Annotated in this window: 53 protein-coding genes; 31 read left to right on the forward strand and 22 right to left on the reverse strand. The window is 68.5% G+C overall.

Going from position 1 to position 55689, the window contains the following annotated elements; translation table 11 throughout:
• A partial coding sequence (locus NG1_RS00005; protein ID WP_174554904.1) for a TerD family protein occupies nucleotides 1–558 on the reverse strand: 558 nt, incomplete at its 3' end.
• Nucleotides 559–738: 180 nt separating this feature from the next.
• Here NG1_RS00005 and NG1_RS00010 point away from each other — a divergent pair.
• The 4 genes from NG1_RS00010 to NG1_RS00025 all read left to right on the forward strand — a co-directional run bounded on the left by NG1_RS00010 (nucleotide 739) and on the right by NG1_RS00025 (nucleotide 3859).
• Nucleotides 739–1362 carry an AIM24 family protein gene (locus NG1_RS00010; RefSeq protein WP_062966764.1) on the forward strand — a complete coding sequence of 208 codons (624 nt, stop codon included), beginning with the start codon at nucleotides 739–741 and terminating at the stop codon, nucleotides 1360–1362.
• Nucleotides 1363–1372: 10 nt separating this feature from the next.
• Entirely contained in the window at nucleotides 1373–2068 is a 696-nt protein-coding gene (locus tag NG1_RS00015; RefSeq protein WP_062966693.1) for an AIM24 family protein, read from the forward strand.
• A 7-nt stretch (nucleotides 2069–2075) separates the two neighbouring features.
• On the forward strand, nucleotides 2076–2840 hold the full coding sequence (locus tag NG1_RS00020; RefSeq protein WP_040871210.1) for an AIM24 family protein: 765 nt from the start codon (nucleotides 2076–2078) through the stop codon (nucleotides 2838–2840).
• A 173-nt stretch (nucleotides 2841–3013) separates the two neighbouring features.
• Complete coding sequence (locus NG1_RS00025) at nucleotides 3014–3859, forward strand: hypothetical protein (RefSeq protein WP_062966696.1); 846 nt, start codon at nucleotides 3014–3016, stop codon at nucleotides 3857–3859.
• A gap of 2 nt (nucleotides 3860–3861) precedes the next feature.
• Here the strand turns inward: NG1_RS00025 and NG1_RS00030 are convergent, their stop codons facing one another.
• On the reverse strand, nucleotides 3862–4659 hold the full coding sequence (locus NG1_RS00030; protein WP_062966697.1) for an MBL fold metallo-hydrolase: 798 nt from the start codon (nucleotides 4657–4659) through the stop codon (nucleotides 3862–3864).
• A gap of 47 nt (nucleotides 4660–4706) precedes the next feature.
• Between NG1_RS00030 and NG1_RS00035 the strand changes: the two genes are divergently transcribed.
• Nucleotides 4707–5105, forward strand: coding sequence for a MerR family transcriptional regulator (locus NG1_RS00035; protein WP_062966700.1), 399 nt, complete (start codon nucleotides 4707–4709; stop codon nucleotides 5103–5105).
• A gap of 209 nt (nucleotides 5106–5314) precedes the next feature.
• On the opposite strand, the gene NG1_RS00040 is transcribed toward NG1_RS00035, so the two are convergent.
• The gene (locus NG1_RS00040) at nucleotides 5315–5572 is read right to left on the reverse strand and encodes a hypothetical protein (RefSeq protein WP_062966702.1); all 258 of its coding nucleotides are present in this window, start codon (nucleotides 5570–5572) and stop codon (nucleotides 5315–5317) included.
• Nucleotides 5569–5736, reverse strand: coding sequence for a hypothetical protein (locus NG1_RS36245; protein ID WP_157113780.1), 168 nt, complete (start codon nucleotides 5734–5736; stop codon nucleotides 5569–5571). The genes NG1_RS00040 and NG1_RS36245 overlap by 4 nt, the downstream gene beginning before the upstream one ends.
• Nucleotides 5737–5885: 149 nt before the next feature.
• Here NG1_RS36245 and NG1_RS00045 point away from each other — a divergent pair, with 149 nt between their 5' ends.
• Together NG1_RS00045 and NG1_RS00050 are read left to right on the forward strand one after the other, a co-directional pair.
• Entirely contained in the window at nucleotides 5886–6731 is an 846-nt protein-coding gene (locus tag NG1_RS00045) for a hypothetical protein (protein WP_063910222.1), read from the forward strand.
• A complete protein-coding gene (locus NG1_RS00050; protein ID WP_062966706.1) occupies nucleotides 6728–7297 on the forward strand; it encodes a class IV adenylate cyclase in 570 nt (189 codons plus the stop codon). The genes NG1_RS00045 and NG1_RS00050 overlap by 4 nt, the downstream gene beginning before the upstream one ends.
• Here NG1_RS00050 and NG1_RS00055 read toward each other — a convergent pair.
• The 5 genes from NG1_RS00055 to NG1_RS00075 form a co-directional block, all read right to left on the reverse strand.
• Nucleotides 7269–8057: an HAD family hydrolase gene (locus NG1_RS00055; protein ID WP_062966708.1), complete on the reverse strand. Its 789-nt coding sequence runs from the start codon at nucleotides 8055–8057 to the stop codon at nucleotides 7269–7271. The two genes, NG1_RS00050 and NG1_RS00055, sit on opposite strands and share 29 nt — an antisense overlap.
• 59 nt (nucleotides 8058–8116) lie before the next feature.
• Nucleotides 8117–9256: a cysteine protease StiP family protein gene (locus tag NG1_RS00060; protein ID WP_245659728.1), complete on the reverse strand. Its 1140-nt coding sequence runs from the start codon at nucleotides 9254–9256 to the stop codon at nucleotides 8117–8119.
• Complete coding sequence (locus NG1_RS00065; protein ID WP_062966710.1) at nucleotides 9253–10710, reverse strand: phosphoribosyltransferase domain-containing protein; 1458 nt, start codon at nucleotides 10708–10710, stop codon at nucleotides 9253–9255. Before NG1_RS00065 ends, NG1_RS00060 begins: the two co-directional genes overlap by 4 nt.
• Nucleotides 10711–10790: 80 nt before the next feature.
• Entirely contained in the window at nucleotides 10791–12005 is a 1215-nt protein-coding gene (locus NG1_RS00070; protein WP_084498588.1) for an HpcH/HpaI aldolase/citrate lyase family protein, read from the reverse strand.
• 13 nt (nucleotides 12006–12018) lie between these two features.
• Nucleotides 12019–13236, reverse strand: coding sequence for a hypothetical protein (locus NG1_RS00075; RefSeq protein ID WP_062966712.1), 1218 nt, complete (start codon nucleotides 13234–13236; stop codon nucleotides 12019–12021).
• 145 nt (nucleotides 13237–13381) lie between these two features.
• On the opposite strand from NG1_RS00075, the gene NG1_RS00080 reads away from it, so the two are divergent.
• The 3 genes from NG1_RS00080 to NG1_RS00090 all read left to right on the forward strand — a co-directional run bounded on the left by NG1_RS00080 (nucleotide 13382) and on the right by NG1_RS00090 (nucleotide 15934).
• A complete protein-coding gene (locus NG1_RS00080; protein WP_062966714.1) occupies nucleotides 13382–13957 on the forward strand; it encodes a TerD family protein in 576 nt (191 codons plus the stop codon).
• A 158-nt stretch (nucleotides 13958–14115) separates the two neighbouring features.
• A complete protein-coding gene (locus NG1_RS00085; protein WP_062966716.1) occupies nucleotides 14116–15216 on the forward strand; it encodes a DUF475 domain-containing protein in 1101 nt (366 codons plus the stop codon).
• Between the two features lie 94 nt (nucleotides 15217–15310).
• Nucleotides 15311–15934, forward strand: coding sequence for a TerD family protein (locus NG1_RS00090; RefSeq protein WP_062966718.1), 624 nt, complete (start codon nucleotides 15311–15313; stop codon nucleotides 15932–15934).
• Between the two features lies 1 nt (nucleotide 15935).
• Here NG1_RS00090 and NG1_RS00095 read toward each other — a convergent pair whose 3' ends face one another.
• Entirely contained in the window at nucleotides 15936–16835 is a 900-nt protein-coding gene (locus NG1_RS00095) for a DMT family transporter (protein WP_245659729.1), read from the reverse strand.
• Nucleotides 16836–16919: 84 nt separating this feature from the next.
• On the opposite strand from NG1_RS00095, the gene NG1_RS00100 reads away from it, so the two are divergent.
• Nucleotides 16920–17453, forward strand: a complete 534-nt coding sequence (locus tag NG1_RS00100) for a CGNR zinc finger domain-containing protein (protein WP_062966722.1) — start codon at nucleotides 16920–16922, stop codon at nucleotides 17451–17453.
• On the opposite strand, the gene NG1_RS00105 is transcribed toward NG1_RS00100, so the two are convergent.
• Entirely contained in the window at nucleotides 17450–18841 is a 1392-nt protein-coding gene (locus tag NG1_RS00105; RefSeq protein WP_062966724.1) for a glycosyltransferase family protein, read from the reverse strand. The two genes, NG1_RS00100 and NG1_RS00105, sit on opposite strands and share 4 nt — an antisense overlap.
• Nucleotides 18842–19055: 214 nt before the next feature.
• Between NG1_RS00105 and rpsF the strand changes: the two genes are divergently transcribed.
• From rpsF to NG1_RS00135, 6 genes are all read left to right on the forward strand, one after another.
• Nucleotides 19056–19343, forward strand: a complete 288-nt coding sequence (rpsF, locus tag NG1_RS00110; protein ID WP_040871220.1) for a 30S ribosomal protein S6 — start codon at nucleotides 19056–19058, stop codon at nucleotides 19341–19343.
• Nucleotides 19344–19431: 88 nt separating this feature from the next.
• A complete protein-coding gene (locus NG1_RS00115) occupies nucleotides 19432–19968 on the forward strand; it encodes a single-stranded DNA-binding protein (RefSeq protein WP_040871221.1) in 537 nt (178 codons plus the stop codon).
• Nucleotides 19969–20026: 58 nt separating this feature from the next.
• Complete coding sequence (gene rpsR, locus NG1_RS00120) at nucleotides 20027–20278, forward strand: 30S ribosomal protein S18 (protein WP_040871322.1); 252 nt, start codon at nucleotides 20027–20029, stop codon at nucleotides 20276–20278.
• 17 nt (nucleotides 20279–20295) lie between these two features.
• A complete protein-coding gene (gene rplI, locus NG1_RS00125) occupies nucleotides 20296–20748 on the forward strand; it encodes a 50S ribosomal protein L9 (RefSeq protein ID WP_040871222.1) in 453 nt (150 codons plus the stop codon).
• Nucleotides 20749–21376: 628 nt separating this feature from the next.
• On the forward strand, nucleotides 21377–22759 hold the full coding sequence (gene dnaB, locus NG1_RS00130) for a replicative DNA helicase (RefSeq protein WP_084466690.1): 1383 nt from the start codon (nucleotides 21377–21379) through the stop codon (nucleotides 22757–22759).
• A gap of 208 nt (nucleotides 22760–22967) precedes the next feature.
• Nucleotides 22968–24635 (forward strand): cutinase family protein, encoded by a 1668-nt coding sequence (locus NG1_RS00135; RefSeq protein ID WP_062966728.1) that lies wholly within the window; start codon nucleotides 22968–22970, stop codon nucleotides 24633–24635.
• A 57-nt stretch (nucleotides 24636–24692) separates the two neighbouring features.
• Here NG1_RS00135 and NG1_RS00140 read toward each other — a convergent pair whose 3' ends face one another.
• Nucleotides 24693–25442 (reverse strand): SDR family oxidoreductase, encoded by a 750-nt coding sequence (locus NG1_RS00140; RefSeq protein WP_062966730.1) that lies wholly within the window; start codon nucleotides 25440–25442, stop codon nucleotides 24693–24695.
• 211 nt (nucleotides 25443–25653) lie between these two features.
• Entirely contained in the window at nucleotides 25654–26886 is a 1233-nt protein-coding gene (locus tag NG1_RS00145; RefSeq protein ID WP_157113781.1) for a phthiocerol/phthiodiolone dimycocerosyl transferase family protein, read from the reverse strand.
• A gap of 248 nt (nucleotides 26887–27134) precedes the next feature.
• Here NG1_RS00145 and NG1_RS00150 point away from each other — a divergent pair, with 248 nt between their 5' ends.
• The 5 genes from NG1_RS00150 to NG1_RS00170 all read left to right on the forward strand — a co-directional run bounded on the left by NG1_RS00150 (nucleotide 27135) and on the right by NG1_RS00170 (nucleotide 32072).
• On the forward strand, nucleotides 27135–28052 hold the full coding sequence (locus tag NG1_RS00150) for a DMT family transporter (protein WP_062966734.1): 918 nt from the start codon (nucleotides 27135–27137) through the stop codon (nucleotides 28050–28052).
• Between the two features lie 76 nt (nucleotides 28053–28128).
• Complete coding sequence (locus NG1_RS00155) at nucleotides 28129–28575, forward strand: nuclear transport factor 2 family protein (protein ID WP_062966736.1); 447 nt, start codon at nucleotides 28129–28131, stop codon at nucleotides 28573–28575.
• Between the two features lie 13 nt (nucleotides 28576–28588).
• A complete protein-coding gene (locus NG1_RS00160; RefSeq protein WP_245659730.1) occupies nucleotides 28589–29254 on the forward strand; it encodes a class I SAM-dependent DNA methyltransferase in 666 nt (221 codons plus the stop codon).
• A gap of 133 nt (nucleotides 29255–29387) precedes the next feature.
• On the forward strand, nucleotides 29388–30731 hold the full coding sequence (locus tag NG1_RS00165) for a WS/DGAT/MGAT family O-acyltransferase (protein ID WP_062966738.1): 1344 nt from the start codon (nucleotides 29388–29390) through the stop codon (nucleotides 30729–30731).
• A gap of 216 nt (nucleotides 30732–30947) precedes the next feature.
• Complete coding sequence (locus NG1_RS00170) at nucleotides 30948–32072, forward strand: NAD(P)H-dependent flavin oxidoreductase (RefSeq protein ID WP_062966741.1); 1125 nt, start codon at nucleotides 30948–30950, stop codon at nucleotides 32070–32072.
• Between the two features lie 405 nt (nucleotides 32073–32477).
• Here the strand turns inward: NG1_RS00170 and NG1_RS00175 are convergent, their stop codons facing one another.
• Nucleotides 32478–33254: a GntR family transcriptional regulator gene (locus NG1_RS00175; RefSeq protein WP_062966743.1), complete on the reverse strand. Its 777-nt coding sequence runs from the start codon at nucleotides 33252–33254 to the stop codon at nucleotides 32478–32480.
• Nucleotides 33255–33359: 105 nt separating this feature from the next.
• On the opposite strand from NG1_RS00175, the gene NG1_RS00180 reads away from it, so the two are divergent.
• Entirely contained in the window at nucleotides 33360–34850 is a 1491-nt protein-coding gene (locus NG1_RS00180; RefSeq protein WP_210750436.1) for an ABC1 kinase family protein, read from the forward strand.
• Nucleotides 34851–34932: 82 nt separating this feature from the next.
• Here NG1_RS00180 and NG1_RS00185 read toward each other — a convergent pair whose 3' ends face one another.
• The gene (locus tag NG1_RS00185) at nucleotides 34933–35544 is read right to left on the reverse strand and encodes a DUF459 domain-containing protein (RefSeq protein WP_062966774.1); all 612 of its coding nucleotides are present in this window, start codon (nucleotides 35542–35544) and stop codon (nucleotides 34933–34935) included.
• An 84-nt stretch (nucleotides 35545–35628) separates the two neighbouring features.
• On the opposite strand from NG1_RS00185, the gene NG1_RS00190 reads away from it, so the two are divergent.
• Both NG1_RS00190 and NG1_RS00195 read left to right on the forward strand, forming a co-directional pair.
• Nucleotides 35629–36423, forward strand: a complete 795-nt coding sequence (locus tag NG1_RS00190) for a 2OG-Fe(II) oxygenase family protein (RefSeq protein ID WP_062966745.1) — start codon at nucleotides 35629–35631, stop codon at nucleotides 36421–36423.
• A complete protein-coding gene (locus NG1_RS00195) occupies nucleotides 36410–37180 on the forward strand; it encodes an SDR family NAD(P)-dependent oxidoreductase (RefSeq protein ID WP_245659731.1) in 771 nt (256 codons plus the stop codon). Before NG1_RS00190 ends, NG1_RS00195 begins: the two co-directional genes overlap by 14 nt.
• A gap of 8 nt (nucleotides 37181–37188) precedes the next feature.
• Here NG1_RS00195 and NG1_RS00200 read toward each other — a convergent pair whose 3' ends face one another.
• Together NG1_RS00200 and NG1_RS00205 are read right to left on the reverse strand one after the other, a co-directional pair.
• Complete coding sequence (locus NG1_RS00200) at nucleotides 37189–38058, reverse strand: SDR family NAD(P)-dependent oxidoreductase (RefSeq protein WP_062966749.1); 870 nt, start codon at nucleotides 38056–38058, stop codon at nucleotides 37189–37191.
• Nucleotides 38059–38078: 20 nt separating this feature from the next.
• On the reverse strand, nucleotides 38079–38978 hold the full coding sequence (locus NG1_RS00205; protein ID WP_062966751.1) for a polysaccharide deacetylase family protein: 900 nt from the start codon (nucleotides 38976–38978) through the stop codon (nucleotides 38079–38081).
• Nucleotides 38979–39254: 276 nt separating this feature from the next.
• On the opposite strand from NG1_RS00205, the gene NG1_RS00210 reads away from it, so the two are divergent.
• A complete protein-coding gene (locus tag NG1_RS00210; protein ID WP_062966753.1) occupies nucleotides 39255–41627 on the forward strand; it encodes a lysylphosphatidylglycerol synthase transmembrane domain-containing protein in 2373 nt (790 codons plus the stop codon).
• Between the two features lie 27 nt (nucleotides 41628–41654).
• On the opposite strand, the gene NG1_RS00215 is transcribed toward NG1_RS00210, so the two are convergent.
• Entirely contained in the window at nucleotides 41655–42350 is a 696-nt protein-coding gene (locus tag NG1_RS00215; RefSeq protein ID WP_063910224.1) for a class I SAM-dependent methyltransferase, read from the reverse strand.
• A gap of 98 nt (nucleotides 42351–42448) precedes the next feature.
• Here NG1_RS00215 and NG1_RS00220 point away from each other — a divergent pair, with 98 nt between their 5' ends.
• Complete coding sequence (locus tag NG1_RS00220) at nucleotides 42449–43024, forward strand: TetR/AcrR family transcriptional regulator (RefSeq protein WP_062966757.1); 576 nt, start codon at nucleotides 42449–42451, stop codon at nucleotides 43022–43024.
• A 129-nt stretch (nucleotides 43025–43153) separates the two neighbouring features.
• Here NG1_RS00220 and NG1_RS00225 read toward each other — a convergent pair whose 3' ends face one another.
• Both NG1_RS00225 and fadD5 read right to left on the reverse strand, forming a co-directional pair.
• Entirely contained in the window at nucleotides 43154–43756 is a 603-nt protein-coding gene (locus NG1_RS00225) for a cysteine hydrolase family protein (RefSeq protein ID WP_062966759.1), read from the reverse strand.
• 67 nt (nucleotides 43757–43823) lie between these two features.
• Entirely contained in the window at nucleotides 43824–45395 is a 1572-nt protein-coding gene (gene fadD5, locus NG1_RS00230; protein WP_062966776.1) for a fatty-acid--CoA ligase FadD5, read from the reverse strand.
• Nucleotides 45396–45737: 342 nt separating this feature from the next.
• Between fadD5 and NG1_RS00235 the strand changes: the two genes are divergently transcribed.
• On the forward strand, nucleotides 45738–46715 hold the full coding sequence (locus tag NG1_RS00235) for an NAD(P)H-dependent flavin oxidoreductase (RefSeq protein WP_084498590.1): 978 nt from the start codon (nucleotides 45738–45740) through the stop codon (nucleotides 46713–46715).
• Between the two features lie 6 nt (nucleotides 46716–46721).
• Here the strand turns inward: NG1_RS00235 and NG1_RS00240 are convergent, their stop codons facing one another.
• Nucleotides 46722–47693, reverse strand: coding sequence for an MBL fold metallo-hydrolase (locus NG1_RS00240; protein ID WP_245659732.1), 972 nt, complete (start codon nucleotides 47691–47693; stop codon nucleotides 46722–46724).
• Between the two features lie 152 nt (nucleotides 47694–47845).
• On the opposite strand from NG1_RS00240, the gene NG1_RS00245 reads away from it, so the two are divergent.
• The 3 genes from NG1_RS00245 to NG1_RS00255 are packed head-to-tail and all read left to right on the forward strand — an operon-like array spanning nucleotide 47846 to nucleotide 55088.
• Nucleotides 47846–48142 (forward strand): acyl carrier protein, encoded by a 297-nt coding sequence (locus tag NG1_RS00245; RefSeq protein ID WP_051175699.1) that lies wholly within the window; start codon nucleotides 47846–47848, stop codon nucleotides 48140–48142.
• A complete protein-coding gene (locus NG1_RS00250) occupies nucleotides 48139–53211 on the forward strand; it encodes a type I polyketide synthase (RefSeq protein ID WP_062966761.1) in 5073 nt (1690 codons plus the stop codon). The genes NG1_RS00245 and NG1_RS00250 overlap by 4 nt, the downstream gene beginning before the upstream one ends.
• The gene (locus NG1_RS00255) at nucleotides 53208–55088 is read left to right on the forward strand and encodes a fatty acyl-AMP ligase (RefSeq protein ID WP_062966762.1); all 1881 of its coding nucleotides are present in this window, start codon (nucleotides 53208–53210) and stop codon (nucleotides 55086–55088) included. The genes NG1_RS00250 and NG1_RS00255 overlap by 4 nt, the downstream gene beginning before the upstream one ends.
• Nucleotides 55089–55137: 49 nt before the next feature.
• On the opposite strand, the gene NG1_RS00260 is transcribed toward NG1_RS00255, so the two are convergent.
• Nucleotides 55138–55542: an RNA-binding S4 domain-containing protein gene (locus NG1_RS00260; protein WP_084498592.1), complete on the reverse strand. Its 405-nt coding sequence runs from the start codon at nucleotides 55540–55542 to the stop codon at nucleotides 55138–55140.
• Between the last annotated feature and the right edge of the window lie 147 nt (nucleotides 55543–55689).

Here is a 55689-nt window from a genome sequence, read left to right on the forward strand (position 1 = left end):
CGGCTGCGGCGGAGGCGGCGGGGCCTGCGGCGCCTGCGCGGGCTGGGCGGGCGCATCATCGACCGTCACACCGTGATCGGTGACCAGCGCGGCGAAACCGCCCGCGTAGCCCTGTCCGACCGCACGTACCTTCCACCCACCCTGACGACGGTAGAGCTCGAGCGCGATCACGATCGACTCGGTGTTCAGCCCTTCGATCCGGTACTCGTACAACTGATTACCGGCCGCGTCCGACACGATCGCGGTCGGGGCGGGGAACATGCCGAAATTGCTGTTCGCGTCGTCCAGCGTGATCACCGCGCGGATCTGATCGATGTCGGCGGGCACGGCGTTCAACGACACCGCCAGCGACGCGGGCTGGCCCGCGGGCGCGGGCTGCAAGTTGACGCCGGGGCCGCTGGGCTGGTTGAAGAAGACGAAGTCGGCGTCGGAACGGACCTTGCCCCGCTCGGTGACCAGTAGTGCCGACAGATCCGACGGCGCCGTGAGCTGGACGGAAATCACCACGTCGTTGGTGGCCAGCGGACCGTTCTGGCCCTTGGCGAGAGTTGCGGACAAGTTCGACCCTTCGCTTGTCGGTGCGTTCGCCTGACACTCTACGAGAAACGCGCTGCGCGGCGCTTGTACTCAACTGCCGAGCTACCCCGACACTCGCGAAACATCGGTTAGGGTGACGGCACGCAGATGGAATACGGCGATCGCACCGTGTTCCCGATCGAGACAGCAGGCAGACACCGCATGGCGCAACTGTTCGAGCAATCGAAGAAGGTGATCGAGGCTCATCTGTCCGGAACCAGCCTCCGCGCGATCTCCGGCTCGATGATTGCCTACGAGGGAAACGTCCAGTTCAAAGCGGCCGGTTTCGGCGGAGGCGACGGTGTGATCGCCGGGCTGAAGCGCCGCGCCACCGGTGAGAAGCTGTCGCTGATGGAGTGCGCCGGGCACGGCCGGGTGTTCTTCGCCGTCAACGGCCAGCACGTCACCGTGGTCGATCTGAACAACGAGACGCTACAGGTGGAGTCGCAGCAACTGCTCGCGTTCGCCGGGAACCTGCGCACCGATGTGCGTTTCGCCGGGTTGCGCGGTGCGTCCAGCGGGCAGGGCCTGTTCACCACGACCGTCTCCGGCCAGGGTCAGGTCGCGCTGCTCTCGGCCGGCGGTCCGCTCATCCACCTGGAGGTTTCCCCGCAGTACCCGCTGATCGTGGATCCGGACGCGTTCGTCGCGGCGCGCGGGAACCTCAACCAGTCCTTCGTCACCGACGTGTCCTGGCGCAGTTTCGTCGGCCAGGATGCGGGCGAGGCGTTTTCGCTGCGCTGGGACGGCCAGGGCGTGGTGTTGATCCAACCGGCGGAACGGTAGGGGCGAGCGGGTGTTCGAGAAGGTCAACGGCAAAGTCGTCAAGGTCGATGTCGGGATGGCGGGCGGTGTGGTCGCCCGCAACGGCGCGATGCTGTTCTATACCGGCGACGTTTCGTTTGCCCCCCATCAGATTCCGGGGGCCCAGGGTATGGGCGGCATGGGCGGGCTGATGGGGCTGGCGGGCCGCGCGATGGCGGGTGAGCACGAGCGCACCATGCTCGCGCAGGGCAACGGCCAGGTCCATTACGGATTCGCGGGCCTGGAGGTCCACGTGGTGCACATGCAGCCGGGCGCGGCGCTGCGCGTCGAGGCTTCGCGGCTGCTGGCCAACACCGCCGGATTGCAGAGTTCGGTGGTGTCGGTGATGAGTTCGGGCGGCGGAGGCGGTGGCGGCCTGATGGGCGCGCTGCGTGGCGCCGCCTCGGGCGCGTTGACCGGGCAGGGCATGTTCACCACCCAACTGTCCGGGCAGGGGGCCGCGGTGCTGCTCGCGCACGGCGGATTCCTGGAATTGCAAGTGGGCGGGCCCAATCCGATCGTGGTCGACCCGCAAGCCTTCGTCGCCGCTTACGGCAACGTGCAGACCGAGCTCAAAGCGGCACTGAGCTGGCGGGATGCCGTCGGCCGCGGTTCCGGCGAGGCGATGCAATTGCACTGCGCCGGGCAGGGCGTCGTCTACGTGCAGGCCTCCGAAGAGAAGTTGTGAGCAGGGTATGTCCCAGATCCTCAACCCCATGAATCTCGGTGAGAGCGACAACATCCCGGGAAACAGCTACGCGTACTGCATCGACCTGAACAAGCCGTGGTTCATGCGCAAGGGCGCGATGATCGCCTATTACGGCGACATGCGGTTCCAGATGCTCACCCACGGGTTGCAGGGCGGGCTGCTGCACATGGTGTCGCAGCAGTTCTCGGCGCCGCTGTTCACCGGCGATTACGTCGTCGCGGAGGGGCACGGCAAGCTGATCATCGGCGACCGCGGCTACGACATCAATTCCTATGACCTCGAGGACAACGGGAACCTGACCATCCGGGCGGCGAACCTGCTGGCCTTCGAGCCGGGCCTGTCGCTCAACCAATCCATCGTGCCCGGCTTCCTCACCCTCATCGGCACCGGCAAGTTCCTCGCCTCCTCCAACGGACCGGTCATGTTCGCCGAGCCGCCGCTGCGTGTCGACCCGGAATCGCTGGTCGGCTGGGCGGATTGTCCCTCCCCCAGCCACCACTACGACGAGCGCTGGATCTCGAACTTCCTGGCCGCCGGTGCGGCGCGCTTCGGCGTGAACTCCGGTGAGGAGCGTCAGTTCGAGTTCACCGGCGCGGGCACCGTGCTGATTCAATCCAGCGAGAAGGTGCTCAGCGACTCGATGCTGGTACGCACCATCGAGGGACAGATCCAGAGCGGCATCACCGTCGGCGGCCTGCAAAGACTGCAAGGGCTCATCGCGCAGCAACTGGCGGGGCAGCAGCAGTACTGAGCGCCGGCATGCCGGACGCGCGACGGCGAGCCGGTCAGGGCGTGAGCAAACCGTGTCAGAGCAACTCTCGCTGACGGGCGGATCACATACGGAGAGCGAAGGATTCGCGACGGAACGGTGAACTCGTCTCGATGCGCACCGGCGCAGGTCCACGGTCGGCGCAGAATCGGGTCATGGCTGACTCGGCGCTTTCGGCGCAGCGTCGCACGGCGCTGACGCACCCGGCCCACGACGAATTCTGCTTCGCGACAGCGTATCCGCGGGTCGCCGACTACTGGGCCGCCGCGGGCCGGTTGCCCGGCACCGGGGACGACATCGCCGACGCCACGTTCGACCTACACCTGCTGCACTACATGACCGGTGGCGCGAGCACGAACCCGTACTGGGACATCGTCGCCGCGGCGGTATCGCCGGGGCCGTGGGAGCGCGCGAACCGCTCCGAGGTGAACGGTGGTAACCCGAAAGGCAGTGCGCGACTGGCGTACGCGCAGATACTGCTGCAAGCCGCCTACGCCTACGCGATCCCCTCGCCCGCGACATTGCGCTGGATAGCGGACGTCGCGCAGGGCCAATCGGTGCTGGAAGTCGGCGCCGGGCGCGGCTATTGGGCCTACCAGCTCACCCGAATGGGTGTGCCCACCAATGCTTTCGACTCACACCCGCCGGACCGGGCGGTCAACACGGCATTCCCCACCGCCGCGGGACTGCCCGCGACCTGGCACCCCACCGCGACGCCACCCGTGTCGACCGCCGATCTCGCCGCCGCCCACGCCGACGACGCGCTGTTCCTCTGCTGGCCGCCCGGCTGGGAGAACCCCATGGCTTCGACGACGCTCACCGCCTACCAGGACGCGGGCGGCTCGCTGCTGCTCTACATCGGCGAACCGCGCGGCGGGCGCACGGCCGACAGCGCGTTCTTCGACGCGCTCGAGGCCGGGTGGACTCTGCTCGACCAGGACCCCGGCTACATCTCGTGGTGGAATCTCGACGACCGGGCACAGTGCTGGCAGCGTCGGTGAATTCAGCTCGCGCGCTGGAACTCCCACGGGTCGTGCGCGCTGATCAAAGTGACCTCGGCACCGTGATCGCGGTGTAGTTCGCGCAGCCGCGCCTGGGTGCCCAGTCGCAGGTCGCGGTGGACCTCGGAGGTGGTCTGCACGATGTCGAGCACCGGGTGGGGCTGCGGCGCCGGATCGAGTTCGCGATGGTAGTAGTACGCGTCGCCGCAGTGCAGCAGCCAACGTTCGCCGTCGCGGACCGCTACGCCGGTGTGGCCCGCGGTGTGCCCGCCCAGCGGAATCAACTGGAAGTCGCCGGGCAGGTCCTTCGGTTGGATCGCGTCGAAGCCGAACCACTGTCCCGTCGGGTCCGACGGGTAGGTCTGCCAGAGCGGGTCGTGGGCCCAGTGCGCGGGGCGGTAACGGAAGCTGGGCGCTTCGGCTCGCGCCGCCGCCAGTTCCGCGGCGAGGACGTGGACCCGCGCGTGCGGGAAGTCGGGCAGTCCGCCGCAGTGGTCCACGTCGAGGTGGGTGAGGATGATGTGCCGGACGTCGGCGGGGTCGTAGCCGAGCCGCTGGACCTGCCGGATCGCCGTCTCGTCCTCGGTGAGCACGGGCTGGGCCATCGCCACCCAGTCCGCCCCGAGCGTGCCCGCCGCGTCACGCACGTCATCGAGACCGATGCCCGTCTCGATCAGGGCCAGCCCGTCGGATGCCGTCTCGACCAGCAGGCAGTGGTTCACGGCATGGGCGGGCGCCGGTCCGTCGTAGGTGGCTTCGATCTGCCGAACCGAGCCGCAATTGAGGTGATGGATCGTCATGCGAGTTAGTCTGTGACTTGAAGCGCGGTTCAAGTCAAGGAGACGAGATGAACGACCTGCTCGATATCGCCGAAGTCGGCGAGCGAACCGGCCTCGCCCCTTCCGCACTGCGCTTCTACGAGAAACGCGGGCTCATCACCGCCACCGGCCGCAACGGCCTGCGCCGCACCTACCACCCCGACATCCTCGGCCGCCTCGCCCTCATCGCCTGCGCTCGCGGCGCCGGTTTCACCCTGGCCGAGATAGCCCGCTTCCTGCGCGCCTCCCCCACCGACGCCGAACTACGCACCCGCATGGCGGAAAAAGCCAGGCAGCTGGACGACGACATCACCCGCCTCATCCGCATGCGCGACAGCCTCCGCCACGCCTCCACCTGCACCCACGACCCCTTGGTCGAATGCCCGGACTTCAAGTCCACCTTCGAACCGGCCACCAGGTCGGCGTGAGTGCGCAAATGCGGCTTGTCAGGGCGTGGAGTCGGGCGAAGGATCGTCATCTTCAATCGAGACGACATCCCCGTCGGAGCCTGTGAATGAAGCAGTGGTCCACCGGGATTGCTCGCCGGACGGACACACATTCGCGCCGACCCAGTCGACAGAGAATGCCTTCCCGTCGACAACTATGAAAGGTTCGCTGGGGAAGCCATATTCATCGACTACCGACCACGTTCCGTCAGGGTGCTCCATCCATGCCGCAGGACCATCTTGTTCGTCCGCTCCCAGTCGGCCCACGGCTGGTTCTCCGCGGATCCGAGGCTGTAGGCCGAGGCGGACGAGTACTGCTTGCAGCCGGGACCATGACCGGAGTGGACATTCGCGACGAAGAGGGCTTGCTCGAAGGATCGGAATGAGCTGTCCTTCGCGCATTTACGGTGCATCATGCGCCGGTCCGCATCGGCCGACGAGATGGTCATCGATCGGTCTCCCGCTCGACGCGCTGGATGATGTCATACACATCGACCGATTCATCGGGTTCGGCCTCCCGGTCGATAAGCCACGGCAGGACATACCAGATGATCCACAGCCCGAACAGGACTGCGACAACAACAACGGTGGCGGTAACGAGATCTGCGGGCATCACACAACCTCTCGGCAGACTTGAGTTGTCGCCGCCAGCTCAAGAAAACCCTTGGCAGAGCGACACTTACGGAGAGATTGTGACTTCGCGGATGCCTTTGGCTCGATACCTCTGCAGGTATCTCACTGTGAGATATACGCTTGGACACCATGGAGACGAGGTATGGGGGAATCGACGTCCCTGCGGCGGTCTGGCACAAACCCGAGGTCGCCGCGCTTCTGCGCCGACGCGATGTATCGGCGCTCCTTCGCTCAATTCAGCGATACACGGGAGCGAGCCAAGCACGTATCGCAGGGGCAGTAGGACTTGGCCAGGGTCGGGTCAATGAGATCATCAACAGCAGACGAACCGTCACCCGCTTCGATGTATTCGAACGGATCGCGGACGGTATCTCGATGCCGGACCACGCGCGCGTCTTGTTCGGCCTAGCTCCACGTCACGTACAGACACTCACCGGCCATGCGGAGATCGCGCAAGCATTCACCCTTCAGTCGGAGGCCGACGCCGAACTTCGCCGATGCGCCTCGGTCGCAGATCGGATCGATCTGCTGGCAGTGCGCGGCCTGGGTCTGCTTGCGCTGAACGACTCGCTACTGCGCGGCGCGTTGATGCAGCGGACCAACCGTGTCAGTGTCCGAGCTCTGCTGCTCGACCCCGATTCCCACGCCACTGGCCTCCGAGCGGCAGAAATAGGTGAATCGAGACAGTCCTTCGCCGCTGGGATCGAGCTGGCTCTGGCCCGGACATCAGAATTCCGCGATCATCCTTTCGTCGAACTACGAGTCGCTGTCTACGACACGCTGCCCACATGGCGGATGCTGATCTTCGATCAGACGCTGTATCTGTCTGCGTTCGGCGCGGCGGCGGAGGGACATCGCTCAGGGATGTACAAGCTCACGGCGGCGACCGATGGCGTCCTGCATGCTGGATTTCTACGACAGTTCGAGCAGATGTGGCTCCAAGCCCGGCCGATCGAGGAAGGATCCGCCACATGATCGAGGCCGAACTCAAGGCTCGGGTCCAAGACGTGGAGTCCGTACGGGCTGCGCTGTCGGTTCGCGATGCAGGGCAGCGCTCCAGGTATCAGGACACCTACTACGACCTGCGGGACGGGGGATTGTCGGTGGAGGGTCGTGAGCTGCGGCTGCGGACGATCACGGCAGATAACGAGCGGCGATCGCTACTGACATACAAGGAACCCGCGGTCGATACGGCCAGCGGGTCCAAACCGGAATACGAGACCGAAGTGGCCGATCCCTCGGTGATCGACTCAGTGCTGCGCGGTCTCGGCCTCATAGACCTGATCAGCTTCGAAAAGCATTGCGTCAATTATCGATTCGAATGCGAGGGCCGCGAACTCGTTGCCACGCTGGTGACCGTTCCCGAATTGGACGGCACGTTCATCGAGCTGGAGACGATGGTGTCCGAGTCGGAGCTGGCGCAAGCGCTGGAGGTCGTTCGGACCGCGCTCCATCAGCTCGGCATCACTGACAGTGATCTCACCACCGAGCAGTACACGGATGCCGTGCTGGCTACTCGGCGGGCGTCGGAGCTGCCTTGATGAACCAGTTGATGATTTCCTCGCCCGCCAGGATGCCGGTGGCTCGGGTGATGGTGAGGTTGGGGTGGGTCCAATTGAGTTGTTCGAGTTCGCCGTGGCGGGGGCGGATGGCGGAGTCGGCGGCGCGCAGCATGTCGGCGTCGAGGGCGCCGTCGCCCGCGGCGAGCGTGCGGGCATCGTCGGCGAGTTCTCCGCCTTCCCAGAGGCGCTTGCGCACCTCGTCGACCGCGCGGCTCTTGCAGACGGCCTGCGGCATGGTGTAGATCTTGCGGCCCTGCTGGGATGCCGACCAGCCGCGTGGACGACACCAGTCGTCCCACTCGGCCAGGAATCCCTCGGGCACCTCCTTGGGCTTCACCACCAGATAGCAGAAGAGGTGGTCGGCCACGCGGAACTTGGTGACCCAGGAGTCATCGATGCGGGCGTGCAATTCCTTGCTCACCTCGGACAGGTTGGCGCCTCCCGCACGGACCTTGGCGTCGATATCGATGCGCCAGCTCAGATCGGGCACGCCGTCGACCAGGATGTTCCCGCCGTTGCTGGTGATCGCGTAGCGCCAGGGCGCTCCGGGCAGCCGGATGCGGTCGAACTGTTTGATGGTGCGGGTGGTGGTGGGAACGACGGCGGCGGGTTCGGTCAGGGTCTGCATCCGCAGCGCCGCGGTGGTCGTCATGAAGGACAGCGGCGCCCCTTCCAGATGCTCCACGCAGACCGTCGGCACGTCGGCGGTGGTGCTGAAGGCGTTACGCGAGTAGATCATCGTCCGGTCCAGGTCGGTCGCGATCAGCGCGCGTCTTCGGTGTGCTGTCGGAGATAGGTTCACTGCTGCACGTCCTTGATCAATCCCATGCACGAATATGCCAGGTCCGCGACGACTTCGACCGGGACACCCCGGGCCGCGGCGAGCATCCGGATGTGCGCGTGCTCCGGCGCGTCCGCCTCGCGCACCAGCACCCGCCACGGCACCCGCCGCAGCAGCACCCGCGTGGTCTCGCCGACGCCGGGCTTCACGAAGTTCACGCTGGCGATGCCGTACCGCTCGCGCACTTGCTCCACCGACGCCCAGCCGGACCAGGTGGGCGTCCGGTCACCGGCGCGGACCGCGGCCACCTCCGCGGGCACCCGGTCGCGGACCGCGTCGAAGGCGCCGCTCACGACATCCAGCAGACGTCCGGACACATCCGCACCGGCCAGTTCGCGGTAGAACTTGGCGCCGTGGAAATCACCGGGGCCGATCAGCGTGTCGTTGAGCACCGTGCGCGAGATCAAGCCGGAAACGGTGGAATTCAAGCAGGCCGAGGCGATCAGGAAGTCGTCGCGGGTGCCGTAGGTGCGCACGCAGTACCCGGGATCGGCCAGCACCGCCAACTCGTCGTCGAACCGCGCGCCACCGGCCGCGTGATAGGCGTCGAGCGCCTCGGTCAGCTCGCGGGTGATCGCCCCTTTGCCGGTCCATCCGTCCACGAACACGACCGAGGCCGGATCGTGCTGCTCGGCCAGGTAGTCCAGCGCCACCGCGTCGATGCCGCGATCCCGCACGATCGACACCGCGTAGTGCGGAATCTCGAGGCTCGGACGCCGCCAACGCAGCCAGCGGCGCATCAGAATCCCGACCGGCGTGCCCGCCCGCGCCAGCGACGCCAGGACGATGTCCTCGCCGCGTTCGGCGACGACCAGCTCGGAGACGGTCGCCACGGCCAGCGCGAGCCGCTCGGCGCTGGCCGCCAGCACCTCGTCGAACAGCGACCGATACGTCGCGTCCGGCTGGTACTCGATCGGCAGCGACTCCGCGTAGTGCGCCTGCCCCGCCTGGATCCGCCGTTCCCGCTCGGCGACGTCGGCCTCCAGATCGACGCCCGACAGGTCCTTGAGCAGCCAGGAGACCTCGTCGGCGGCGTAGGAGCCGAACTCCGGCCCGTGCAGCGGCGTGGGTAGCGCACCCACCTCGGTACTCGTCACGCCCGGCTCCCGTTCGCTGTCGCGCGTTCGGCGTGCAGCCGCCGCGGGTCCGCCTCGGGCAGCACCGCGAGCAGCACGTCCGCTCCGGAAGCGGTCAGTACGTCGACCAGCCCGTTCTCCGCCGTCAACGCGGAGGTGTCGGCGGGCGAGTCGACCACCACGACGAGCACCGGATCGATCGCCGGATGGTCACCGCCACTGTCACCGGCGATCGGGGCCACCTTCTCCCCGCGCGCCGGAGCGGCCGCCGGGCGAGCACGCCCGCCGTCGCTGTCCACGCCCTCCGCCGCGATCGCGACCCCGTCGCCGCCGCGTGCCGGAGCCGAATCGGTGATCAGCGCTCCCAGCCCCGCCAGGTCGGCCTCGAACAAGTCGAGCGAATCCACGGCCCAGTGCGCGTTGTACAGATAACGTGGCGCGACATCGCCCGGCTCCGGGGCGATGAACCGGAACCCCCGCCGCAACGGATACCCCGGCTCGTCCAGCACGTACGCGGGCGACCGTGTCGTGGTCTGGAAGCGCGTGCGCCTCCCCGACTCGGCGAGCAGCGCCGCCAACCGCAATGGCAGGTACATCAGCTCTTCGTGCCCGAGCACGATGGTGGCCCGGCCGGGGAAATCGGCGCCGAGCCGGGCGGTCAGCACCTGCCCCGCCTCCAGCAGCGCGGCCTCGAACGCGTCGGTATCGGAGGCGAGGATGCCGTGCCTGCCGCCCTCGGGAACAGCGGCGGGCCACGGGAGTTCGACCCGTCCGAAGGAACCGAGGCGCCCGGCGGTCGGATTGAGCCGCGGTTCGGGAAGCGCGCCGACCGCATCGCTCAGCCCCTCGGGCAGCGACGCCCGGCCGGTGGCGAGGCAGACGGTATCGATACGCGCGCCGAGTTCGGCGGCGGCCGCATCGAACGCGGCGCGGTCGCTCTCATCGCGCAGGTCGACAAGCGACGCGAGCACGTAGTGGGCGCGCGGCGAGAAGGCGTGCAACGCGCGCACCGCGTCGATCGCGGTGGCACCGGTGGAGATCTCGTCGTCGACGAGCACCAGCGGCAGGTCGTTGACGAAGATGTCGGCCGGCGCCGGCTGTAGCAGGTGCGAGGTGGCATGCGAATGCCCCTCCTCGAACCCGGCGAGCGTCTGCGCGTGCGGCACCTCGCGCCGGGTCGAATGGAGATAACAGCTCGCGCCGATCCGCGCGGCCACACAGTGGCCGAGTCCCGTCGCGGTCTCGGCGAACCCGAGCACGACGGCTTCGCGTTCACCGAGCACCGCGCGCACCAGATCACCCAGGTGATCGCCCGCGCCGAGCACCACCCGCGGATCGGTCGGCAGGTGCTTGCCGAGCACGGTGGATACCAGCAGGTGCGCCCTGCGCCGGTTGTTGTGGCGAACACCCGGCTGGACCAGCGCCGTGATCGGCAGCCGCGCCGAGCGCAGCCGGTCCGAATCGCGTTCGCGCATCGGGTCGCAATGCAGCGATATGCCGAGAGTTCTTGTTGCCCAGGGAATTTCGCTGCTACCGAGTTCGGTCGCTCGGCCGTTCATACGGTGACCATCGCGGTAAGCAGATCCACGAACGACACTCCCTTGTTCGCCACGCCGAACACCCGTGCGCGCAACAAGGTCTGTCGCGCCCAACTGCGATGCGGCCGCATCTCGTTCATCTTGTTCCGGTAACCGGAGGCCGCCACGCCGCCGACGTCCTCGCGCAGGATGTCCAGCGCGTCCGAGTACTCCTCGTGCGACACCACCGACAGCGCGTGCACGGCGGACACGTGCGACGGGTGGATCACCGTCTTGCCCTGGATGCCGTTGGCCCGGTCCAGCGTGATCTCCCGCAGCAAGCCGTCCAGATCCCGGCTGACCAGGTACTGCCGGAACGGCACCGCGTCGGACTCCTCGAACGGCGCGGTCCGCAGCAGCGGCCGGAACATCCGTTCGTGATCGGCGAAGTACTCCCACACCGGCCCCGTGATGACGAACCCGGTACCGTCCGCGCGCCCCAGGTAGTTCACGATGTCGGCGATGACGTCGGCGACCACGCGCACGTCGTAGATGGTCAGGTCGCGGTCGCGGCGGATGCCGAACGTCGAGCACATGTCGGTCGCGCCCACCCGCACCGCGAGCACCCGCTCCCGGTGCGCGGCCAGCAGCGCCGCGATCTGGGTGAGCTCGTAATCGCGGGTCTCCCGATGCACCAGCCCCGGCGACTCCAGCACCGGCATCCCGTACAGCGGCCGGTCCACCCGCTGGGCCGCGATGTTCAGCGCGTTGAGGTACTTCGGTCCGGTGACGCTGTCGAACTTCGGGAACACGAACCCGGTCAGCACCTTGGCGCCCGGTCCGAGTTGCTCGATGAGTTCGGTGATCGTGTCCGCGTCGCGCACCCGGACGAACAACAGGGGATTGGCGTCGTGGCTGCTCGCGAGCAGATCGAGCGCGGCGACGGTCTGCTGCTTGGCGTATTCCACCTCGTGATCGGCCACCGCGTCCTCGAGGTCGATCACCATCGAACACACCCCGTGCTCGGCGCGCCTGCCGATCGTCAGCGCGAGATCGGGCCTGGTCGCGGGCGCGTACAGCGTCGCGCCGAGCCCGACCGCGAGCAACTCGCGATCGGTGTGGTCGTCGCCGAACGGCTCGGGCTGCCGGTGGAAGAGTCGCCTCGCCTCCGGGCCGTGCAACTGCCGGAAGTGGCGCAGCGGCATTCGCTTCCGCAGGGAAACCTCCTGCTGGACGGCGATGCCTGCGGTCATCGTTGCCCCATCCTCATTCTCGTCGTGGTCCTGCTTGTCTTCTCATTCGTTCCACTACCCCGGCTATGAATTCCGTAACGGCATTCAGTTCCGTCACATAGGCCCAGTAGTCGGGATGACGCCCCGACAGTGTTTCGCTGATTCGGTCGATCCGTGCCGCTTGCGCGTCGAGCACCGAACCCCATTCGGCGACCAGCCCGCGGCTCACCGCGAGCATCTGCGCGTCCCGCAGCCGGAATCGTACGGCCTTGGCCTGTTCTTGCGGGTCGGACCGGATCGCACGCAGCAAGGTGAGCCGCTTGGTGACGGCGTCGACCCGCTGCTCGGCCTCGGCGAGGAACCCGCGCGCGGATGTGGTCAGATCAAGTGCAAACTCCGGATTGTTCTCCGCCGCCGCCGTACGCGCCCTGCCCAAGGCCGCGTCCGCGGCCTCGATGGCTCGCTGGCTTTCCCGCTCATTGTTAGCCAGATCGGCCGAACTCGCAGCATTGAACTCGCGCAGCAGCGCCGAGAAGGCCTGCGGAACGCCTTCGGCCCTGGTCCGGACGGCGGCAAGGCGGGTTGTCACCGAGGAGATAGCGGTGTTCGCGGCCGCGGCCCGAGATGGTGCTTGCGCCAATGCATCCGCCAGCTCCCTGGTGGCCGTCTCCAGCCGGTTCGCGGCCTCCCGCACCGCGCCCGCGGGTGCGCCGGAACCCGACGCCTCCAGTGTGACCAGCGCCTCGTCGACCGCGGTGGCGCCCTTGCGCACCGACGGATAGTTCGCGAACTCCGACTCGGCGGCCCGGCCGCGCACCTCGGCGGCGGCGGCCTTCACCTGCTGCGCCAACCGCGGCACCGCGCCGAGCACGGCCACCGCCTCTTCGAGCTTGCCCTGGTCGCCGCGATAGAACTCGTCGACGGCGTGCGCCGCGTCGGTCAGTTGCCGTACCGCGGCGTCGACGCGTTGCCCGCCCTGCGGGACCGGCGGCCCGCCCTGCTGCGCGGCCTCCAATTCCGCGCTCAACGTCAGATAGACCTCTGCGGCGCCATAACACTTGTGGCGCACCGGTTCCCAGCGCGCGCCCGTCCGCCGCTCGGGGAAGATCTGATCGGCGGCGTGCACCGCCGCGTCGGCCGCGCTCTGCCGCCGGTCCATGTCGAGGAACGCCGTCGCCAGCGCCGCGCGGGCATGTTCGATCCACTCGTCGTTTCCCGACGAACGGAACCAACCGCGCCTTCGCCCTGCCACGCCCCGATGGTAGGAGATCTTCCTGTTCGCCGGGGGTTACGCCGGTTCCTACGCAAGTTCGCGGAAACCTACTACTGTCGTATGACGTACCCGGCGATTCGGACATGCTGGGAACCAATGACGGACTATTGAAAGGGAATCCCGCATGGGTGTCAGTTTGTCCAAGGGCGGCAATGTCTCGCTGACCAAGGCGGCGCCTAACCTCACTGCTGTTGCAGTCGGCCTCGGGTGGGATGTGCGGACCACCACCGGCACCGACTTCGACCTCGACGCCAGCGCCATCGCGACCGGCGCGGACAAGAAGGTCCTGTCCGACCAGCACTTCGTCTTCTTCAACAACCTGCGCTCGCCCGAGGGCGCGATCGAGCACGCGGGCGACAACCGCACCGGCGAGGGCGAGGGCGACGACGAGGTCATCAACGTCGACCTGGCAAACACCCCGCCCACGATCGAGAGCATCTTCTTCCCGGTCTCGATCTACGACGCCGACTCCCGCTCGCAGTCCTTCGGCCAGGTCCGCAACGCCTACATCCGCGTCGTGGATCGCAGCAACGGCGAGGAGCTCGCCCGCTACGACCTCACCGAGGACGCGTCGACCGAAACCGCCATGGTCTTCGGCGAGCTGTACCGCAACGGCGCGGAGTGGAAGTTCCGCGCGATCGGCCAGGGTTACGCCTCCGGTCTGGCGGGCATCGCCCGTGACTACGGCGTGAACGTCTAAGCAACACTTCGCTGTTCGCAGGGGGCCCGGCGACGGGCCCCCTCGTCATGCGGCCCAGGCATGCCGGCGCCCTGGGAGCAGCGTTGGACAACCGGCGATCCAGCAGCCACGCTGGTAGCAACGTCGCCGCCTCGTCTTCACTCACGAAAGGTCCCAGCGTGGTCCTGCGCATATTCGGCATGTCCCTCGTCGTCACGGTGCTCTCGCTCATCGCTGCGGTCGTGTACGGCGGACCGACCGCACTCGCGCTCGCCGCGATCCTCGGCATCCTCGAGGTGTCCCTCTCGTTCGACAACGCCGTGATCAACGCCACCGTGCTCGAACGCATGAGCGCTTTCTGGCAGCGGATCTTCCTCACCATCGGCGTGTTGATCGCCGTCTTCGGCATGCGGCTGGTCTTCCCGCTGGCCATCGTGTGGATCACGGCCGGGCTGGATCCCGTCCGGGCCTTCGACCTGGCCCTCAACCCGCCCCCGGGCGACGCGCTGACCTTCCCGGACGGCAGCCCCAGCTACGAGAAACTGCTCACCGACGCGCACCCGCAGATCGCGGCGTTCGGCGGCATGTTCCTGGCGCTGCTGTTCCTCAACTTCATCTTCGAGGAACGCGACATCACCTGGCTGAGCTGGCTGGAACGGCCGCTGGCCAAGGCGGGCAAGCTGGACATGCTCTCCGTGGTGGTCGCGGGCGGCGGCCTGATCCTCACCGCCGAGTTCATCGCCGACGAGGCGCACCGCTCGACCGTCCTGGTGGCGGGCCTGCTCGGCATGATCACCTACATCGCGGTGGACGGCCTCGGCTCCATGTTCCACACCGAGGAGCACACCGAAGGCGGCCCCTCCGAGCTGGTGAAGGCCACCGGTAAGGCGGGCTTCTTCCTGTTCCTCTACCTGGAGGTGCTCGACGCGTCGTTCTCCTTCGACGGCGTGATCGGCGCGTTCGCCATCACCTCCGACCCGATCATCATCGCGCTCGGCCTCGGCCTGATCGGCGCCATGTTCGTCCGGTCGATCACGGTGTACCTGGTCCGCAAGGGCACCCTGTCGGAGTACGTCTACCTGGAGCACGGCGCGCACTGGGCGATCGGCGCGCTGGCGGCGATCCTGCTGGTCTCGATCGGCGTGCACATCAACGAGATCGTCACCGGCCTGGTCGGCGTCGCGTTCATCGGCGCGGCCTTCCTCACCAGCATCGTCCGCAACGGCCGAGCGGACGAGGAGGAACTGGACAGCGAACGGGAACCCACGCCGGTAGGCTGATTCCCGGCAAGCAGCCGAAGACCCGTTGCGGCAGCGGCCCCATCCCAGCGGATGGCCGCTGCCGCTCTCGTTTCCACAGAGGGGGGATCGCGCCATGGCGATCAACGCCAACCCTGGCGGCGTCAACCTGTCCAAGGTGACCCTGTCGAAGGCGACACCCAGCATCAATCTGACCAAGCCGGGTGAGCAACAGGGCACCATGCGGGTCAACCTGAACTGGTCGAGCGGATCCAAGGGTTTCTTCCGCCGGTCCAAGCCCGTCGACCTGGACCTCGGCTGCCTCTACGAACTGTCCACCGGAGCCAAGGGCGTCGTCCAGGCGATCGGGAACAATTTCGGCACTTTGGAGGCCGAGCCCTACATCCGGCTCGACGGCGACGACCGCAGCGGTTCGGCGACCACGGGCGAGAACATGCACATCGACCTCGCCCGGCCCGAGTTGTTCCGGCGCATCCTGATCTTCGCCTTCATCTACGAGGGCGTGCCCAACTGGGCCGCCGCCGACGGCGTGGTCACGCTCTACCCCACGTCCGGTCCGCAGATCGAGGTCCGCCTCGACTCTCCGGTGGACGGCGCGCGCTCGTGCGCCATCGCCCTGCTGCTGAACCAAGGGGCCGGGATCACCGTGCACCGCGAAGTGCATTACGTCAACGGCGCCCAGCGCGAACTCGACCAGGCCTACCAGTGGGGCATGCAGTGGCAGGCAGGGCGAAAGTAGGTCACCGCGCCGCGGGCACGGGCTGCCGCGCCACGACCGCCGAGCCGGTCGGCGTGCGCGCGGCGAACATCAAACCGACCAGGCCGATGCCGAGCCCGGCGACCGTCAGCAGTCGCAACGGCTGATCGATCAGCAGCCAGGCCAGGATCGCGGTCACGGCGGGCGTCGCGAAGAACAGCTTGCCCACCCTGGTCGCGTCCCAGCGGCGCAGCATGGCGTTGAACAGCAGGAACGCGGCCATGGAGTTCACCAGCACCATCCAGGTGAGCGACCCGGCGAAGCGGCCCGCGTCCGATACGTGCGTCTGGCCCGACAGCCAGGCCAGCGCCCCCGCGATCGGCGCACTCACCACCACGTGCAACGCCGTGGCGGCCCTGGGATCGACAGCGGGCACGAACCGTTTCTGATACACGGTGCCCAGGCTCAGCCCGAGCAACCCCACCACGCACAACGCCAATCCGGTCAGTGAGAAGTGGGACTGGTCGAACACGGCCAACGCGACTCCGATTCCCCCGACACCGAAGCCGAACCACTGCCGCAGGGTGACGACTTCGCCGATCAGTCCCGCGCACAGGGCGATGACCACCGGATTCAAACCCTGCACGAGCGCGATCACCGCCGCCGAGACGTGCTCGGCCATCGCCGTGTAGAACGCGCCGAACTGGACCATCTGCATCAGCAACCCGGCGACGAGCACATGGCGCAGTCGACTTCCGCGCGGCCACTCGACCCGCGCGAGCAGCGCGTACGCGACGAGCAGAATCCCGGCGACGGTGAAGCGCACGAACAGCACCAGCAGCGGTGGCGCGGCGCCGACCCCGATCACACCGGCGATGAAAGCACTGCTCCACAACAGGACGAACAGCGGCTGCGCGGCCACCATCGCGAACCGACTCTGCACGGGACCTCCCGAAAATAACCACCTTGGGCGGTTATCACCGTGACATCCTGCGGACTAACCTGTCAAGGCGGTTACCATGAGGACGTGTTCACCTTCGTGAGCGGAAATCTCGCCTTGGACTTCGCCGGGACCGTCAAGGCGCGCTCGACCACGTTCGAGGACGCCCTCACCACACCCGCCGCGCTCGCCGACTGGATCGCCGCCGCGAACCTGCTCGACGATCCCCCGCCCGCCGACGCGGGCACCCTCGCGCGTGCGGTGCGCCTGCGCGAGGCGGCTTATCGGTCGGCACTGGCCGCCGCGCGCGGACACGCCTTCGACGACGCCGACCGCCGCACGCTCAACGAGTTCGCCGTGGCAGCACCGCCCTCGATCAGCCTGGGCACCGGCGGCGCGGTCGTCCGCTCCGGTGACGCGGATGCCGCCTTGGCCGCCGTCGCCCGTTCCGCGATCGAGCTACTGGGTGGCGGGGCACTCGTCAAGGAGTGTGGCCGGACCGTATGCACCCGGCTCTATGTGGACACTTCCCGGGGCGGCTCGCGCCGTTGGTGTGACATGACGCTGTGCGGCAACCGCGCCAAAAGCGCCGCCTTCCGCGCCCGGCACGGCGGGCCTTAGACCACCGGAACCAGATTGCGGGGGTCGGAGTGTGCCACCGGGGGCGGCGTCGAACGGTGCCCTCGGGGCATCGCCCACACGAACACGAAGAACAACACGACCAGCAGGCTCGCGCGCCCCCACACACCGAATTGGACGACGTTCTCCATCTGCTCGACCGAGGTGCCCGCACCCATCGAGTAGAAGTAGCGGAACACCCCGATCCCGATGGCCGCGTCGGCGACGAGATAGCTGCCGATAAGCCACCAGGGCACCTCGAGCAGCACGAGGAACGGCACCAGCCACAGGGTGTACTGCGGCGAATGCACCTTGTGGAACAACAGGAATCCACACAGCATCGCCCCGCTCACGCCCACCCACGGGAATACGCCGACCGTCAGGTAACGCTTCCAGCCGAGCCACATCGCGAGCGCGAACGCCGCGAGCACCAGCAGCGGCGAGGCGATGGTGACCACCTGCTGGAACGCCGCCTCGCTGCGCGCGTCCGGGCCGAACATCGGCCGCAGTCCCCAGTACCAGATCGAGTTCGTGGTGATGTCGGCCTGACGCAATTGCTGGAAGGTGATCGACGCGCGCCAGCCCTCGTACCCCACCAGCGCGAACGGCAGGTTCACCGCGACGACGGTGCCGATCGCCGCGGCGGCGGTGAGCAGCGCGCCGCCCAGGTCGAGTTCGCGCTCGCGCTCCTCCGGGGCACGGTCGACGCCGCCGGTCAGCACGTACGCCAGCAACGGCAACACGAAGATCCCCGGGTACAGCTTGAGGCAGAACCCGAGGCCGAGCAGCACCGCGGCCAGGATTCCCCTGGTACGCACGGAGTACCGGGTCAACGTCGCCATCACGTAGACGGCCGCCACCGCCGTGCAGACCACCGGGAGCTCCCAGTTGTGGAAGGCATAGAGCACCAGCGGCGGTCCGGCCGCCCAGAGCAGGGCGGCGCCTCCGGCCAGGCGAGCCAGCATCCACGCGGTCAGCAGCGCGAACGGCGCGAGCAGCAGCGCGGAGTACCGCAGGAAATCGGCGTCGTTGTGCGCGCCGACGGCGCCGAGCCACATCAGCACACCGCTGAGCACCGGGTACTCCACCGCGCCGCCGACCAGGGCCCCGCCGTCGGTGATGCCGCCGCTCACATAGGGAAAGACGTGCTCGTTGATGTCTCGGCCCAGCCAGAGGAATTGGATGTCCGAATAGCAGACGTCCGAATCCTTGATGACGTCGAAAACCGTGCTGCGCCCGTCCTCATTGAACGGCGCCCCCGCGCAGCGCGCCTTGTTCGCGTACGCCAGCCCCAGGACGAGACCGCAGAGCAACACCACCACCACGGCAAATGCCGCGCGGCGTCGCACACCACCCGCGGGCAGGTCGCTGGCGGCGAGTGCGGTCGGCATGGATCCACCCTAAGCGGACGGTCCGGGCCGCGCCGCCGTTCCCCTCCCCCGAAGGTGATCGCGCGGACCGCTCCCGTGCTCGCCCGGGCGGCTCGGCGGGGCGATTTCACTGCCCACACCCCGCTCATGTAGCCTGTTCGGGTTGCTGACGCAACGACCCTCCTGCCACGGACCGTCCGTGGCCGTTTCCTAGTCCACAGGAGGTGATTGGTCCGTGCGTCATTACGAAGTGATGGTCATCCTCGATCCGAGCCTGGACGAGCGCACTGTTGGTCCGTCGCTGGACAACCTGCTCAGTGTCGTTCGCACCGAAGGCGGCAAGATCGACAAGGTCGACATCTGGGGCCGTCGCCGGCTCGCCTACGAGATCGCCAAGCACGCCGAGGGCATCTACGCCGTGGTCGATCTGACCGCCGAGCCCGCCACCGTGAGCGAACTCGACCGCCAGCTCGGTCTGAACGAGACGGTGCTGCGCACCAAGGTTCTGCGCCACGACAAGTAGTCCGGCAACTCTCGTTTGCGTCGGAGCCTGTGCCTAGGCTCTAGCGCAACAGCGAGACGCGGACTGCACACCGAGCAGGAGGAACCACATGGCAGGCGACACGGTCATCACCGTCATCGGCAATCTGACGGCCGACCCGGAGCTTCGATTCACACCGGCGGGAGCGGCGGTGGCGAATTTCACCGTCGCGTCGACACCCCGTGTGTTCGACCGTAATTCGAACGAATGGAAAGACGGCGAAGCGCTGTTCCTGCGCTGCAATATCTGGCGCGAGGCCGCGGAGAACGTCGCCGAAAGCCTGACCAGAGGTTCCCGTGTCATCGTGAGCGGACGGCTCAAGCAGCGCTCCTACGAAACCCGCGAGGGTGAGAAGCGCACGGTCGTCGAGCTCGAGGTCGACGAGGTCGGTCCCTCGCTGCGCTACGCCACCGCCAAGGTCAACAAGACCAGCCGCGGCAGCGGTGGCGGCGGCTTCGGGTCCGGCTCCGGCGGCGGTGGCAACTACGCCTCCTCCGGTAGTAGCGGTGGGCGTTCCGGCGGTGCCGAGGACGACCCTTGGGGCAGTGCGCCCGCGGCCGGCTCCTTCGGGGGCGGCGGCCGCATGGATGACGAACCGCCGTTCTGAGAACGGCCACAACGGCCCGCAGGAATTCGGGCCATCACTGATTACGGAGTACAAGACCATGCCTAAAGCGCCCGCGCGCGAAAAGGTGCTCAAGAAGAAGGCCTGCGCGTTCTGCAAGGAGAGCAAGACCGGCACCGTCAACATCGATTACAAGGACACGGCGTTGCTGCGCAAGTACGTCAGCGACCGCGGGAAGATCCGCGCCCGCCGCGTCACCGGCAACTGCGTGCAGCACCAGCGCGATATCGCGGTTGCGGTCAAGAACTCGCGTGAGGTGGCGCTGCTGCCTTACGTGTCGACGGCTCGCTGAGAAAGGGAGGCACACAAATGAAGTTGATTCTGACTGCTGATGTGGACAACCTCGGTGCCCCCGGCGATACCGTGGAGGTCAAGGACGGCTACGGCCGCAACTACCTGCTGCCGCGCGGCCTGGCGATCGCGGCCAGCCGCGGTGCGCAGAAGCAGGTCGAGGGCATCCGCCGGGCGCAGGAAGCCCGCCGGGTCCGCGACCTGGACCACGCCAACGAGCTGAAGCAGGCCATCGAGGCCTTGGACTCGGTCTCGCTGGCGGTCAAGACCGCGGGCACCGGCAAGCTGTTCGGCTCGGTGACCCAGTCGGACGTCGCGGCGGCCGTCAAGGCGGCGGGTGGCCCCGTTGTCGACAAGCGCAGCATCGAGCTGCCGAAGTCGCACATCAAGTCGACCGGCAAGCACGGCATCGTGGTGCACCTGCACCCGGATGTGGTGGCGAAGTTCGACCTCACGGTCACCGCCGCCTGATTCAGGCATTGCGTCGAGGACCGCTCCCCTCTGTTGAACGGGAGTGGTCCTCGGCTGTGCCCTGTCATCCGAGCCTGTTTAATAGCTAATTATTTGCCGAATGGCGCCGAGCGTCATTCGGGACAATCGGGGCGTCACTCCACCCGCACAAACGCTCCGCTCACCCAGCCTGTGGATTACCGGTAAAACCGACCGCTCGCAATGTGATTCAGGTCATATGCAGCTCACGTGCTGTTAACCCAACACGCCCGGCTGTTCAACTCGGCCGACACGCCGGTACTTCTTTAATCCACACCTGGGAAAACGCGGAAGTCTCTATCTATCTGCGTATTTGGCCTCGGCGACCTGGGTTTTCCCCAAGTTGTCCACAGGGGCTGCACACGGTTGGGTGAACTTTCCCCAAGTTATCCACAGCTGTGTGCACAGTGCGGTTTGGTGCACGCCCCGTAGGTCGCCTAGGTTCGTCGCATCGCTGCGCGCGGAACGCTCCCGATCGCGGGCACGGACGGGTGCCGCAGCGGTAGCTGGAGCCCTGGTCAACGGCTTTCACGTACGTGTCGGTGCCCGGGAGTAAAACGAGTCGACAGGGTGCAACCCGGTCGTGGGGTAGAGAGGACGGTCGAGTCTGGTGACAGCCACCGATGACCGCGGGCGCAGGGATTTTCCGCCCGAACCCCCCGGCGAAGACTTCGGCCGACAGCCTCCGCACGACATGGCGGCCGAGCAGTCGGTGCTCGGCGGCATGTTGCTGAGCAAGGATGCCATCGCCGACGTCGTCGAGGTGATTCGTCCCGGCGATTTCTACCGTCCCGCTCATCAGGCCGTCTACGACACGATCCTCGATCTCTACGGGCGCGGGGAACCCGCCGACCCGGTGACCGTCGCCGCGGGCCTCGACCGCCGTGGCGAACTCAAACGCATCGGCGGCGCGCCTTATCTGGTCACGCTCACCCAGACCGTGCCGACCGCGGCGAACGCCAGCTACTACGCCGAAATCGTCGCGGAGAAGGCCATTCTGCGCCGCCTCGTGGAGGCGGGCACCCGCATCGTCCAGTACGGCTACGCGGGCGCCGACGGCCAGGACATCGCCGAGGTCGTCGACCGCGCCCAGGCCGAGGTCTACGAGGTCACCGAACGCCGCACCAGCGAAGACTTCCTGCCCCTCGAGGAATTGCTCCAGCCGACGATGGACGAGATCGACTCCATCGCCAGCCGCGGCGGCATCTCCCTCGGCGTCCCCACCGGTTTCACCGAACTCGACGAGGTCACCAACGGCCTGCACCCGGGTCAGATGATCATCGTCGCGGCCAGGCCTGGAGTCGGGAAATCGACGCTGGGAATGGATTTCATGCGCAGTTGCTCGATCAAGCATGGCTTGGCGAGCGTTATCTTTTCCTTGGAGATGAGCCGGACCGAAATTGTCATGCGGTTGTTGTCGGCGGAGGCGAAGATCAAGCTCGGGGATATGCGGTCCGGGCGGATGAGCGATGACGACTGGACGAAATTGGCGCGGCGGATGAGCGAGATCAGCGAGGCGCCGCTGTTCGTGGACGATTCACCGAACCTGACCATGATGGAGATTCGCGCCAAAGCGCGGCGGCTCAAGCAGCGCCACGATTTGAAACTCGTTGTGGTGGACTACCTGCAGCTGATGACCTCCGGTAAGAAAGTCGAATCCCGCCAGCAGGAAGTCTCGGACTTCTCCCGAAATCTGAAACTACTGGCCAAGGAACTCGAAGTGCCGGTGGTGGCGATCAGCCAGCTGAACCGCGGCCCCGAACAGCGAACCGATAAGCGCCCGATGGTGTCCGATCTCCGCGAGTCGGGGAGCCTCGAGCAGGACGCCGATATGGTCATCCTGCTGCATCGTCCCGACGCATTCGAGCGGGACGACCCGCGCGGCGGTGAGGCGGATCTCATTCTCGGCAAGCACCGTAATGGTCCCACCGCGACGATCACCGTCGCCCACCAATTGCATTTGTCGCGCTTCGTGGACATGGCCCGCGGCTAGTCCCGGCGAGGAGATGACGCGCGCGTGCGGGTGCTCTCGCGTGCGCGATCGGCGGCACCGCTGAGTGGCCCCTGCCGCGCCGGATAGCGGGCCGTTCGTTTCCGCCCGAGTAACGCTCGGGTCCCCAACCACGACGTCCTCGGTGACGTATGGCCCGTCGGGGGGCTTGTCCGTCCACTTTGTCGGTGTATGGAATGGGAATCAGGACATGGCTCTTCGCGAGTTCTTCGCGCGGCATCGCATCGCTTCGGCCGCTGCCGCGCCGGCTGTACTGGGGGTGGCGGCGGTCGTCGCCGCCTCGTTGGCACTGACCTCGGCGCCGGAAACCAGGGATACGCAGCTCACGTCGTCCGTCACGGAATGCCACGACATGGTCACCATCTCGGTGGCCGGTCGCAACGACACTCCGCGGGAGGGCACCACCAAGATGCTGGTGGACGCCGACGGCAACCCGTTGCCCGCCGCCCTGTCCGGTGATCACAGCAGTGAGTGGGTCGACCCGGTGGTCAACGCGCCGGCCGACGACGTCGATCCCGGCGCGTACGCCGCGGTCTACATCGCGTACCCGGCGGACATGTCCACGTACGAGGATGCCGTCAACGCGGGTGTCGCGAACACCGAACAGGTGATGCGGGAGATCTCCGCGGCGTGCCCGGACACCAAGTTCTCGATCGTCGGCTACAGCGAGGGCGCCGACGTCGTGCGCCGCGTCGCGATGAAGATCGGTCACCAGGAGCCCGGCCAGGACGGCGCCTACGGGATCGTGGATCCCGACGACGTCGTCGGTGTCGTCATCCTCGCGGACTCGGGTCGCTCGGCCGGAGACCGGCCGTTCCCCGGATCGAAGGACCCGTTCGGCAACCCGGACGGCTTCGACCAGCAGTATCAGAACGGCACGAACCCGGTGCCCGGTCAGGGCGCGGTGCAGGGAACCAGCGGTGACTTCGGTGCGCTGAACGGCAAGATCGCGTCGTTCTGCTCGGACGGCGATCTCACCTGCTCGGCCCCGCAGAACATCTCACTGCTGCAGTTGGTGGTCAACGTCGGCAGGCAGCTGAACGTCGACGCGCTCGAACGCGACGGGCTCACGCCTGCGACCGGGCAGGACGTCGCGGTGGTGCTCGGCAGGATCGCGCTGGCGGCGTTCGCCGACATCCAGTCGCAGCCGAACTGGATGCAGAGCGACGAGACCTTCCTGCAAGTGCTGCTGAGGGTGTCGGATCCGGCGTACAAGCCGGGTGAGCAGCCGAAGGCTCCCGCGAAGGCGGACGCGATCGCGGCCGACGACATGTCTCCGCTGGCCTACCTGCCGCAGAAGGTGTTCAACGAGATCATCGGTCTGATCGTGACGAACCAGAACACGATCCCCGTGATCATGAGTGACCCGTACAACCTCACGTTGGGCCCGAACCACACCGGTCATCACTTCGACTACTGGGACGACGCCGACCCCGGCGCAGGCAAGCCGCTGACCTCCGCCGAGTACGCCGCCGCGTGGCTCACCCATCTGGCGAAGCAGGCGCAGGCGGGCAAGCAGGTCGACCCGACGTCCAAGCCGCAAGAGGCGGACCTCGCCGCCGTGTACAAGGCGGCGGAGACCACCTCGGCGACGCCGACGACCGAAGCCGCCAAGACTTCGACCACGTCATCGACCAGCGCCGCCCCGACGACGACCGCCACCACGGGCAGTTCGACGACTACGGTCGCGCCGACGAGCACGACCTCGACGCCGGCGGTCACCACGACGCCCGCTCCGTCTCCGGTAGCGGCTCCGGTCGAGACAGCGAAGCCGACCACCACCGAAACGACCACGACCACGACCACAACGCAATCCGCGGCACCGACCACCAGTACGACCGCGCAAGCGTCGAATTGATCAACCCGTCGGCTCGTGATCGCCACTCGGCGCGGTCGCGAGCCGACGGCGCTTCGCTCAGACCAGGCCGCCGTTGGCGCGAATCACCTGACCGTTGACCCAGCGGCCGTCCGGGCCGGCCAGAAACGCCACCACAGCGGCGATATCGTCGGGTGCGCCGAGTCGTTGCAGTGGCACGGCGTCGGCGAGTCGCTGGATGGTGGCGTCGTCTTTTCCGTGCAGGAAGAGGTCGGTGGCGGTGGGGCCGGGCGCCACCGCGTTGACGGTCACGTCCCGGCCGCGCAGTTCACGGGCCAGGATCCTGGTCAGCACCTCCACCGCGCCCTTGCTGGCGGCGTAGGCGCTGTATTCCGCAAACGCGGTACCGACGACCGACGTGGAAAAATTTATGATCGCCCCGCCCGGTCGCAGCCGCCGGGCCGCCTGTTGGTCCACGACGAAGGTGCCGCGAATATTGGTCCGGTAGGTGCTGTCCAGCACCGTCAGATCCAGCTCGACCAGCGGCGCGAGCTGCATCCGGCCCGCGGCGTGCACCACCACGTCGACACCGCCGAATTCGCTTTCCGCTCGATCGAATACGGCCGCCATCGCGGACTCGTCGGCGACGTCACCCTGGGCGATCACCGCGACGCCCCCCGCGGCGCGAATGGCTTCGGCGGTGCTGTCGGCTTCGGCGGCATTCGAAGCGAAGTTCAGCACCACGGCGAACCCGTCACCTGCCAGACGTTCGGCGCACGCGCGGCCGATGCCGCGAGAACCGCCCGTCACCACCGCGACCCGCGCGGACCCGCCGTTTGTGGTTGCCACCGGATGCTGTTCCTTCCGTTCGTCGGCGTGATTCCGGAGCTGTTCGACGACGCCCGGTCACCGGGTAAGCGATACGCCGTGGGCCAGCGGCGTCGGTTCACCAGAAGGGGCCAACCATAACAGCGCGGCCGGCCGAATTGGCCGGTCATCGCACCGGCGAGTGGCGCAACGAGTAACGGTGGCCGGACGCACCTGCGCGCCGTCGACGCTGTCAGGAGATGACGGCGCGGAGGTTACGGGCCAGCACGTCGATGCGGTGGTGCTGGAGTTCGGTGAATTCCTCCGGATGGTGTATCTCCACGCTCAGCCGCCCGGCGAAAGTGCTGATGACGCAGGTGCCGCCACCCGGCTGCTGCGGACGGCGGCCGGTCAGGTCCGGCTTGGCGAGCATGGTGGAGTGGAAGTCGTCGATGCGCAGCCCGTCCTGCTCGGGTAGCGGCGGGATGGTGCCCCAGTTGGTGGCGATGACCACGCCGGGCAGGGCCGGCCTCGGTGCGGCCGCCATGTCGGGAATGCTCAAGGGCGTGCGTTGCACGATGCCCGCGGCCAAGCCCGCATGCAGAGCCTCGCTGATCCCTCGGGCCGATTCCACCAGCGTCACGTCGGATGCGGGGGAGAGGTAGGTGGCGAAACCGAGGACGTTCGTCCCTTCGGTGGCGTCGATCGCGGGGCTCACTCTGGTCCGCAGGTCGACGGAGTACAGGTAGAGCAGTCCGGTGAGCGGCAGTTCGCGGATCTCGGCCTCGGTCCGCAGCAGCGCCGCCGACACCAGGCCGTGCACCGTGACGTTCGCGCGATGCCCGACCGCGACCAGCGCCGCGGTCTCCTCCTCGGTGAGCAGGCACCGGGTGGTGCGCAACGCCGGGTAGTCGTCGTCGCGCGGTCGCGGAACCTCCGTCGGCGTGGAGGCGGTCGCACCGGCGGGGCCGGAACCGGGCAGCGCCATCTTCTCGATGCCTCGCGCCGCGAGCAGGTGCTCGATCGGTTCGGGGAACGGTTGCACCGGCAGCTCGGACGTACCTCCACCGACCGCGTCGCGATATCCGGTCCAGAGTTCGGTGACGATGGCGAACGCGTGGAAGGCGTCGGCGACGCTGTGATGGAGCATCAGCGTGACGCTCGCGGTAGCGCCGTCGCGCACCACGCACAGGGCGCAAACGCCCGCCCGCTGATCGAATTTCGCCCCGGTGAGGGGAGATTCGGGGTTCGCGTCGGCGACGAAGATCTCGGGCGTGGCATCGGTCACGGCGAAGACATGGCCGCCCGCTTCGGTCGCCTCGATGCGGGCGCGCAGGATCGGATGCGCCCTCGCGACGGCCTCGAAGGCGGCCGTCAGCGCAGGCAGGTCCAACCGCCCGGACACCCGTGCGGCGTAACCGATGAAGACCTCGCCCGCGGCGAACATTTCCTCGCTCGGGGCAAGCCGGCGGATCACGTCGACCACAATGTATTCCCTTCGCTCCCGGCGAGACTAGCCCGAACCCCCTGTACGCGCGGATCATTCGCCCGAATCGGACGAAAAGGACAGGCGGGCAGCCTCTTGTCACAAGCGGGAACGGGATCTGTCGGATGATCGGCTCATTTGAATAGGCTCCGAACGGTCGAAAGCGAGCGGAGTATGTCCCCAATCGAGCCGATTCCATCCGTCACCGAGCCGGTCGCCGTCCGTGCGTGCCGAACAGTGGGCGCGCGATGACGCGCCGCGGGTGGACGCTGTTCCTGGCGATGGGCCTGATCTGGGGCGTGCCGTACGCGATGATCCGCGTGGCGGTGCGGGATCTCGACCCGATGGTGGTCGCGTTCGGCCGCACGCTCATCGGCGGCCTGCTGTTGCTGCCGGTCGCGCTGTACGCCCGCGCGCTGACGCCGGTGCTGCGACGGTGGCGGCCGCTGCTGCTCTACACCTTGGTGGAGATCACCGGGCCGTGGTTCCTGATCGGGTACGCCGAGACCACGCTGAACAGTTCGACCGTCGGCTTGCTGATCGCGGCGGTGCCGCTGATCGCCGTGGTGATCGTGACGGTGCTCGGCCACGACCGGTTCGACGCGCGCCGGGTGATCGGTCTGCTCGCCGGGTTCGCCGGCGTCGCCGCGCTCGTCGGCCTCGACGTCGATCTGGGGAATCCGGCGGCGCTCGCCGCGATCGGCCTGACCACGATCGGATACGCGGTGGGGCCGATCGTCATCGATCGCGCGCTGGCCGATCTGCCTCCGCTGGGCGTGGTGACCGGGTCGCTGCTGCTGGCGGCGGCGATCTACGCGCCGTTCGCGGGTTGGCTGTGGCCGGCGCGCATCACCGCCGACGCGGCCTGGTCGGTGCTGGGTCTCGCGGTGATCTGCACGGCCGCGGCGTTCCTGTTCTTCTTCGCGCTGATCGCCGAGACCGGCCCCGCCCGTGCGACAGTGATCACCTACATCAATCCCGCGGTGGCGATCCTGCTCGGCGTCACGGCGCTCGACGAGCCGCTGACCGCGGGCATGGCGATCGGATTCCCGCTGGTCATCCTCGGTTCGGTGCTCGGAACCGCACGCGGTCGCGACGAGGCGGCCCGGGCGGACCTGCCCGCGCCCGCCGCGCCGGAGGCGGCCGCCCGATTACCCGAGAGGTAATCGCCATCGAGCGCGCGCCTGCCGAGAATGGCAAGGCGCCGCACGTTCACGCGGCACCCCAGCGAAAGGATCCGTTGTGTCGATCTCCGCGCCGTCCACTCGATCGGTGGTCGAAGAGTTGTTGCGCCGAATCGGTTCCGGTGATCCCGAAGCCGTCGCCGAGCTGTACGCCGAACACACGGACTGGCAGCTCGACTGGCCGGAGGCGGAACACGGAAGGGTGGCGACGCCCTGGATCCGGCACCGGTCCACCCGCGCCGACGCCGCGGCGCATTTCCGCTCGATCGCCGAGCACCATGTGCCGGAGGAGGCTGCCACGCGGGTCGACCGGGTGCTCGTCGACGGTGACGACGCCGTGGTGCTCGGCGAGATCCGGCAGACCGCGCGCGCCACCGGCCGCGCCTATCGCGCGCGTTTCGCGCTGCACCTCACGGTGCGCGGCGGACTGATCACCCGGCACCACGTCTACGAGGACAGTCTCGCCGTCGCCCAGGCATTCCACCCCGGGGCAGCGAGCACGTAATACGCTGCTACGGGTGCTGGATTCGACCGAAGACTTCGCCGGCGAACGTCCCGATCCGATCGCCACCCGCAAGGCGTACGACGGGGTCGCCGACCGCTACGCCGACGATGTCCGGCACCGGCTCGAGCGCCAGCCGCTCGACCGGGCGATGCTGGCGGTGTTCGCGGAAGCGGTGGCGGGCAACGGTTCCGGGCCGATCGCCGATCTCGGCTGCGGGCCGGGGCATGTGACGGCTCATCTCGCGACGCTGGGTGCTCGGGTGTTCGGCATCGATCTCGCGCCTCGGATGGTGGCGCTGGCCCGTGCGGAATACCCGCACCTGCCCTTCGCCCAGGGTTCGATAGAACAGCTACCGTTTGGCAACGACACGCTCGGCGGCATAGTGGCTTGGTATTCGTTGATCCACACGCCACCGGATCGTGTGCCGCACGTGTTGAGCGAGTGCAATCGGGTACTCGCGAGCAAAGGGCACGTGCTGCTGAGTTTCCAGACGGCGGACCGTCCCGATGCGGTGGAAGCCTTCGATCACAGGGTGATTCGCGCCTACCGGTGGGCGCCGAAACGCCTCGCGCGCCTACTCGGCGCCGCCGGGTTCGCCATGATCGCTCGCATGGTGCGCGAACCGGGTCCCGAGGAGCGGTTCGGGCAGGCCTACCTGCTGGCATCGAAGGTTCGGTGATTCACCGAACGCGGTCCATCCCGTCCGGGTAGGTTTGTCGTGTCGCGGCGGTTCATGGGCTGCGCGGGCCCGCCGACAACGTGGTCGATCTGAACTCCGAACCTTTCACCATGTCGTCAGGGGGCGACTCATCATGGAATTCATCGCGCCGGTCGATGCCGTCTTCTTGCTCGCCGAGTCCCGGGAACAGCCGATGCACGTCGGTTCGCTGCAACTGTTCGAGCCGCCGGAGGACGCGGGAGCGGACTTCGCCGCTCGAGTCCACGCCGAACTGCTCCGAAGCACCGACGTCGATCCGACCTTCCGCAAGCATCCCGCAACCCTCTTCGGGTCGCCGCAGATGGCGTGGACGCGTGCCGACCACGTGGAACTCGACTATCACGTGCGGCGACTGGCGGTGCCCGCGCCGGGCCGCATGGACCAGCTCGTGGAGCTGGCCTCCGGCCTGCACAGCAGCCTGCTGGACCGGCATCGCCCGCTGTGGGAGTTCCATCTGATCGAGGGACTCGCCGACGGCAGGTTCGCGATGTATTCGAAGATGCATCACGCGTTGATCGACGGCGTCTCGGCCCAACGCCTGCTGCGGCGCACGCTGACCAGCGATCCGGCTTCCAGCACCACCCGGGTGCCGTGGCATCTGCCCCGGGGTAGGCGCAGGAGGGAGTCCGGTGCGGCCGGTCCGGCGCGGAACCTGCTCTCCGCGGCCGCTTCCGGCGCGTCGGTGCTGCGCGCCGCGCGCACCGCCCTGACGCGGCAGCAGCTGACCCTGCCGTTCGCGGCCCCGCGCACCATGTTCAACGTACCGATCGGCGGCGCGCGCCGTGCGGCGGTCCGGTCCTGGCCACTGGAGCGGCTGCAGCAGGTGAAGAAGGCGTCCGGTTCGACACTCAACGATGTGGTGCTCACCATGTCGGCGGGCGCGCTGCGGCGGTACCTGATCGAACGGGACGCGCTGCCGGACAAGCCGTTGATCGCGATGGTGCCGATGTCGCTGCGCGCCGAGGACGACGACGAGACCAACGGGGTGAAGGTCGGGGCGGTGCTGTGCAATCTCGGCACCGACATCGCCGATCCGCTGGACCGCCTGCGGGTGGTCGCCGGGTCGATGCGCGACGGCAAGGACGTCTACAGCACGCTCTCGTGCAACCAGACGATGGCGCTGTCGGCGCTGATGCTCAGCCCGCTCGCCCTCAATCTCGTGCCCGCGCTGATCTCGTTGACCAATCCGACCTTCAACATCGTGATCTCGAACGTGCCGGGGCCACGCGAGCCCATGTACTGGAACGGTGCGCGGCTGGACGCGACCTACCCATTGTCGATCCCGTTCGACGGCCAGGCGGTGAACATCACGCTCACCTCCAACGCGGGCAACCTCGATTTCGGCGTGGTCGGCTGCCGCCGCAGTGTGCCGCAATTGCCTCGCCTGCTCGATCACTTGGAGGAGTCGCTCGCCGAACTGGAGCGGGCCACCGCTTGACGGCAGCGCATTCCCCGGAAAACTAGAACGTGTTACTGTCGATGCATGGTGCAACGGCCGGTCGAGGAAGCCGCAGCCGCTTCATGGCGATATGCGCGGCTCGCGGTGGACTCGACGCGCGGCGGCCCGGCCGCACGGCGCGCCACTTATGCAACTCGTTCTAGTACACCTGCGCCGCGCCGTTCGCGGCTGAGCAGTTAGGGAGACCAGCACGCCATGCGTACCGAAATCTGCGAACGGCTCGGGATCGAATTCCCCATCTTCGCCTTCACCCACTGCCGCGACGTGGCGGCCGCGGTCAGCAACGCGGGCGGACTCGGCGTGCTCGGCGCCGTCGGCTTCACCGCCGAGCAGCTCGAGGTCGAGCTGGCCTGGCTGGACGAGCACGTGCAGGGCGTATACGGCGTCGATCTGGTGATCCCGTCGAAGTACGAAGGCAAGGGCATCGACGACCTGAGCCCCGATGAGCTGGAAGCCAAGCTGGCCGAACTCGTCCCGCAGGGGCACCGCGACTTCGCCGAGAAGATCCTCGCCGACCACGGCGTGCCGAAGCTGCCGGAGAACGAGCACCACAACCAGTTGCTCGGCTGGACGGCCACCACCGCGGGACCGCAGGTGGAGGTGATTCTGCGGCATCCGAAGGCGAAGCTGGTGGCCAACGCTCTCGGCACCCCGCCGGAGGACGTGATCAAGCAGGTGCAGGACTCCGGCAGGCTGATCGGCGCGCTGTGCGGTTCGGTCAAGCACGCGCTCAACCACAAGCGCGCGGGCCTGGACTTCGTGGTCTGCCAGGGCACCGAGGGCGGCGGCCACTGCGGCGAGGTGTCCTCGATGGTGCTGTGGCCGCAGGTCATCGACGCCGTCGGCGACCTGCCGGTGCTGGCCGCGGGCGGCATCGGCAACGGCCGCCAGGTGGCCGCCGCGATGGCGATGGGCGCCGCGGGCGCGTGGACCGGTTCGGTGTGGCTGACCGTCGAGGAAGCCAATGTGCCGCCGGCGCAGATGCAGAGCTACATCGACGCGACCAGCCACGACACGGTGCGTTCGCGCGCATGGACCGGCAAGCCCGCCCGCATGCTGCGCAACGACTGGACCGACGCGTGGGAGCAGGACGAGACGCCCGACCCGCTGCCGATGCCGCTGCAGATGATGGTCGCGCTGGACGGCGTGAAGCGTGGTCACCGCTATCCGGAGGCCGCCAAGGACGTCAACTTCAATCCGGTCGGCCAGATCGTCGGCATGATGAACCGCGTGGAGCGTTCCGCCGATGTGGTCAACCGGCTGATCCAGGAGTACGTCGAGGCGTGCGAGCGCCTCAACAAGCTCAACGGCGGGGTCTGAGTTCGGGCGCCGGTTCCTGGCCGCGATGCCGCGCGGAATTTCCCGTGCGGCAACCCGCGGCAACATTCGAGTGCGGGTACCGATTGGTCGATGCTGCCGCGGCGGCGTCGGTCCTGCCATGTGACATCCGCTCGGCCGCGTCCGAGCGGTTCAGGACGGCACCGAGCTGCCTCTTCGGCGGGCGCCGGAGCACTGATGCCCTGTCGCTCAGAGTGATTCGTCGCGACTGGCAGAGCCCTGCGGACCCGAGCCGCTCAGCGGCCGGAACCCGCACCCTTACTTCACTTTGTCTGAGACAAGCCTGTTCACCGAACTCAGCGGACAGGCGGATCTGGATGGACCGAGCGGATAAATCCGCACCGTTCTCCCCAATCCGTCCCAGACGGATTGTGCAGCGTACGAAAATCAGGCGGTGGCAGCGCGGGACTCGTCGGCCTCGTCCACGACCCCGGCCACCAATTCCTCGAAGCGCGCGATGACCTTCTCGTGGTACATACCGAACAGATCCTCGAACAGCGCCAGCTGCGCCTCACTCGGCCCGGAGCCGGAATCCCACACCGCGGCCAGCGCCCGCCAGACCAGGACGTGCAGGTCCGCGGCACCCGCGAAGTACGATTCGACCGCCTCCGGCACCTCGAGCACCATCTCGCCGATCGAGTTCAGAATCGCGCGCTGCATGGGAAGTCCGAGCACCGTCAACAGCCTGCGCACCAGCGCGACCTCGAGTGCGAGGAGCTGCCGGAAGTCCGGATCGGATTGGCGCGCTATCGATTCCAGTTCGTCGATCGCGTACTTCAGTTCGGCCGAATCGATCCGCTGTTCGCCACCCGTATAGGTGAGCAGCGCCTCGAGCACGAGATTGCGCTCGACGTCGACGATGTCGCGGAACATCTCTATCGCGATGTCCGGCATGGGAATCGAGAACCGGAACAGCTGGCGGTACACGTCCACTCCGCCGGCCTCCCGGACGTCGCGGATCGTGAATCCCTTGCCGCGCCTTGCCTCGACGAAGCCGTACGACTCCAACCGACCCAAGGTCAGCTGCGCGGTAGCGCGATTCATCTCGAATTCCTCGGCGACCTGACGCACCGACGGCATGAGATCCCCCGGCTGATATTCCCCCGCGGCAACCCGGCGCGCCAGCTCGTCGGCAACGTCGGCGACCACCGTCTGGGATCCCATCGAAGTCACCTTTCGACTACTTTCGAACACGTCCCAGACAGTCTAAGCCCTACTGTCCGGTACTGCACCTGTGTCACACTTGTGCGCGCGACTGTGAGGTGAGGCATGACTATCCGGCCCATCGGAGAGCGTCCCGAGGAGGGGTCCACGAGCAAGCGATCCCGCCTTTTCGCGTCGCGGTCCCATGGTAAACCGCCTGTTCACGGCGCTGTGCGCGGCGCCGAGCTCGCCGCGCTGCCGGTGGCGTTCGCCGGACGACAGGCCGCGGGCCTCGGTAAGCGGGCGCTGGGCAGATCGGCCGAAGAAGTCAATCGCGACATCCAGCTGCGCACCGCGCAGCACATCTTCGAGGTGCTCGGCGAGCTGAAGGGCTGCGCCGCGAAGCTGGGGCAACTGCTGGCCATCTACGAGCTGGCGCTGCCACGCGAGGTGGCCGAACCGTATCGGATCGCGCTCAGCAGGCTCCAGGACGCCGCGCCCGCGATGCTGCCGCACACGGTGCACGCCGCCATGGCCGAAAGCATGGGCGCGGACTGGCTTTCGCGCTTCCGCGAATTCGACGGCCGGCGCGCCGCGGCCGCCTCGCTCGGGCAGGTGCACCGCGCGGTCTGGCACGACGGCAGGGCGGTCGCGGTCAAGGTGATGTACCCCGGCGGCAGGCAAGCGGTGGCGCGCGATCTGGACCATCTGCGCCGGATCTCCTATCTCGCAACGGTCTTCCTGCCCGGCGCGGACGTGAAAGCGGTGACCGAAGCGATCTGCGCGTCGGTCGCCGGGGAATTGGACTACGCGGCGGAGGCCGCCCACCAGACAGCTTTCGCCGCGGCCTATGCCGGCGATCCGGACTTCTACGTACCGAATGTCATTGCGCAGCACGGTGATGTGCTGATCAGCGAATGGATCGAAGGCACGCCGGTACCGCGCGTCGTCGCCTCCGGCACGCAGGCCGAGCGCGACCGGGTCGGCATGCTCATGGTCCGCTTCGTGACCTCCGGCTGGGGCCGTCACGGATTGCTGTACGCCGATCCGCATCCGGGCAACTTCCGGGTGCTGCCCGACGGCAGGCTCGGCGTCATGGATTTCGGCGCGTGCTGCGCTTGGCCGCCCGCGGGTTTCGGCGAGCTGACGCTCGACTGCTGTAAGGCGATCTTCCGGGGCGGACCGGGAGATCTGGCGGCGGCCACGCGCAGGCACGGTTTCGTGGAGAACGGGCAAGCCATCGACAGCGAGGCGCTCTACGCGGCGATCACCCCGTGCGGTGAACCCTTCCGACACGAGACGTATCGCCTGACCGCACGCTGGTTGCGACGACAAGTGTTGCGCACCACCAATCTTCGGTTGAGCAACGTGGTACGGCAGATGACCATGCCCGCCTACTTCACGCCGTTCGCCCGCTCCTTCCTCACGCTGGTGGGCGTGCTCGGCCAGCTGGAGACCGAAGGTACCTATCGCGACGAAATCGTGCGCTGGATACCGGAATTGAGCGAGGCTCTCATCCCGGAGGAGAACACGGAGGACATGGCACCCACGGTGGACCTGGGCACCGCGCGACGGCGGCGGGCCGAGATGAGCAAGCGCGGCATGCCGATCGTATGACCCCGGTTCTTTTGAGTCGCAGGCGGATTCGCTGATCTATCAGGATATATGGAAGGATCGGGCCGTCGCGCCACCCTTTGTCTCAGACAGCCGGAGACGTCGCCAACCACGCGCGCCACTGCGGGGCGATGAGTGCCGAGAGTTCGTCGTAACCCGCGGCCCCCGGATGCGCCCCATCGCCCGCGCGGACCTCGGCGGCCCACACCGCGCTGGCGCGCAGCGGCTGGTGCACGCGTACGTACGGCACCTCCGATCGGGCGCAGACCTGCGCGAATCGCTTGTCCAGCGCGGCGGTGCGGGCATTGTGCTCGTCGTCCGCGATCGGCGGCGGGGCGACCATCAGCACCGGCCACCGTCGCTCGGCCGCCTGCGCGAGCAGTTCGCCCAGATTGGCCACCGACTCGTCAGGGGGCACCTGCGGACCGCCGTTCTCGTGCATGGCGTCGTTCACGCCGAACGACAGCACCACCCTCGCGTCCGCGCCCTCCGGCAGGCGGGGCGCGCATTCGGCTCGGAAGCGCCGCAGGATCGCGGCCGAGGTCTCCCTGCGGACCCCTAGGTTGTAGGCGGTCAGCGCGACATCCTGCGCGTGCGCATCGGACGCGAGCCTGCCCGCCCAGCCGAGGCAAGCCGGGTCGCCGACACCGGCGACGAACGAATCCCCGACGAAACACACACGCACATCACGGCTCACCACCTGATCCTGGCAGCGCGGAGACCGGCCCGCGAATGCCGGGTGCGGGCAATATGATCACGGAGGTTCGACCGGGAGGGAGTAATGGTGACAACCGAGCCGGAGCTTGCGACACCGCCGGTTCCGCAGTGGTTCGCGGAGCTGTTCGCCCACCGGCGCTGGGTCCGGCGCAGTCTCCCGTTCCCGCACGTCTACGCCCGCGACGTCTTCGTTCCCGAGTTCTACCAGCGGTTGGCCGACGAGTTCGAGCGGCTTCGCGGGGAGCGCCCCGGCCTGTTCGCGGCCGTCTCCGATGGTTACAGCGCCGACGGAATCCGGTTCTCCGACCTGCGCGGCGGACCGCTCGCGGTGTTCGCCTCGCGCGAGTGGCACGACTTGGTCGCCCGGCTCGGCGGCGTCGAGGCCACCGGCGACGTCGAAGGGTCGATTCACCATCACGGACCGGGCAGCCCGTTCGGCTGGCCGCACAACGACCTCAACCCGGCCTGGTTCCCCGGGCCACCGCCCGGTCCCGGCGAAGTGCGCCTGCCCGACGGCACCGTCCACACCAAGACCGGAGCGCGCGATCCGGGCGTCGCCGCGCGCGAGACCGTGCGCGCCGTAGCGGTGCTGTTCTATCTGGGCAATCCGAGGTGGGAGCCGGGCGACGGCGGCGAGACCGCACTGTACGAACACGTCGGCGACGGAGCCGAGCTACCGTCGGTCGCCCTCGTGCCGCCGCTGGACAATTCGCTCGTGCTGTTCGAGGTGACCCCGCGCAGCTGGCACACGTTCGCGGGCAACAACCTCAGAGACCGCAACAGTGTGGTGATGTGGGTGCATCGCACCAAGGCGGATGCCGAACGGCGCTGGGGAGGAGACAAGATTGTCCACTGGTGAACGCCGCGTCTGCCTGCTCACCGGCGCGAGCGGCACGCTGGGCGACGCCTTCTGCCAGGCCTACCATCGCGGCTACGACATCCTCGCCGTGTGCCGCACCCGCACTCCCGCGGTGCCGTCACAGCTGGAGTGGTACGTCGATCCGCTGGCGCCGGACGCCGCGTTGCCGGAGAACGATTCCCGCGTGTTCGTGGTCCGATCCGACCTGACCCAGCCGGGTGAAGTGGAACGAGTGGTCGACTTGGCGCTGGCCCGGTTCGGCCGGGTCGACCTGCTGGTGAACAACGCGGCGCACGTCCGGCTGCACCCGCGCGGCATCGTCGACGGCGATGCGGCGCTGGACGACTTCGATGCCCACTTCGCATTGAACGTCGCCGTACCACTGCGTCTTTCGGCGCGGCTGGCGCAGCGGTGCTGGTTGCACGCGGGACCCGAGAATCGCGCGCGCAACCGGAACATCGTCAACGTCTCGAGCATCTCCGGCTCGGAGGTCTACCCGGGACAGACTTTGTACTCCGCGTCGAAAGCCGCGCTCAACCAGCTGACCCGCAATCTCGCCGCCGAGTTCGCCGAGTTCGGCGTGCGGGTGAATGCCATCGCGCCCAACACTTTTCCCGTCCTGGTCCCCACCGAGCAAGTCGCGCGGGCCATCGTCGAACTCGACGCTGGCGACCGGTCCGGTGGGGTGTACGGGGTCGGCGTCGAGCCGGAGCCGGTGGACGGCCTGTCCCTGCGGCTCACCGACGCCGAGCCGTAAGGGCGGGCCTATTCGCTCGGCGTCAGCCCGGTGGCCTGCTCGGACAGCGTCCACAGTCGTCGCGCGAGATCGGCGTCGACCGCCTGCTTGTTGCTCGGCGGCTCCAGCTCGAACCGGTGGAAGTACTTCCCGTTGATCGCCGCGCCGTCGGCGGTGGTGGCGAGGTGCACCAGCGGCTGCGCGCCCTTGTCCGGTTGGATGAAGAACGGGCGCGCCAGCGGCGACCGGATCAACCGGCCGAGACCGAACGGGGCGTTGTCGTAGACGTGGGTGGCGACCGCGCCGGGATGGAAGGCCGCGGTGGTGATCCCGGTGCCCTCGGTACGGCGGGCCAGTTCCCGGGTGAACAGGATATTCGCCAGTTTCGACGCGCCGTACGCGCCGAGCTGGTTGAACGAGCCCGTCGCCGCGTTGGCCGTGTCCAGGTCCAGCTTGGCCATCCGGTAGGTCATGCTCGCGGTGTTCACCACCCGCGCCCGCGAGTGGGCCAAGCGCTCCAGCAGCAGGTTGGTGAGCAGGAACGGCGCCAGGTGATTGACCTGGAAGGTGAGTTCGTTGCCGTCGTCGGTGACCATCCGCTTGGGCCACGCGCCGCCCGCGTTGTTGGCCAGCACGTCGATCCCGGGATACCGGTCGAGCAGCTGGTCGGCCAGCTTGCGCACGTCGTCGAGCCGGGCGAAGTCGGCGACGAACGGCTCCGCCCCTGCCTTCGCGGCCACCTCGGCGGTCCGCTCCGGTGATCGGCCGACCACCGCGACGCTTGCGCCGCGCGCGGCGAGCCGCTGTGCCGCGGCGGCGCCGATGCCGGAACTCGCGCCGGTCACCACCACCGTCTTTCCGGTGAGGTCGTTGTCGTGTACCTGGCCCTGCGCTGTCATCGCTGCCTCCCGAGCATCGTTTAGGTGACCCGATAGTCTTCGGCTCGCGCGTATTCGGCAAGCATCGACGCGCCCGCGTAGTGCTCGGCGATCTCGTCGCTGGTGGTCAGCCACACCCCCGGGTGGTCGGCCACGTAGTCGAGCGCTTGATCCAGGTACTTGATCCGGAACGCCTGCCCGATCACGAACGGGTGCAGGGCCAGCGCCATGACACGCCCGCTGCCTGCCGACTCCGCGTAGAGCTGGTCGAGCTGATCGCGCACGATCCGCACGAAGTCCGGTCCGCTGGTGGCCTTGCCCAGGAACAGCGTGTTGTCGTTGAGTTCCACCGAGTAGGGGACGCTGAGCAGGCCGGGCACCGACAGGGGATAGGGCTGGTCGTCGTTGGTCCAGTCGAGTACGTAGCCGAGGCCGAGTTCGGCCAGCAGCGACGGGGTCAGGAACGACTCGGTGAGCGCCGGTCCCATCCAGCCACGCGGCCTGCGGCCGGTCGCTCGTTCGATCGTCGTGACCACGTCGGCGAGGTAGGCGCGCTCCTCGTCCGGCGGAAGGTCGGCCTGGAAGATCGAGTTGTTCTTCCCGTGCGCGAGCCACGCCCAGTTCCGCCGCACCCCCGCCGCCACGATCTGGGGATAGTGTTCGGCCACATCCGAGTTGAGCAACACGCTGGCCCGGATGCCGTGCCGGTCGAGCACCTCGATCACCCGCCAGATGCCGACGCGCGGCCCGTAGTCGCGCCACCCGTAGTTCAGCGGGTCGGGCGCGAGCCCGGCGGTGCCGGGGAAGATGCTCGTGGACGAACGGTCCACCTGGTAGTGCTCGACATTGAGCCCGAGATAGAACGCCACCCGGGCATTGCCGGGCCAGCGCAGCGGCGGGCGGTCGACGATCGGGCTGTAGCCGAAGAGTTCGTTGTCCATGCCCTCATGCTCGAACTTGACACTAGTGTGAGGATCAACCTCGATCTCGAGTGATGTCCGGCACAGCGCCTCATCGATCCCGACAGCGGCTGGGTTCTGCCGAGTTCACGCCGTGCGTCGGCCGGTATCGTGCAGCGAACGCGGCAACTGATTTCGTACGCACATGGGTAACTCGCCGGGCACGCACAGAACAGGAGTGGCACCCCACGCAGGACCTGCACGCAATCCTGCGCCACCTGAACAGTACGGCCTGAAGACCCGGAGAGGCGGAACAGCATGCGAGTGGACGGGCGGGAGATCCCGGTCACGGGCAACCTGCTACAGCCGCTGATCCGGCGGACGAGCGACATCATTCGCGTCGTTCTCGCGGCGCTGTGGGTGGCGGTCGTGATCGCGGCATCGCTGATCACCCGCCCGGAATGGCTGGCGCTGGAACGCTCGGTCTCCAACATCGTCGGTTTCCTCAATCCGGACCAGTCGAACCTGGTGTATCTGGTCTACGGCATGGCGATTCTCGCGCTGCCGTTCGCGATCCTGATCGAACTGATCATCGGCAGGCAGTGGAAGCTGCTCGCCGGTTACGCGGCGGCCGGTGCGGTCGCGGGACTGCTGCTGTCCATCACCGGCACCGGGCTGTCCGCGCCGAAATGGCATCTGCAGGTACCGGACCGGTTGGACACCTTCTTGTCCCAGTTCCTGGACGATCCGCGCTGGATCGCGATGATCGCCGCGATGCTCACCGTCGCCAGCCCGTGGCTGCCCGTCCGGCCGCGGCGCTGGCTGTGGTTCCTGCTGCTGGCGTTCGCGCCGATCCATCTCGTGGTCAGCACCGTGGTGCCCGCGCGGGCGATGTTCGGACTGGCGGTCGGCTGGCTGGTCGGCGCGGTGATCGTGCTCGTGGTGGGCACTCCTGCGCTGGAGGTCCCCCTCGACGCGGCCGTCCGGGTGCTCGCCGGACGCGGTCATACGGTCACCCGATTCACCGTGGTGCATCCGGCGGGCCGGGGGCCGTTGATGCTCGCCGCCGCCGTCGAAGGGCCGGAACGCGAACTGACCATCGAGATGTTCGGCAAGAACCAGCGCAGCTTCGGCGCGCTGCGGCAGTTGTGGCGCTGGTTGACATTCCGCTCCAGCGAGACCGCGGCCATCCACGGTTCCATGCACCGCGTGGTCGAGCATCGCGCCCTCATGACGATCGCCGTGGGCGACCTGGAATTGGGCAGCAGTACGCCCGTCGCGGTCGCCGCGCTCTCCCGCGGCTGGATGTTGTACGCGCACACCCGGCCCCGGGGCGTGCCGATCACCGATCGGTCCGCCGACGCGCTGCCCGGGGTGTGGCGAGCCCTCGACACCTTGCATCAGAAGCGGATCTCGCACGGCGACCTGCGGCCGATCGACATCCGCGTGGAGGACGGCGTCACGTTGTTCGGCGGCTTCGGCAACGCCGAGTACGGAGCGTCGGACGCGCAATTGCAATCCGATATCGCCCAGTTGCTGGTGACCACCACCGCGACTTTCGGCAAGGAGCCCGCGGTGTGCGCGGCGATCGACACCCTCGGCGAAGCGCGGGTGCTCGCCGCGGCCAGCCGGTTGACCAAATCCGCCGTACCGACCGGGATCCGCAAGGCGGTGCCGGACTGGAAGGCCGCGCTCTCCGCCGCCCGCGACGAGGTGCGCAAACAAACCGGGCAGAATCGGATCGAAGCCGAGCAGATCACCCGGTTCTCCCGTAACCAGATCATCCAGCTGGTTCTGCTGATCGCGCTGGTGTACGTCGCCTACCCGTTCATCAGCGCGGTGCCGACCTTCTTCACCCAGCTGCGGACGGCGAACTGGTGGTGGGCGCTGCTGGGGCTCGCGGTCTCGGCGTTGACCTATGTCGGCGCGGCGGCGGCGCTGTGGGCTTGCGCGTCCGGCGCGGTGAGCTTCCGCAATCTGGTGATCATGCAGATCGCCAATACTTTCGCCGCGACGACCACGCCCGCGCGGGTCGGTGGGCTCGCGCTGAGCGTCCGCTTCCTGCAAAAGGGTGGCGTCGGCGCGGTGCGCGCCACCGCCGCGGTGGCGCTGCAACAGGCGGTGCAGGTGATGACGCACGTCAGCCTGCTGCTCGCGTTCAGCATCTTGGCGGGTACCTCGACGGATCTCTCGCACTTCGTCCCGGACGCGACGGTGCTGTATCTGCTCGCCGGCGTCGGGGTCGGCATCGTCGGCACGTTCATGTTCGTGCCGAAACTGCGCCGGTGGCTGAACAACGCGGTGCGCCCGCAACTGCAGGAAGTGCTCGGCGAGCTGGCCGTGCTCGCCCGCGACCCCAGGCGCTCGGCGGTGATCGTCCTCGGCTGCGCGGCGATCACCCTCGGCCTCGCCGGCGCGCTCTGGGCCAGCGTCGAGGCGTTCGGCGGCGGCACCACGTTCATCACCGTCACCATCGTCACCATGATCGGCGGCACGCTGGCCTCGGCCGCGCCGACCCCGGGCGGTGTCGGCGCGGTCGAGGCCGCGCTGATCGGTGGTCTGGCCGCGTTCGGCCTGCCCGCCGACATCGCGGTGCCCTCGGTGCTGCTCTACCGCGTGATCACCTGCTGGCTTCCGGTGTTCTGCGGCTGGGCCACCATGCGCTGGCTGACGAAGCAGGACTTGATCTAGGCCTACCTTCGCCGACGGACGGACTTCCTACGGCTTGGTGGCCAGCAGGACGCCGGTCGCGGGGCGCACCGTAACGAACTCGACGTCCTCGAATCCATTCACGCGCAGCATGTCCCGGTATCGGCGGATATCTACTCCGGCCATGGGATCACCGTGGTCGTGGTCGTGGTCGTGGTCGGTGTCGTGGGTGCGGTGGGCCGCGAACCGCGCCATGACGCGCACGGCGGCGGAGCGCAACGGGTCGGTCGGATAGGTGTCGGCGAGCAAGAGCCGGCCCCCGGGTCGCAGCACTCGGAACATCTGCGCGACGGCGTCGCTTCGGCGCGGGGCGGGGATGTGGTGCATCGCGAACGTCGAGGTCACCAGGTCCGCGGACGCGTCGGGCAAGGGAAGCGCCTGCGCGGTACCGAGTTCGAATCGACAGTTCGCCACGTCGCGGGAGCGCGCGGTGGCGTAGTCGATCATCTGCGGCGACGGGTCGACGCCGATGACCTGGCCGGTGCGGCGCGCCAGCATCAGCGCGAGGTCGCCCGGGCCGCAACCGATATCGACGACGTGCGCGCCGGGCGCCGGGCGGGCCAGTTCGGCGAGGCGGCCGTTCAGGCGATCTCCCCGGTCGAGCAGGAAAGCGGCCTTGAACGCGCGGTAGCGGCGCGGTTGGGTGAGCAGGACGCCGACCTCGGCGTGCGAAGTGATGGCAGACTGGGGTTCGTTTCCGGACATGAGTTCAGGATCGGCCCAGAACGCACCGCCGACCAGGGGCAATGCCCCGGGATCCGTCCGGAACCGGACGCATACGAGACATTTGTGCGGGAGGCATCGTGCCGGAAGAACAGGACAGCGCCGATCGCCGGGTCCGGCGCACCAGAGCCCTGCTGCATCGGGCGCTGATCGAACTCATGGTCGAGCGCGCTTACGACCGGATCACCGTCCGCGACATCCTGGCTCGCGCGGACGTCGGGCGGTCGACGTTCTACGCGCACTACCGGGACAAAGACGATCTGCTGTTGCGCAGCAGCACCGATTACCTGCGCGCGGCCCTGGCGGCGGCCGAGACGGACACCGAAGCGCCCGACCTGCTGGCGCCGGTTCGTACCCTGTTCGAACTGGCCGCGGGTAATCCGGAGATCTACCGGGCTCTGCTCGGCCGCAAGAGCGGCACCGTGCTGCTGCGCACCACCCGGGTGATGGTCGCGCAGATCCTCGCCGAGCGGCTGCGCGACCGGCTGGCGATGCCGGAGGACGAGTTCGCGACCACCGTGACGTTCCTGTCCTGGGGCGTCGTCGGCCTGCTCGGCGCCATCGCGGAGGGGCACCCACCGCTCTCGGCCGAGGACGCTTACAGACGTGTGATCGGCCTGATCGGACACGGGTTGACCGAGCAGGCCCGCGACTGAGCCGGATCACGCGTTCCGGTCACGCGTGCTCGGCCCCGGCAGCAGCGCGAGCAAGGGTCTGGTCGCCCCCGGGCGACCAGGTGTACGGCGGCTGTATTTGATCCCCCCGACGAAAGGTAGCCGGTTGTCTCAGCGACCGGCCCGCTCCAGCGCCTCCACGGCCCGGACGCTGCCCGCGGTGACGAGTTCGAGGTTGGCCAGTGCGGCTTCGTGCGCTTCCGGGGAGGCGGCGGCCACGCAGTCGGCCACCGGGTGCACGGTGAACCCGAGATCGGTGCCGTGACGCGCGGTCTGCTCGACGGTGAGATTGGTCGCGACGCCCGTGACGAAAAGCGTCTCGATACCCTGATCCGCCAGCCACTCCGGCAGTTTGCTGCCCGCGAGGCCGGACAGCTTCTGGTTGTCGAAGACTTCCGTCGGCTGCGCCGCCATCTCCGGAATGATCGCCGCGCCGGGCGAATCCGGCCGGAACTCGGTCTGCGCCGCGCCGACCGAGCGCATGAATCCGGTGTTGCGCACCAGCTCGCCTTCCCCGACCGGGATGGTGAACCGGGTGAAGATCACCGGGATTCGCGCCGCCAGCGCCGCGGTGTGGAAATCCGCCGCCCGCGCCACCACGCCCGAGGTTGCCACGGGCGCGGCCAGCATCGGGCCGAAAAAACCTTCCGGCCGAATGACATTCACTTGCCAGTGCAGCGCCAGCACGGCGGCGCGGATGCGTCGGGTCGCCATACGACGACCTTACGCATCCGCGCCCGGGTAAATCGTCCGATTCACGTGAAACGAACACACCGCGCGCTCAGGACGAATAATCCTTGCGCAGCTGGACTTTCACCACCTTGCCGCTCGCGTTGCGCGGCAGCTCGGCCAGCAGCACCAGGTCCTTGGGGTGCTTGTAGCGCGCCAGGTTCTCGTTGAGGAACGGCTCCAGCTCGGCCAGGGTCAACTCGTCGTCCGGGTTGTGCAGCGCGACCACCGCGACCGGCACCTCGCCCCACTTCTCGTGCGTGCGGCCGACCACCGCCGCCTCGCGGATCTTCGGGTGCGCGAACAGGACGTTCTCCACCTCGGCGCAGTAGATGTTCTCTCCGCCGGAGATGATCATGTCCTTCTTGCGGTCGACCACGTAGATGAAGCCCTCTTCGTCCTGGCGGACCAGGTCGCCGGAGTGGAACCAGCCGCCCGCGAACGCCTCGGCGGTGGCCTCCGGCTTGTTCCAGTAACCCTGCATGAGCGTCGGGCCGCGGTAGACGATCTCGCCGACCTCACCGGGTGCGACGTCGTTCATCTCGTCGTCGACGATGCGCGCCTGAATGGTCGGGATGGGCTTGCCGACCGAGCCGAGCTTGCGGATCGCGTCCTTGCCCTCCAGCACGCAAGTGATCGGCGACATCTCCGTCTGCCCGAACACCGCGACGTTGAACGCGTTCGGGAAGCACTCCGCCATCGCGCGCAGCACGGTGTCCGAGGCGGGCGCCGCGCCCCAGCTGAGCGCCTCCAGCGCGAGCTTGCGATCCTTCACCGTCGGGTGGTCGCAGACCAGCTGCCACTGGGCGGGTACGCAGAAGGCGGAGGTGGCCTGCTCCTGCTCCAGCGCGTCCAGGAACTCACCGGCGTCGAAGGCGCCGAGCGGATGCAGCACCGTCTTCGCGCCGAGCAGGAACGCCGGGGCGAGACTGCCGAGGCCCGCGATGTGGAACAGCGGCGAGGTGCACAGCCCGATCGACTCCGGCTGCAACGCCAGCGCCCGGATGCAGGTCAGCGCCTGGGCGTTCATGTTCGCGTGGGTCAGCACCGCGCCTTTCGGGCTGCCGGTGGTGCCCGAGGTGTACATGATGAGGCTGGGGGTGTCCTCGGCGATGTCCAGCGGGGTGTGCGGCTCACCCGGCTCGGCGAGCAGGTCGTCGAAGCCGATCACGCCGTCGCCGGACGCGCCGCCGATCACCACGCAGGTCTCCAGGGTGGGAGCCTGCGCCTGCACGGCGGTGGCCAGCGGCTGCAACACGGTGTCGGTGACGACCGCCTTGGCTCCGCTGTCGCTGACGATGTAGGCGACCTCCGGCGGCGTCAGGCGGAAGTTGACCGGCACCGCGATCGCGCCGAGCGCGTTGATGCCGAACACGGCTTCGAGGTACTCCGGGTAGTTCAGCGCCAGGATCAGCACCCGGTCACCGAACCCGACGCCCCGGCGGGCCAATCCGTCGGCGAACTTCAGCGACCGCTCGTGCAACTGCCGCCAGGTGGTGTCCACGCCACGGAATCGCAGCGCGACCGCGTCCGGGCGCATCTGCGCGTGCACGGCGAGCTGGTTGTTCCAGTGGTTGCGCCGCGACCTGATCGGTTCGTCGAGCGCTGCTGCCCCGGTGGTCATTGCCACGAACTCCTCTCGGACCGTCATCGGCCCGCCGGGTTGTCCGACGGCGGCGACGGGCTGAATCGCGTGCAGAATAGCAACTAACTTAAACGACCGGCAAGGGATTGCGAGATGAATCTGGGTTAATCAGCCCGGCTCGGGGGCCTAGCCCGGCGGCGCGCCTTCTAGCAGGCTATACGAACTCATCGCAAGTCGCGGCACCGCGCGGACAATGCCGGAAAAGATCATCAAATATGCGAACCTCGGCTCACTTATGAGTTGAACGCGAGGCGATCCTCGTGTCACCATCGACCCCAACGGGCGAACCGGCACGCCCGCGCGAGGTATAGGAGAAGCGCAATGCTGCGGACCAGGTTCACCGAGAAGTTCGGAGTGGAGCACCCGATCGTGCAGGGCGGCATGATGTGGGTGGGGCGGGCCGAACTCGTCGCGGCGGTCGCCAACGCGGGCGGGCTCGGCTTCATCACGGCCCTGACCCAGCCGACCCCCGACGACCTGCGCCGCGAGATCGCGCGCACCAAGGAGCTGACCGACAAGCCGTTCGGCGTGAACGTGACCATCCTGCCGTCGATCAACCCGCCGCCGTACGCGGAATACGTGCAGGCGATCATCGACAGCGGCATCAAGATCGTCGAGACGGCGGGTAGCAACCCGGAGCCGTTCCTGCCCTACTACAAGGACGCGGGCATCAAGGTGCTGCACAAGTGCACCAGCGTGCGGCACGCGCTGAAGGCCGAGCGGATCGGTGTGGACGGGGTGAGCATCGACGGCTTCGAGTGCGCGGGCCATCCCGGCGAGGACGACGTTCCCGGCCTGGTACTCATCCCCGCCGCCGCCCGCGAACTGACCATCCCGATGATCGCCTCCGGCGGGATCGCCGACGCCCGCGGCCTGGTCGCCGCCCTCGCCCTCGGCGCGGACGGCGTCAACATGGGCACCCGGTTCCTGTGCACGCAGGAGTCCTCGATCGATCAGAAGGTCAAGGAGAAGATCGTCGCGAACTCCGAGCGCGACACCCAGCTCATCTTCCGCACCATGCGCAACACGGCGCGGGTGGCGGACAACGAGATCAGCCGCAAGGTCGTCGAGATCGAGAAGTCCGGCGGCACCTTCGACGACGTGCGGGATCTGGTCGCGGGAGCGCGCGGCCGCCGGGTGTTCGAAGAGGGCGATCTGGACGCGGGCATCTGGTCGGTCGGCCTGTGCCAGGGCTTGATCCACGACATCCCGACCTGCGCCGACCTGATCGGCCGGATGGTCACCGAGGCCGAGCAGCTGATCACGGCGCGCCTCGCCGAAACCGTGGTGGTCGGCTGACCGGGGTTACCTGGCCGCGCGGGCGGTGACGGCCGCGTAGTCGTGGCTCGCGACGAGTTCGATGCCGTCGGGCAGCGCGTGCAGGCGGTGGATGGTGGCGAAGGCGGCGTCCCGGTCGGCGTCGAACAGCTTGCCGGGCATCGGCGCCTTCTCCCGCAGCAGATCGACCTGCAACTTGCTCCAGACGGCGTCGCCCGCGAGCAGCACCCGGCTGCCGTCGTCCACCGCCAGCAGCACACCGATGCTGCCCGGCGTGTGGCCCGCGAGATCGACCAACAGCACCGAACCGTCGCCGAACAGGTCCTTGCTGCGCGGGAAGGTCAGCACCGGCGGGCCGTCGAGGTCGAAGCGGTCGAAGCCGCGTCCACGCAGCGGGCCGCGCGCCACACCCGCGGGCGCGTGCGGGCCGCCCATCGCCCAGTCGTACTCGGCTCCCGGCAACCGGATCTCGACCGATGCGGGCAACTCGAGCAGGCCGGAGACATGGTCCCAGTGCAGGTGGGTCGGCACCACGAAATCGATGTCCTCGCCCGCCACGTCGTGCGCGGCGAGCGCGTCGGCCAGACCGAGCACCGGCTTGTCCGGCGCGACGAGCAGCGGCACCGGGAAGGGAAGTTCGGGCAGCACGCGTTCGTGCACGCCCGCGCACAGGGCCGGATCGACCAGGAAACGCGCCTTCGGGTGCTCGACCAGGAACGCCGCCATCGACAGCCGCATCTCCCGTAGGCTGCGCACGCCCTCGGCCACGATGGTGGTCGGCGCGGACATCGTGGCCTGGGTCAGCACGGTCAGCCCGACCATGGCGCTCGCGGGGGGCGGCGGCAGCACCTCGAGGTTCGCCAGCAGGGTGGTGTCGGGGCGGCGCGGCCGCAACAACCGGCCCGGCGTGGCCGCGAGCGCGGCACAGCAGCGCAGCAGGACGGGCAGAGTCGGTGTGCGCTCGGCGCGGGTGGCGGCACCGCTGTCCGGTTCGGTCACGGTGCCACGGTATGCGATCATCGCCGGTTCGCGAAAGAGCCGGGCTGGCAGCGGATATGCGACCTTGCTCAGGACGATTTCTCCGGCATAATCGCGGGGGTACCGATCTCGAGTGGGTAACAGCAGCCGGGGAGACGGGGAGGGAGGACGCGATGCGGCCCAGTCTTCCGGACGGGCACAGTGGCGCACAGGAGAACGAGGGTTCGCTCGGCTATAGCCGGCGCACCGCGCTCACGTGCGCCGCCGTCCTGGCTGTCGCGGATCTACTAGGCGTCGACGCCGCCGCGGTGTCGACCAGTTCGCCCTTCACCGATCTCGGCCTCGGTTCCAGTCAACTCGCGAGGCTGACCGCCCATCTCGAAGACGCCATGGGAGTCGAGGTTCCGCTGACCGCGATCTACGACCATCCGGATATCGAACAGCTTGTCGAGTATCTCGCGATGCGATGAGCGGCGCGCCCACCGACCCCGCCGGCTCGCATCCCCCCGTCTCGGTCATCGGCATCGGCTGCCGACTGCCCGGAGCGGCGAGCGCCGCCGAGTTCTGGCGGCTGCTGATCGAGGGCCGGGACGCCACGTCCACACCGCCCGCAGGGCGGCTGGGCTCCCGCCACGGCGGGTACCTCGATGACGTCGAGTCCTTCGACAACGACTGGTTCGCCATCTCCGACCGCGAGGCCGCGCTCATGGACCCGCAGCAGCGGCTCGCGCTGGAGGTCGCGGTCGAGGCGATCGACGACGCCGGGATCGGCTATCGCGTACGGGGTTCCGGGGCAGCCGTCGTCTTCGGCGCTTCGGGGTACGACCACGGCATCGCCGTACTCGGGCGCGCGGGCCACGACGCGCCCTACGCGGTGACCGGGTCCGCGCTCAGCATCATCGCCAACCGGCTGTCGTACGTGCTCGATCTGCACGGGCCGAGCCTGGTGCTCGACAGCGCCTGCTCGTCCTCGCTCGCCGCGGTGGACCTCGCCGTCCGGCTGCTCGCCGACGGCACGGTCCCGTTCGCCATCGTGGGCGGCGTCAATCTCGTCTTGCTGGAGCACACCTCGAACTACCTGGCCGAGGGCGGGTTCCTGTCGCCCGGCGGGCGGTCGGCGCCGTTCGACGTCACCGCCGACGGCTACACCCGCGGCGACGGCTGCGCCGTGGTGGTGCTGCAACGCAGTTCTGACGCGGTGCGCGAGGGCAACCGGGTCTACGCGGAGATCGTCGGAAGCGCCGTCGGGTCGGACGGGCGCTCGAACGGCCTGTACGCGCCGAACGGCCGCGCGCAGCAGGAGACGTTGCGTACCGCCTGGTCGCGGGCCGGGAGCGCGCCGAGCCGCGCGGGCTACATCGAATGTCACGGCACCGGTACCCCGTTGGGCGACGCGGTGGAAGTCGGCGCGCTCGCCGCCGCGCTCGGCGACAGCGCGGGCGATCCGATCTGGATCGGCTCGGTGAAGTCGAACATCGGGCATCTGGAGGCCGCCGCCGGAGTCACCGGGATGGTGAAGACCGCGCTGTCCATCCACCACGGGATGATCGCCCCGACGATCAACGTCCACGCCGAACATCCACTGCTGCACTTGGCCGAGCGCGGCCTGCGGGTGCCGACCGAGCCGGTGGACTGGAGCCGGGTGGCCGCTGCGGAGCGCGTGGCGGGCGTCAGCTCGTTCGGATTCGGCGGCACGATCGCGCACATCGTGCTCCGCGGCGTCGACCCCGCCCGTTCCGACCGTGCCGAACTCTTCCCGATTCTGCTGACTCTCACCGCACGCGACGAGGAGGAATTGCGCGAACGCGCACAGCGGCTGGCCGTCGAGCTGGACCAGGCGCGGCCGCCGCTGCCCGAGTTCGCCTCGGCGGCGGCGCGATCGCTTCCCGAGCAGGCCCGGGCAGCGGTCCTCGCGCACGATCACGCCGACGCGGTGCACCGGCTGCGCGCTTTCGGAAGCGGCGACGCAGGCGCGGCGCTCGGCCCCGTGGCGAACCGCCGCCGCGGCGGGCTGTTGTTCCTGTTCTCCGGACAAGGCGGCCAGCATCCGAAGATGGGCCGCGCGCTGGCGGCGCGGTATCCGGTCTTCGCCGCGGCGCTCGCCGAGACGACCGACGCGATCGTGGCGGCGGGCGGGCCGCGAGTGTGGACACCGCGCCACGGTTTCGCCCCCTCGGGCGAGACGCAAGCCACGGATCTCGTGCAGCCCGCGTTGTTCGTGTTCCAGATGGCGCTGGTGAAGCTGCTGGCGGCGTGGGGAGTTCGGCCCGACGCGGTGGCGGGGCACAGCCTGGGTGAGATCGCGGCGGCGGCGGTGAGCGGTGCGCTGTCGGTCGCGGACGCGGCGCGCGTGGTGGTGCTGCGCAGCGCGACCCTGGCGCATCTGGACGGGCACGGCGCGATGGCGGTGCTGGAGGCGCACCCGGACGAAGCGGCCAAACTCGTGGAGCCGATGCGGGCGGAGGTGGCCATCGCCGCGGTCAACGGCCCGAGATCGGTTGTCGTGTCCGGCACGCCACGCTATGTCGACACCCTGGTGCGGCGGGCCACGCGCCGCAACATGTTCGCGCGCAAGCTCGCGGTCGATTTCGCCGCGCACAGCCCGCAGGTCGTTACCGTGCTCGCGCCTTTCGTCGCGGCGTTGACCGAGATCACCGCCCGGACGCCGCGCGTACCGGTGTACTCGACGGCGCGGCGCGGCACGAAACTCACCACGGCGGCGATGGACCGCGACTACTGGTCCGAGAACGCGGCGGGCACGGTGGAATTGGCGGCCGCCTTGGAACGCGCGGCGGGCGACGGCATCTCGACCGTGGTCGAGATCGGCCCGCATCCGTTGCTGCTCCCGGCGGTGCGGGAGTATCCGGACTTCCGCGACGGCGCGCATGCCGTGGCGCTGCGCGATGACGAGGCGAGCGGCTTCCTCACCGGCTTGGCGCGGCTGTACCTGGAGGGGCGGCCGGTCGATTGGTCCGCGCTCGGTCCATTCGGCCCGCTCGCACCGCGGCAGTGGCGCAAGCGTAAGTTCCCGCTGCTGGTCGCCGGGCCCGCGAGCGCGCACGTCCCCGAATCCGCGTTCGACGCCGAGGATCTCGCTCATCACGTGGTGCAGGGCGAGGGCATCGTCCCCGCCGTCTTCTGGCTGCGCAGGCTGCTGCACCTCGCCCGGGACACCGCCGGGACGGCCGCACTGGCCGACTTCGCCGTGCACGAGCGAACCGATCCGGCCGTCCTGGCCGAGGTCGTCTACCGCGGGCCGGGAGCGGAGGAAAGCGTGCGGGCGGAGGTCACGGGCACCGGGACGCTGGCTTCGGCCCGGCCCGCCGGTGACCCCACACCCGCGGATATCGTCGCATGGATGCGGGTGGTCGACGCAAACCGGGCCGCACGCCACCATATGCGCGTCATCACCACCGGCGCTTTCTACCAGGAATTGCGCCGCAGGCGGCTGGAGTACGGTCCCCGATTTCGCACGCTGCGCGGTATCGCGGCGGGTACCGGACGCGCGCTCGGCCTGTTCGACGCCGCTGAATTACATCGCACCGCAACGCTGGACGGCTGCCTGCACGTGCTCGCCGCGGCGGTGTTCGACGAGTTGCCCACCGCATCGATTCCGCTGCCGATCGGCATCGACTCGGCCTGGCTGTCGCACGAGCCGAATCGGCACGTGCTCGAGGTGCACGCGCTGGTGCGGGAGCGCGGCGACACCGGACTGGTCGGGGACGTCATCGCGACCGACCAACACGGCGTGCCCTGTCTCGCCTTCTCGGGCGTGCACATCCGTTACGCCGACCCCGGCGCGGAGGAGGAACTCGGCGCACTTCGCACGGTACGTGCCGACGAAACGCGGGCCGCGCCCTTCCGTCACGAGGTTTGGCAAGCTCGCGATTCCGGCTCGCTCGGGATCGGCGACGCGGCCGAAAGTCTCGTCCGGCGCGCGGTGGTGGTGGGTGCTTCGGATCTCGCGGTACGGCTCGCCCGCGCGCTGGACGCCGAACTGCCGACCGAGCGGATCGCACGCGAACCGGACGACGCGAGCCCACTCGTCGCCGCGGTCCTCACCGGGCGCGGCGGCGGCCACGCCGTAGTGGCCGTCTGGCCCGCGGACTCCGGCGGGAGCGACGACCAGAACGCCGCCGCGGCGACGAGTCGCGTCCTCGAACTGTTGCAACTGGTCTGCGCCCACGCCGCCACCGCGTCCGTGACGGTCGTACTGCCGCTGCTGGAGGCGGCGCGCTCACGGCCCGACGAGCCCGGCGCGCCGATCTCGATCGTCCCCGCCGCGATCGCCGGGCTGGTGCGCTCGCTCCAGCTCGAGACGGGCCGGACGGTACGGCTGATCTGGACCGACCCCGACCTCAGGAACTTGGCGCCGCTCACCCGTCTGGCGACGGCTACCGACGGCGCGATTCCCGGCGAGCTGCGCCTGTCGGCGGGCGAGGTCGCGGTGCGGCGCTTCGCGCCCGCGCGAGCGCGCGCCCTGCCGGTCGCCGGCATCGACGCGAACGGAACCTACGTCGTCACCGGCGGGCTCGGCACACTCGGTTCGGTCGCCGTGCGCTGGTTGCTCGACGCAGGCGCGCGCGACGTGGTGGTGCTGACCCGCGCGCCCCGCCCGGTGCCCGCGCCGCTCGACGGCTTGGAGGACCGCATCGTCGTGGTGCGCTGCGACGCCGCCGACCGGGACGATCTGGCGAACGCGCTCAGCGATATCCGGGCCTCCGACTCCGCGATTCGCGGCGTCGTGCACGCGGCGGGCGTGCTGGAGGACGCCGGATTCGACGCGGTCACCACCGGCCAGGTGGCCAGGACATTCCTGCCCAAATCCACCGCGGCGGGCAATCTGATCGAGCTCACCGCGCCCGACGCCACGGATTTCGTCCTGTTGTTCTCCTCGGCCACCGGTGCGCTCGGGGCGCCGGGGCAGGCCGCCTACGCCGCCGCCAACGCGGCGATGGACGCCCTGGCACAGCGTGATCCGGGCAGGCGGATTCTGAGCGTCGGCTGGGGGCTGTGGGATTCCGGCCTCGCCGCGGCCGCCGGCGGAGCGGCCCATCTGCGGCGCGCGGGCATCGGGGCGTTCGACCTGCGGCGCGGAAGCGCCGTACTGTCCCAGGCCCTGCGCTACGACGGCCCGTACCTGCTCGCCCTGGAGTACACCCCGACGACCGACACGTCCCCGGTCGCAGTACGCTTGGCGAATCTGCTGGCGACAGCGCCGGATTCGAGCACCGCTTCCACCGGGCACACCGCGACCGAGCGCACGCCCGCGCCGCCGGAGCCGACCGAACCGCTCACCACGATCATCCGCAGGGTCCTCGCGAGCACGCTCGATCTGCCCGCCGAGCACATCGACCCCGCGGCCGACTTCAACGAACTGGGGCTGAGCTCGCTGCTCGCGATCGAGATGCGACGGACTCTGGAATCGCGGCTGCGCATCCGGATCGCCACCGCGGAGTTGTTCAAGCATCCCACCATCACCGCCCTCGGCGCGGCCCTGCTCGAGCGGGTCGCCACGGATTCCGGAGACGCCTCGTGAGCAACGACGCGCACCCGGCGGGCAATGGCCTCGCGACGTCGATCGCCGCGTGGGCAGCCACCCGGCCGGACGAGCCCGCCTTCACCGAACTGCGCTTCCGCGTTCAGGAACGGGTGCCCGTCACGCTGACCTACGCCCGTCTGCACGCCGCGGCGGGCGCGCTGGCCGCGCGACTACGGCAGGAGAGCGCGCCCGGCGACCGAGTGGCCCTTCTCTGCGCCCATGGCATCGACTACGCGGTGGCGTTCCTCGCCTGCCTGTACAGCAATCGAGTCGCGGTGCCGCTGTTCCCGGCCACGGGCGCGCGCAACCGCGACCGTCTGCACGCCGTCCTGGCCGACGCCCGGCCCACGCTCAGCCTGCTCTCGGCGCAGGACGAGATCACCGCGCCGATCCTCGGTCCCGCGCTGGGCCGGATACTCACCTTGCCCGCGACGCTCTCGGTGGCGGAGTGGGGTTCGGCCGATCAGATTCTGTCGAGCACTCATCCGGTGCTAGCGACGGCGGATGCGGTCGCTCGGCAGGTGGAATCATCGCAGACAACTTCCGGTACGGCGGGCATGCGTGCAGCCGCTTCGATCACGGGTTCGCCCGTGGTGGACTTCGCGGCCGCGCCCGTCATCGACCCGGTGGGCGACGAACTCGCCTACTTGCAGTACACCTCCGGCTCGACCAAGTCTCCCGCCGGTGTCCGGGTCACCCACGAGAACCTCGCCACGGCGTTGACGCAGCTCGGGCATGCCGTGTCGGTCGCGGACGATCGGCCCGTCGTGTCCTGGCTGCCGTTCTTCCACGACATGGGTTTGATTCTCGGCCTTTCGCTGCCGCTGTTCCTGGGGGTGCACGGCATCACGCTCGCGCCCGCGGAGTTCGTGAAGCGCCCAGTCCGCTGGCTGCGCGCGATCTCCGACTACCGCGCCGGTACCACGGGGTGCCCCAATTTCGGCCTGAAGCTCGCGGTCTCGGGCACTACCCCCGCCGAGCGGGCCGGGCTGGATCTGTCCGGGCTCGACCTCGTGCTCAACGGATCGGAACCGGTCCGCGCCGACGCGCTCACCGAATTCACCGAGACCTTCGGCCCATACGGCTTCCGCCATCACGCGCACACCCCTGGCTTCGGGTTGGCCGAAGCCACCCTCACGGTCACCGTCTGCGACCAGCACGAGGACCCGGTGTGGCAGCACTTCGACCGGGCCGCGCTGGCCGAAGGACGCGTGGTCGCGCTACCCGAGGCAGCGCCGGGATACCGGGACGGCGTGCCGCTGGTCGGGTGCGGCGCACCCGTCGGGCAGGAGCTGCGAATCGTCGATCCGGTGGCCGGGACCGTGCTGCCGGCCGGGCGCGTCGGCGAGATCTGGGTAGCCGGAGACAATGTGTGCGACGGGTATTTCGGCAGGCCGGATGCCACCGAGGAGACCTTCGGCGCCACCGTGCCGGGGAGCGCAGCCCGCTGGCTGCGCACCGGCGACCTCGGATTCCAGCACGAGGGGCAGCTCTACATCGCGGGCCGCCGCAAAGACGTCATCGTGGTCGACGGGCGAAATCACTATCCCGCCGATATCGAGGCGACGGTGCAGGCATCCGCCCCGGAGGTCCGGCCGGGCCACGTGACGGCGTTCGGGCACGACGACGGGCTTCACGAAGACCTGGTCGTGGTCGCCGAACTCGTCACGCTCGGCGGCTGCGAGACCATCGAACTGTTCGCCCTGGCCCGGCGCATCCGCACCGCGGTCGCGTCCATCCACGAGGTGATGCCCGGTGCGGTGCTGCTCGTGGAGCCGGGACGGATTCCCAAGACCAGCAGCGGCAAGCTCCGCCGCGGCGAGTGCAGGGCCCGCTACCTCGCAGGTCGGTTGCAGCCGGTCGCCATGATCTGAAGCCGACGAATCTTTGCGGAGCGAAAAGGTCCTGACGAGGACGCGCTCGTCAGGAATCGGCTCGGCCCATGAGGCGATCGGTCTCGCGCCGCTCACGCTTCGTGGGCCGCCCAGCGCCGCGGTCGCGACGAGGCAGGCTCGCCACTATCTCGCGCGGAGGAGGAGGCGGACTGCGATCGATCAAGCATTGCGCGGCGATCGGAGCGCCGACACGCTTGGCGACGATCCGCTCCACGATGACGATGCGTTCGATACCGCCGGCCCGGATGCGGACCTCGTCACCGGGGCGTACGGGTTGGGCGGGCTTGGCCGTCGCGCCGTTCACCCGGACGTGCCCACCGCGACATGCCTCCGCGGCAGCGGATCTGGTTTTGAACAGGCGCACCGCCCAGGTCCACGCGTCGACGCGGGCCTGGGTCGCAGTGCTCTGGATGCCGGATTCGGCGCGGGCCACTCGTCAGACGATACGGCGTGCGGTGACCACCATGTCGGGGCGCAGCGGTGTGTAGGACACCGGCGTACCCGACTGCACCGCGTTCAGCAGCTTGTTGTCACCCGCGTAGATCCCGACGTGACCGCCGCCGTTGGTGATGACGATGTC

The organism is Nocardia gamkensis NBRC 108242 (genome assembly GCF_001612985.1).
Lineage (GTDB): Bacteria > Actinomycetota > Actinomycetes > Mycobacteriales > Mycobacteriaceae > Nocardia > Nocardia gamkensis.

What these genes read in the sequence shown, in the direction of transcription:
- NG1_RS00205 (WP_062966751.1), bottom strand. Translation starts at nt 38,978, where the DNA reads ATGGACAACGAACTCTTCGGCTACAGCCCGATCGTCGACCGCCCGCCG.
- NG1_RS00055 (WP_062966708.1), bottom strand. Translation starts at nt 8,057, where the DNA reads ATGATCTACTCGCGTAACGCCTTCAGCACCACCGCCGACGTGCCGACG.
- rplI (WP_040871222.1), top strand. Translation starts at nt 20,296, where the DNA reads ATGAAGTTGATTCTGACTGCTGATGTGGACAACCTCGGTGCCCCCGGC.
- NG1_RS00210 (WP_062966753.1), top strand. Translation starts at nt 39,255, where the DNA reads ATGCGAGTGGACGGGCGGGAGATCCCGGTCACGGGCAACCTGCTACAG.
- NG1_RS00105 (WP_062966724.1), bottom strand. Translation starts at nt 18,841, where the DNA reads ATGCCGACCGCACTCGCCGCCAGCGACCTGCCCGCGGGTGGTGTGCGA.
- NG1_RS00010 (WP_062966764.1), top strand. Translation starts at nt 739, where the DNA reads ATGGCGCAACTGTTCGAGCAATCGAAGAAGGTGATCGAGGCTCATCTG.
- NG1_RS00020 (WP_040871210.1), top strand. Translation starts at nt 2,076, where the DNA reads ATGTCCCAGATCCTCAACCCCATGAATCTCGGTGAGAGCGACAACATC.
- NG1_RS36245 (WP_157113780.1), bottom strand. Translation starts at nt 5,736, where the DNA reads ATGCCCGCAGATCTCGTTACCGCCACCGTTGTTGTTGTCGCAGTCCTG.
- NG1_RS00025 (WP_062966696.1), top strand. Translation starts at nt 3,014, where the DNA reads ATGGCTGACTCGGCGCTTTCGGCGCAGCGTCGCACGGCGCTGACGCAC.
- NG1_RS00090 (WP_062966718.1), top strand. Translation starts at nt 15,311, where the DNA reads ATGGCGATCAACGCCAACCCTGGCGGCGTCAACCTGTCCAAGGTGACC.
- NG1_RS00245 (WP_051175699.1), top strand. Translation starts at nt 47,846, where the DNA reads ATGCGGCCCAGTCTTCCGGACGGGCACAGTGGCGCACAGGAGAACGAG.
- NG1_RS00150 (WP_062966734.1), top strand. Translation starts at nt 27,135, where the DNA reads ATGACGCGCCGCGGGTGGACGCTGTTCCTGGCGATGGGCCTGATCTGG.
- NG1_RS00115 (WP_040871221.1), top strand. Translation starts at nt 19,432, where the DNA reads ATGGCAGGCGACACGGTCATCACCGTCATCGGCAATCTGACGGCCGAC.
- NG1_RS00175 (WP_062966743.1), bottom strand. Translation starts at nt 33,254, where the DNA reads ATGGGATCCCAGACGGTGGTCGCCGACGTTGCCGACGAGCTGGCGCGC.
- NG1_RS00035 (WP_062966700.1), top strand. Translation starts at nt 4,707, where the DNA reads ATGAACGACCTGCTCGATATCGCCGAAGTCGGCGAGCGAACCGGCCTC.
- NG1_RS00080 (WP_062966714.1), top strand. Translation starts at nt 13,382, where the DNA reads ATGGGTGTCAGTTTGTCCAAGGGCGGCAATGTCTCGCTGACCAAGGCG.
- NG1_RS00065 (WP_062966710.1), bottom strand. Translation starts at nt 10,710, where the DNA reads ATGCGCGAACGCGATTCGGACCGGCTGCGCTCGGCGCGGCTGCCGATC.
- NG1_RS00215 (WP_063910224.1), bottom strand. Translation starts at nt 42,350, where the DNA reads ATGTCCGGAAACGAACCCCAGTCTGCCATCACTTCGCACGCCGAGGTC.
- NG1_RS00170 (WP_062966741.1), top strand. Translation starts at nt 30,948, where the DNA reads ATGCGTACCGAAATCTGCGAACGGCTCGGGATCGAATTCCCCATCTTC.
- NG1_RS00040 (WP_062966702.1), bottom strand. Translation starts at nt 5,572, where the DNA reads ATGACCATCTCGTCGGCCGATGCGGACCGGCGCATGATGCACCGTAAA.
- fadD5 (WP_062966776.1), bottom strand. Translation starts at nt 45,395, where the DNA reads ATGACCACCGGGGCAGCAGCGCTCGACGAACCGATCAGGTCGCGGCGC.
- NG1_RS00030 (WP_062966697.1), bottom strand. Translation starts at nt 4,659, where the DNA reads ATGACGATCCATCACCTCAATTGCGGCTCGGTTCGGCAGATCGAAGCC.
- NG1_RS00050 (WP_062966706.1), top strand. Translation starts at nt 6,728, where the DNA reads ATGATCGAGGCCGAACTCAAGGCTCGGGTCCAAGACGTGGAGTCCGTA.
- NG1_RS00190 (WP_062966745.1), top strand. Translation starts at nt 35,629, where the DNA reads ATGGTGACAACCGAGCCGGAGCTTGCGACACCGCCGGTTCCGCAGTGG.
- rpsR (WP_040871322.1), top strand. Translation starts at nt 20,027, where the DNA reads ATGCCTAAAGCGCCCGCGCGCGAAAAGGTGCTCAAGAAGAAGGCCTGC.
- NG1_RS00135 (WP_062966728.1), top strand. Translation starts at nt 22,968, where the DNA reads ATGGCTCTTCGCGAGTTCTTCGCGCGGCATCGCATCGCTTCGGCCGCT.
- NG1_RS00045 (WP_063910222.1), top strand. Translation starts at nt 5,886, where the DNA reads ATGGAGACGAGGTATGGGGGAATCGACGTCCCTGCGGCGGTCTGGCAC.
- NG1_RS00200 (WP_062966749.1), bottom strand. Translation starts at nt 38,058, where the DNA reads ATGACAGCGCAGGGCCAGGTACACGACAACGACCTCACCGGAAAGACG.
- NG1_RS00180 (WP_210750436.1), top strand. Translation starts at nt 33,360, where the DNA reads ATGACTATCCGGCCCATCGGAGAGCGTCCCGAGGAGGGGTCCACGAGC.
- NG1_RS00070 (WP_084498588.1), bottom strand. Translation starts at nt 12,005, where the DNA reads ATGACCGCAGGCATCGCCGTCCAGCAGGAGGTTTCCCTGCGGAAGCGA.
- NG1_RS00250 (WP_062966761.1), top strand. Translation starts at nt 48,139, where the DNA reads ATGAGCGGCGCGCCCACCGACCCCGCCGGCTCGCATCCCCCCGTCTCG.
- NG1_RS00165 (WP_062966738.1), top strand. Translation starts at nt 29,388, where the DNA reads ATGGAATTCATCGCGCCGGTCGATGCCGTCTTCTTGCTCGCCGAGTCC.
- NG1_RS00235 (WP_084498590.1), top strand. Translation starts at nt 45,738, where the DNA reads ATGCTGCGGACCAGGTTCACCGAGAAGTTCGGAGTGGAGCACCCGATC.
- NG1_RS00225 (WP_062966759.1), bottom strand. Translation starts at nt 43,756, where the DNA reads ATGGCGACCCGACGCATCCGCGCCGCCGTGCTGGCGCTGCACTGGCAA.